Origin of the sequence: Psychroserpens sp. (genome assembly GCF_036960315.1) — a bacterium.
Taxonomy (GTDB): domain Bacteria; phylum Bacteroidota; class Bacteroidia; order Flavobacteriales; family Flavobacteriaceae; genus Psychroserpens.
The window spans coordinates 403,698-461,368 of sequence record NZ_JBALVR010000002.1 but is presented as its reverse complement, the minus strand read 5'-3'; the positions used below and the strand labels follow the sequence as shown (position 1 = coordinate 461,368).

Genomic DNA, 57,671 nt, shown 5'->3' with positions numbered 1-57,671 from the left:
TAATTCTTCTATATCAATGCCTAATTGGTCAATAAATGAGATGTATTTCAAAGTAAAATGTTATAAGACCTAAAAATATTAAAATAAATTTGATCACTACTATTAACCTTATTTTTTCGGGAGTTATTGACTTTAGAAAATTATTTTATTTTTTTTTAAAAAATCTTTTGGTAATTAAAAATCTAGACTATATTTGCAGTCCAATAATTAGGGCAATTAGCTCAGTTGGTTCAGAGCACCTCGTTTACACCGAGGGGGTCGGGGGTTCGAATCCCTCATTGCCCACAAAAGTCCGCAGCAATGTGGACTTTTTTGATTTTATTACTAAGGGTCATTAACTCAGTTGGTTTAGAGTGTTACCTTGACAGGGTAGAAGTCACTGGTTCGAATCCAGTATGACCCACATCAAGCAGAAAATCTACATGAAAGTGTAGATTTTTTTATTAAAGTAAATCCAAAGCACAGCTTTGAGAATTTACTTTAATAAAAAAAGTAAAATCGCACTAGCGATTTAGATTTTCTATTTGCAGAAGGGGGTTTATTCTGGAATAACGCAGTTAATCCAGAAGCATAGATTAAATCCAAAGCACAGCTTTGAGAATTTACTTTAATAAAAAAAGTAAAATCGCACTAGCGATTTAGATTTTCTATTTGCAGAAGGGATTCTATTCTGGAACACGCAGTTGATCTAAAAGACGTATCTCAATAAATTATAACAAATCCAACACACGTTCTAAAGCCATTCCTCTAGAACCTTTAATTAAGAACATAGAATTTACAAACTCAAAGTTTTCAAAATTGTTTTTTAAATCTTCGAAAGATTTGAAATAAGAAATACCATCGTATTTGTTTTTTGTATCATAGAAGTTTTCGCCTACAAGGATGGATTGTTCTAATTTTATTGAATTTACGTAGTCTGCAATGCTTTGATGTTCTGTATTGGTTTCACTTCCCAATTCAAACATATCTCCAAGAATGACGACTTTATTATGGTTAAGAAGTTGGTCAAAGTTAGATAGGGCTGCAATCATGCTTGTTGGATTAGCATTGTACGCATCTAAAATAATTTGATGTCCTTTTCTCTCAACAATTTGTGAACGATTATTATTTGGAATGTAGTTCGAAATGGCACTCACAATATCTTCAGTAGTGACATTAAAATGCTCGCCAATAGCAATCGCAACACAGACATTATTGTAGTTGTAAATACCTGTAAGATGGGTTTTTATGGTTTGGTTTTTATATTCTAAAGAAATATAAGGTTGGGATTTTAGTAATTTTGTTTGTGAGCCAAATTTGACGGTATTATTGTAATCACCGATTTGCTTAATTTGAAGCTCATCATTTTGATTTATGAAAATGACTTTTTCGTTGGCTTTTAAATAATCATATATTTCTGATTTGCCTTTGATAACGCCTTCTATGCTCCCAAAACCTTCAAGATGTGCTTTTCCGAAGTTAGTAATAAGTCCAAAATCGGGAAGTACAATATTAGATAGAGATTCGATTTCCTTTTGATGATTTGCTCCCATTTCTACAATACCTATTTCAGTATGTTTGGTCATACTTAATAAGGTTAATGGCACACCTATATGATTATTAAGGTTTCCTTTTGTTGCTGTTGTATTGTGCTTTTTGGATAGAACGGCATTTATAAGTTCTTTAGTTGTTGTTTTGCCATTACTACCAGTTAATGAAATAATTGGTATATGTAATGTCTTACGATGATATGTGGCTAGGTCTTGTAATGTTTTTAAAACATCATCAACCATTATACAATTGTTGTCCTGCGCAACTTCTTTCTCATCAATGATGGCATATTTTGCGCCTTTTTTTAAGGATTCTAAAGCAAATTTATTCCCATTAAAATTATCCCCCTTGAGGGCAAAAAACATACAATTAGTACTGATTTTTCTTGTATCTGTACAAATGGTATCGCACTCTAAAAAATGTTTATAAATAGTTTCTATTTTCATAAACTAAATGTAAAAAAAAAAGTCCTAATCAAATTGACTAGGACTTTAAATTTATTTCAAAAAAATATTAGTTTCTTTTCTTAGTCCCTTGAGCCTTAGAACCAACTCTAGACATTGCACATCTAAATCCGATATAGTCTGTGGCCATATCTTGTGGGAAATATCTACGTTGTGCTGGATCTAGCCAATATGCTCTATCTCTCCATGAACCACCTTTGTAAACTCTAACTTCATCATTAATAAGAGACGTTCTTTGGTTAGAAGTGTCATATTCTTTAAGTAAAGCTCCGGTTGAGTCTTTTTGTACATTATGCTTTGGAGAGTTATACATTTTGCTCGTCATGTTATTACTTTCTTCATCATTGTCTTCGTCAAAGTTATCAGCATATAGACGTGATGATCTTGCATCACCATCTCTAAAGTTTATGTTATCACTCTTATCAAAGTTAGTTCTTAAATACGTTTCATTTTCGTCTACACCAACTTGTAAGATTTCTCCGGGTAAGTTTCTTGCAACGACTTGCCCGTTACTTAATGTGTCAAAAACAATTTCGTCTGGAGCTACTATTTTAACTGTACCATCCTCATTGATTGCGTTTTTTGTATAAACATTACCTCTATAGTAGTTGAAATCATTAAATTCATCATCAACAATAGGTCGGTAAACATCTGCTACCCATTCGGCAACATTACCAGCCATATCATATAGACCATAATCATTTGCCGCGTATGACATTACTGAAGCAGTAATATCTGCGCCATCGTCAGACCAACCTGCGATACCACCATAATCACCTTTTCCTTGTTTGAAGTTTGCTAATTGATCACCTCTAGTTTTACGATTTCCAGAACGTGTGTATTGTCCATCCCATGGATATTTTTTACGTCCTCTATAAACATTAAAGCTTCTTAATTCACTTAAACCAAGTGCAGCATATTCCCACTCAGCTTCTGTAGGTAATCTATAGTCTGGTGAAATAAGACCAGATTCTCTTCTGGCATATGTGTTAATTGTATCACCAGCAGCAGTTGTTTGAACTCTACGTCTTGATTTTTGAGGATTAATTATAGAATCATTTCCTCCATAAGTTTGTGTTGGAGCATTAATGTAAGTGTCTACATTGAAATTACTATCAGCTGCAGATGTTAAATGAGAATCTCTTTCAAGATATCCTGCATTTTGTAAATCCATCTCTGCAACTCTATCGGTTCTCCAGTTTGCAAATTCAACTGCTTGAATCCAACTTACTCCAACAACTGGATAATCACCATAGCCAGGATGGCGTAAGTAATTTTCAGTCATCATTTCAGCATAACCTAAACGGTTTCTCCATACTAATGTATCTGGAAGTGCACCTTCATAAATTAATCTATAGTTTTCTTCTTCAGGTGGATAAGTTCTCTTTATCCAATCAAGATATTCGGTATACATTTTATTAGTAACCTCACTTTCATCCATATAGAATGATTGAATGTGTTGTTGATTAGGAGAGTTGTTCCAATCGTGCATAACATCATCCTGAACTTTCCCCATGGTAAAAGTACCACCTTCAATAAAAACTAAACCAGGTCCAGTTTCTTGTTCTTGGAATTTGTCATTATATTGAAAACCACCATTTTTATCATTGATTTTCCATCCTGTTGCTCTAGAAGTGTTACTAGAAGAAGAGTTTCTGCTACAGCTAACAATTGTTAAAGATACCACTAGGGCTAATAATATCCTTAGATTTAAGACGTTTTTCATATCCATACTTTTTAAGTAAGCTAATTAAATTTTAGAGACGCAATATAGTAATTAAAGGTACACTAACAACATTTTTTAGGAAAATCATGCAAAAAAAGTTGCATTTCAACCTCTTTTTCGCACACAATAACGGACTTTTGGTCGGTTTATCGATGTATTTTGTCTTTAATAACGAATGGATAAATCAATTATTGTTGTAATTTTGAATAAAAAATTGAAACTAAATAATATCACGATCTTTAAGACGTTATTTTACTATGAAAAAATATTTACTGTTACCTTTATTTATAATTTCATTTTTTAGTTATTCCCAACAAAAACAATTTAATGTTAATTGGGAAGGAGTGACTACTTTAGAAACTACTACTTCTAAAATTCAAGTTCCTAGTTTTGAAAAGAAACATTTTGGCTTTTCATATGAAAAAGGACTTTCATTTTATTCTCAATGGGAAGAATCTGCTTATATCAATGAGAACTCGGTTAGCTTGTCACAAGTATCATATTCAAATGTAAATGTATTTGAACTAAAAGATTTGCCACTTGAAACCATTCCAAAGACACCAAAGGTTATTCTTAGAAATGCAATTGAACGTTCTAATGTTTCTGCATATATGGAGATTACACCAATAATTAATGATAGAGGTGTTTATAAAAAAATCACATCTTTTACTATTAATTACGAATATGGTAATTTGAGTAGAAATGGTCAAAATACTCAAGAAATAACAAATTCCATATTAAGTACAGGTTCATGGCATAAGTTTTATGTCGATAAATCTGGAGTTTTTAGATTGAGTAAGAGCTTTTTAAATTCCATAGGTGTAAATACCAATGTCGATCCTAGAGCAATAAAACTCTTTGGAAATGGAGGAGCGATGCTACCAAAGCCAAATGATGAGTTTTATCCTATTGACCTTACAGAAAATGCCATAAGATTTGTTGGTGAAGAAGATGGTGTATTTAATGATAACGATTATATTTTATTTTATGCCGAAGGACCTACAGAGTATGATCAAGATAGTGATACAAATATTAATCTCTATACGGATAAGTCGTATTACTTCATAAACGCTGAAGGCACATTTGGTAAACGTGTTGAGCCACTGGTTGAGCCTGAAGGAGGGGTTACAATTGAAGTGAATACCTTTCAAGATTATCAATTTCATGAAGTGGATGAAAATAACCTGGCAAAGATAGGACGTCGATGGTTTGGTGAGCGTTTTGATATCGAAAATGAAAAAAGTTTCAACTTTAGCTTTCCAAATATTGTAACCACGGAGCCAGCAAAAATCAGAGTTCTTGCTGCAGGAGTTAGCGAATCTATGCCAACCAATATGCAGGTATTGTTAAATGGAGGTTTGGTGAATACAATGGGTTTTAATCCTGTAGAAGATCCAATCCTTGCCTTTGCCAATATCTATGATAATGTTGTGGATTTAACAGCTTCAGATGTTACTGTTGATCTTATTTATAATAATGGTGGTAACCCATCAGCATTTGGTTATTTAGACTTTATATCTATTGAAGCTACTAGAGAATTAACATTTGATGGGAATCAAATCATTTTTAAGAATACCGATGTGGCATTAACACCTGGTATTGCTGAATATACAATTGGTAATACAAGTAATGTTCAAGAGATTTGGGATATCACAGATAAGTACAATGTAAAATCTTTAGTCAACAGTGACCAAAGTCAGATCATTACCTTCAAGGACGTTGCTGGCACTAATAAAAAATACCTTACCGTTACAAGTTCAGATTATTTTCAACCGTCTAGAGATGCAAATACTAGTGTTAGTAATCAAAATATAAAAGGGACGATTTTTCTAAATGAACAAGGTGAGTTTCAAGATGTAGATTATATCATTGTGGCTAGAAAAAATTATTTATCGCAAGCAGAGAGACTTGCTCAAATTAATAGAGATAAATATTTTATTAATGTTAAAGTCGTTTTACTTGAAGACATTTATACAGAGTTTAGTTCTGGTAATGCTGATATTTCTGCAATAAGAAATATGGTGAAATATGTATATAACAATGCAAGTATACCGAGTAAACGTATTAAGTATTTATGCTTGTTTGGTGATGCGTCATATGATTTTAAAGATAGAATCTCTAATAACACAAACATCATCCCTATATGGAACTCTAAAGAGAGTTTTAGTTTGACATCATCTTTTATTTCAGATGATTTTTATGGATTAATGGATGAAAACGAAGGCTTAGTTGTGTCTTCTCAAGAGCGATTAGATGTAGCCGTTGGAAGAATGCTTGTAGATACGCCTCAGCGTGCTAAAGAAATGGTAGACAAGGTTGAAGGCTATTACGCAGAAGAGGCTTTTGGTAGTTGGAGAAATAATTTTATTGTTGTCTCAGACGACGTAGATCAACAATGGGAGAAAATATTACAGAATACTACAGATGCTATTGGAAATGAAGTCACAGGTGAAAAACCTTTTATCAACGTTGTTAAGATTCATACAGATTCGTATCAACAACAATCAACAGCCAGCGGAGAACGTTACCCATCAGTTAACAAGGCTTTAAAAGATGCCATGGAAGTAGGAGCGTTAGTCGTGAATTATTTCGGTCATGGAGGTGAAGATGGTTTAGCGGGCGAACGTATTTTTACTAAGATTGATGCTCAAGATATCAGGAATGTATGCAAATTTAATTTGTTTGTTACAATAACCTGCGAGTATACTAAGTTTGATAATCCACAGCGACGGACAGCTGGCGAGTTTACCTATTGGAATAAAGAAGGAGGATCGATTGCCTTGGTCACCACTACACGACAAATTTTTGTGACTTCAGGCGTCTCCTATAATGAGATTTTTGAAAAATATTTATTTAACTACGGCTCAAACGACTATCCAAGTATGGCTGAGGCTTTAAGATTAACTAAAAATGATCCAGCGCTTTCTGGAAACCCACAAAAACCCTTAGTGTTTTTTATTGGTGATCCAGCAATGAAACTAGCTTTTGCGAGACCTGAAGTTAGATTGACTAAGATTAATGATATTGATATAAGCATTCAAAGTCAACCGTTAAAAGCATTAGATAGAGTAAAAATGACTGGAGAAGTTTATGATACTTCGGGGAATTTTTTATCCAATTATAATGGTGTACTAACAGCTACTGTTTTTGATAAAGAAATTGATAGACAAACTCTAGGAAATAATGGTGTTAGTGATGGTGGAGAGTTAATTGTTTTAGATTTTAAAACGCTAGGCGAAACCATATTTAAAGGACAAGCTACTGTTACTGAAGGTAGATTTGAATTCGAATTTATTGTGCCAAGAGATATAGGTATTCCGATAGGTCCTGGTAAGGTTAGTTTTTATGCAAAACAAGATAATATTCTAGATGACAAATCGGGTTATAGTTTTGATATTCAAGTTGGAGGTATTAATGAAAATGCTGAAGAAGATAATATAGGACCTGTTGTCAATCTTTTTATGAATGACGAAAATTTCGTTTCTGGAGGTATTACAAATGAACAACCTACATTATTGGCTAAACTTCAAGATAATAATGGAATTAATACAGCAAGTGGAATTGGTCACGATATCGTTGCCATATTAGATGGAGACGAAACCAACCCATTTATATTAAATGATTATTATCAAGCAAATGTTGACGATTTCCAAAATGGAAAACTAAGCTACCCCTTTAGAGAATTAGAACCAGGATTACATACATTATCACTTAAAGCTTGGGATGTTTATAATAATTCGTCAATAGCAGAAATTGAATTTATTGTCAGAGATAAGGATGAAGAATTGGTTATTACTAATGTTTTAAACTATCCAAATCCATTTATAGATTATACAGAATTTTGGTTTAATCACAATAGTTCTGATGCTTTAGACGTTTCAGTACAAATATTTACAGTATCAGGTAAATTGGTAAGAACATTAAACGGTCAAACCAACGGGGGAAGTAAAGTGTCAAGCTCACTTTCTAAAGATATTGTTTGGGATGGAAGAGACGATTTTGGTGATAAAATAGGAAAAGGTGTCTATATTTATAAACTAAAAGTAAGATCTAACAGTTTAAATAAACAAGTTGAAAAAATTGAAAAACTTGTGATACTCTAATAAAGAATTATATTTGCCTAATATATTTATTGTAGAAATACACTGATATGAACATGAATTTACATATGAAAAAATACATTTTAGCCCTTATTACTCTTACTGTATATAATACATCTAATGCTCAAGAGACTATAACATTTCCAAATCAATCAACAGTAATAACAACTGGAGTTCCGTTTATGCTTATTGCGCCAGATGCGCGTTCAGCAGGTATGGGAGATATAGGAGTCGCTACTTCAGTCGATGCGTATTCTCAACAATGGAATCCTGCCAAATATACATTCTCTGAAGCAAAATCAGGTATCGCAGTAAGTTATACCCCTTACTTAAGTAAGCTAGTTAATGATATTTCTATCGCTTACCTAACATACTTTAATAGAATAGATGATAGAAGTTCTTTTGGGTTTAGTTTTAAATACTTTGGTTTAGGAGAAATAGAAATTCGTCCAGATGAATTTTCAGAACCATTAATAGAAAAGCCAAATGAGTTTACAGTAGATGCTTCGTATTCCTTACGATTAGCAGAGCAGTTTTCTATGGCCGTTTCTTTAAGATACTTGCGTTCAGATTTAAGAATCCAAGCGGTTGATGCCAATGCTAGTGCTGCAGGTTCTTTTGGTGTAGATATTTCAGGATTTTATCAAAGTGAAGAAGAAGCATACAATACCTTTAATGGTAGAACACGTTTTGGTTTTGCTATTCAAAACTTAGGTCCGAGAATTAAGTATGATGATGGAGGAAGAGAAAATTTCTTGCCAACAAACTTAAGAATTGGTGCTGGTTTTGATTTTATATTTGATGAGTATAATACATTAGCTGTAACTGCGGAAATAACCAAGCTTTTAGTGCCAACACCACCATTATTTGGTTTTGTTGATACCAATGGTGATGGCGAGCAAACGGTTGATGATACGAGTACAACAGATATAGATGAAAGTGAACCAACAATTATTACTGGAGGAGAATCTAATGATGTGAGTTTCCTTTCAGGTGTTTTCCAATCTTTTGGAGATGCTCCAGGAGGTTTTAGCGAAGAGTTAAAAGAATTTACTTGGGCTTTAGGTGCAGAATACCTTTACCAAGATTCATTTGCCTTTAGAGCTGGTTACTTTAATGAAAGTGACGAGAAAGGTGCAAGAAAGTTTTTCGCTTTAGGTGCAGGATTTAAATACACAACAATTAATATTGACTTGTCTTATTTGTTTTCAGCATCAAAGGTTCAAAGCCCTTTAGAAAATACATTGCGTTTTTCTCTAACGTTTAATTTTGGTGATGGAGAATATGATGAATATTAATCGCAAACATAATTCAAATAAAAAAACTATTGTTTCTCAAAAGCAATAGTTTTTTTGTCTAAAATCAGTTCAAAATGAAAGAAGTAAAAATTGAATCTACACTTTTTATTTATGAATCTATAGATGAGCTATCATTAGATATTCAATCTCTTATGGAGCAGGCCATAGAAGCAAGAAAAAATGCTTATGCGCCTTATTCAAATTTTCATGTGGGAGCAGCTTTACTTTTAGATAATGGAGAAGTTATAATTGGAAGTAACCAAGAAAACGCATCCTATCCTTCAGGATTATGTGCAGAAAGAACTGCGATTTATTATGCTGGCGCCAAATTTCCTGAGGCAAAAGTTGTGAAAATGGCAATTACTGCAGCATCGCAAAACCAAAGTACAAATACACCAATACCTCCTTGTGGAGCTTGTAGACAAGCAATTGCTGAATATGAGGTCAAACAAGAGTCACCTATTGAGATTTATTTTATGGGTGAGATTGGTAAAGTGGCAAAATCTAATTCGTTAGCTAATCTACTACCTTTCGTTTTTGATAAATCTGTACTATAACGTTTTCGGTAAAAATTTTACAATTTACAGTCTTTTTTATTACTAACTAAAGTGTTACTTTTGTTATTCGTTTATTTAATAGCGCAACCAAATGCAAAAAATCACAAAAGAAGTTTACCTTAAATGGTATGAAGACATGTATTTCTGGAGAAAGTTTGAAGACAAGCTTGCTGCAGTTTATATTCAGCAAAAAGTAAGAGGATTTCTTCACCTATATAACGGTCAAGAAGCCGTATTGGCAGGAGCACTTCACGCCATGGATTTGACTAAGGATAAAATGATTACTGCTTATAGAAATCATGTGCAGCCTATTGGTATGGGAGTGGATCCTAAACGTGTCATGGCAGAATTGTATGGAAAAGCTACAGGGACTTCTCAAGGTCTTGGTGGATCGATGCATATATTTTCTAAAGAACATCGCTTTTTTGGTGGTCATGGAATTGTTGGTGGACAGATTCCATTAGGGGCAGGACTTGCTTTTGGTGATAAATACCACGGAAATGACGCCGTAACCCTTTGTTGTTTTGGTGATGGTGCAGCTCGTCAAGGATCACTTCATGAAACTTTTAATCTAGCAATGCTTTGGAAGTTACCAGTGGTTTTCGTTTGTGAAAATAATGGTTATGCTATGGGGACTTCTGTCGAGCGTACTGCGAACCATACCGATATTTGGAAACTTGGTTTAGGTTATGAAATGCCTTCTGGTCCAGTTGATGGAATGAATCCTATAAAGGTTGCTGAAGCATTTGATGAAGCTATACAGAGAGCAAGACGTGGTGAAGGACCAACATTCTTAGAATTAAAGACATATCGTTACAGAGGACATTCAATGTCTGATGCACAACATTATAGAACGAAAGATGAAGTTCTAGAATACAAAAAAATAGATCCTATTACTCAGGTTAAGGATATTCTTCTAGAAAAGAAATATGCTACTGAAGATGAAATTAAAGTAATAGATAAACGTGTTAAGGCATTAGTTTCAGAATGTGAGAAGTTTGCTGAAGAATCTCCATACCCTGAAAAGAACGTCATGTATGATGTCGTTTACGAACAAGAAGATTATCCATTTATACAACACAAAATATAAGCTATGGCAGAAGTAATTAACATGCCGCGTTTGAGCGATACGATGGAAGAAGGAACAGTCGCTACTTGGTTGAAAAAAGTAGGTGACAAGATTGAAGAAGGAGATATATTAGCTGAAATCGAAACAGATAAGGCGACTATGGAATTTGAATCCTTTAATGAAGGAACTTTACTCCATATTGGTATTCAAGAAGGAGAAACTGCAAAAGTAGACTCTTTGTTGGCAATCATAGGAGACGAGGGTGAAGATATTTCTGGATTATTGAATGGAGGTGCTGAAGTTGAAAAATCTGATGCCATTCCTGAAGGGGAAGCTGTTAAGGTAGATATTTCAGATGTTGATTTTGTACCGGCTTCTAATGAAGAATTACCAGAAGGTGTAATCGTTGTAACTATGCCGCGTTTAAGTGATACCATGGAGGAAGGAACTGTCGCGACTTGGTTGAAAAAAGTAGGTGAACAAGTAGAGGAAGGCGATATTTTGGCTGAAATTGAAACAGATAAGGCAACAATGGAGTTTGAATCGTTTCAATCTGGTACCTTATTACATATCGGTTTAAGCGAAGGCGAATCTGCAAAAGTAGATGCATTATTAGCGATTATTGGTCCTGCAGGAACAGATGTTTCAGGGATTGCTAAAAACTTTAAAGCAGGAGCCTCAGTTTCCGAAGTGAAAAAAGAAGAAGCACCAATACGAGAAACTAAAGCTGTTGAAGCACCAAAAGCAGAAGCAAAGAAAGAAACACCAACGATTTCAACTAACAATACGTCTAATAACGGAAGAATATATATCTCTCCTTTAGCTAAGAAAATGGCCGAAGAGAAAGGTGTCAATTTATCTCAAGTCAATGGATCTGGTGAAAACGGACGAATCATAAAACGCGATATCGAGAACTTTACACCTGCAGCTCAATCGGCTTCAGTAGGTAAATTTGTGCCCACTGGTCAAGAAGATTTTGATGAGGTTGCTAATTCAAATATGCGAAAAGCGATTGCTAAAAATTTAGCGAAATCTAAATTTACTGCACCACATTATTACTTAAATGTGGAATTTGACATGGAGAACGCAATGGCGTTTAGAGTACAATATAACTCGCTTCCAGATACGAAAATCTCATATAACGATATGATTGTTAAAGCATGTGCTCTCGCATTGAAAGCGCATCCACAAGTGAATTCGCAATGGTTTGATGATAAAATGCGATTAAATAATCATGTCCATATAGGTGTTGCTGTAGCAGTTCAAGACGGATTGTTAGTTCCTGTGGTTCGTTTTGCAAATGAGCAAAGTTTACCTCAGATTGGAGCGGCCGTAAAAGAGTATGCTGGAAAAGCAAGAAACAAGAAGCTGAGCTTAGACGAAATGGAAGGGAGTACTTTTACGATTTCAAATTTAGGAATGTTTGGTATTGAAAGCTTTACATCGATTATCAATCAGCCAAATTCTGCGATCTTATCTGTCGGAGCTATCGTTGCAAAACCTGTAGTTAAAGATGGAAAAGTTGTTGCTGGACATACAATGAAATTAACATTGGCTTGTGACCATAGAACAGTAGATGGTGCAACAGGATCTGAATTTTTACAAACATTAAAAGGATATATTGAAAATCCTGTAACGATGCTTGTTTAACTAATATAAGATCTGTCATTCTGCATGCTTCTACTGAACGAAGTCGAAGTATAACGCGGAATCTAATATATTAAAAACCTGATTTGATTTTTTTCAAGTCAGGTTTTTTATCTTTAAACACAAATAATAGCATTAATGAAAAAAGGTATTCCATTATTTATTCTACTACTCATTGTTAGTTGTAAATCTTCAGTAAAAACAGAATCTAAACCCATTACGATTACGAGTGCCGAAGTTAAAAGTGTAGTCACTTATTTGGCTTCAGATCAACTTCAAGGCCGTAATGCAGGAAGCGAAGGCATTGAAAATGCCGCAACCTATATTGAGAATCAATTAAAGTCTTATGGTGTAAAAGCATACTATGACACCTATAGAGATGATTTTAAAATAGGTGAAACGGATGCCTTCAATGTTATAGGATTTATTGAAGGAACAGATAAAAATCTCAAGGACGAGGTTATCATTTTAGGAGCACATTATGACCATATTGGTCAAGTTAAAACGGTCGAAGGTGATTCTATAGCTAATGGTGCTAATGATAATGCAGCAGGAACGAGTGCTGTTTTGGCAATGGCTAAATATTTTGCGGCTAAAAAGAATAACAAGCGTAGTATCATGTTTGCCTTATTTTCTGCCGAAGAAATGGGCTTGTTAGGATCTAAGCATTTAGCCGAACGATTAAAATCAGAAAACCTTAACTTATACACCATGATTAATTTTGAAATGATAGGTGTGCCATTTAAGGATCGCGATTATGAAGCCTTTGTTTCTGGTTATGATTTATCTAATATGGCTGCCAAAATGAACGAATATGTTGGCAGTAATTTAATTGGCTATTCTGAAGTGTCTAAAAAATATAGTTTGTTTAAACGTTCAGATAACTACCCTTTTTATGAGCAGTTCAAATTGCCTTGCCAAACTGTTTCTTCTTGCGATTTAACCAATTTTGATTTTTATCATCACGTAGATGACGAAATTGATAAGCTAGATTTTGAGTTTATGGCTAAATTAATCAATAAGGTGATTCCTGCGATTGAAAAAATGAGTAATACAGAGTCTAAAGAAATCGTGATGTATGAAGAGTAAAAATATAATCATTACAGGTACTAGTAGAGGTATTGGTTTTGAATTGGTTCATTTGTTTGCCGATCAAGGTCATAATGTATTGGCATTATCTAGAAATGCGAAACCAGTGAGTAATTTAAAGTTTGATAATATTTCGTCTTTTGCTTTTGATTTATGCGAAGCCGATGATTACAAAAAAGTGGAGCAGTTTATTGAAAATGAATTTAAGCATGTCGATATATTAATCAATAATGCTGGACTTTTGCTCAATAAGCCATTTGCCGAAACTACGTTTAAAGACTTTGCTAAAGTCTATGAAACTAACGTATTTGGTGTTTCTGAAATGACACGTATTGTATTACCTTATATGAAAAATGATAGTCATGTCGTAACTATTAGTTCGATGGGAGGTATACAGGGCAGTATGAAATTTTCGGGATTAGCAGCTTACAGTTCTAGTAAAGGTGCGGTGATTACGTTGACTGAGTTATTAGCTGAAGAATACAAAGAAACAGGGCCGCAATTTAATGTGCTGGCTTTAGGAGCTGTACAAACCGAAATGCTCAAAGAGGCTTTTCCTGATTATCAAGCACCAACAACGGCTTTAAAAATGGCAAAGTACATTCAAGACTTTGCACTCAACGGAAATAAATATTACAACGGAAAAGTGTTACAGGTGTCTAATTCTACACCGTAGAATTTGCATAACATTCTGCATTATTAAATAGAACAAACCATATTGATAAATGTAGAGTACGAGTAATACTATTTCAAGGTATTACTCATACTTCTTACAGTGCTATTTTCATCTCAAATTGAGTTAGGAACGTTTCTAACCTTAAATGTTTTAGAAACGAATTAGTTTGCAAATCATCGCCATCAACATTAATAAGAGATACACTTTTGCCTTTTGAAACATGGTTGAATAAGGTGGATCCAATGTCCTGATTGCGATATAATTTATGGACAGCAAATTGGTTGATTCTATTGCTTTCGTGATTATAAATGATATAAGCTACTAGGACGTTATTTAAATACGCTACGGTTATTTCTAATGTATTGGAAAGAATATTTATGGTTTCTGGTTGATTTTGCCAAGTTGGTTTCCAATCCCAGAAAGACTTAATTAAGTTCCAGTTAATCGTGTCAATTTTTTTAAAACTAAGTTGTTGGTTTATTTGATTTGTTTGTGGAATCCCTTTATAACATGGAAGATGCCGTGTGATTTCAAACCCAATACTTTTATAAATTGGTATTGCTGTTTGATTGTTTGAAATCACCTCAAGGATGCCTTGTTGGAATTTTTTATTCTGAAGTAAAGGCAAACAGAACACATACATTCTTTTGGTTAGTTTTTGTCCTCTTGCTTTTGGTATGACTCCTGTTCCAGCATTGTAAAATGTTTTAATTCCATCAAGTTCTCTCTTGCCATGAAGAATAAATCCAACCAATTTTCCGCCATTAAATGCTCCAACGGAAATGGATAAGTCAATGTCTTCAGAGATCATTTTATGTTTTAGCTGTTCAAAGTTTAGTTTAATGGTTACGAAATAATCAGAAAACGATAAATTAAAAGTATCTAATAGTTCATTTAATTTTACGTGCTCTAACGTCGTTATTTTCATTTGACAGGGTTTGTTTTAATGCTGAAGCCTATTTTCTAAGCCATATTTCATATCTGATGTTAAACTAATTTCGACTATTTTTTTAATAATCACAAGTTAAATATCGTTTAGATATCTATGATTTTTACTGTTAATAATTAAACCCGAAATCTATACAACAATAACTATTTAAATTTTGTAAATTTGCCTGCGTTTAACAGCGCAACATGACAACTACTACTAAATACATATTTGTAACTGGAGGAGTAACATCCTCACTTGGAAAAGGCATCATTGCTGCATCTCTAGCAAAACTGCTCCAAGCCCAAGGTTATAGAGCAACTATTCAAAAATTAGACCCTTACATTAATGTTGATCCAGGTACTTTAAATCCGTATGAGCATGGTGAATGTTATGTCACAGATGATGGTGCAGAAACCGATTTAGATTTAGGTCACTACGAGCGCTTTTTAAATGTACCAACAAGTCAGTCAAATAATGTCACGACGGGTCGTATTTATCAAAGCGTTATTGACAAGGAACGTCGTGGTGAGTTTTTAGGAAAAACAGTTCAAGTCATTCCTCATATTACAGATGAAATTAAACATCGTGTTCAAATCCTAGGAAAGTCGGGCGATTACGATATCGTTATTACCGAAATAGGAGGAACTGTTGGTGATATTGAGTCTTTACCTTATGTTGAAGCGGTTCGTCAATTAAAATGGGAATTGGGTGAAAGCAATGCTATTGTGATTCACTTAACTTTAATCCCTTACTTATCTGCTGCAGGTGAATTAAAAACAAAGCCAACACAACACAGTGTCAAAACCTTAATGGAAAGTGGTGTCATGGCAGACATCTTGGTATGTCGTACAGAGCATGAGTTACCACAAGAATTACGTGATAAGCTCGCTAAATTCTGTAATGTGCGTCCTGAAGCTGTGATACAATCTATTGATGCCTCCACAATTTATGATGTGCCTAATTTGATGTTAGAAGAAGGTCTTGATAAAGTCGTATTAAGTAAGTTGGCATTAAAGAGTACACAACCAGATTTAACGCAATGGAATCAATTTTTATCGCGTCATAAAAACCCTAAAGGTGAAGTCATTATCGGGCTCATTGGAAAGTATGTAGAGCTTCAAGATTCGTACAAATCGATATTGGAATCTTTTATTCATGCAGGAGCAGAGAATGAAGTTAAGGTGAAAGTAGAGTCTATACATTCTGAATATCTAACGGAAAACAATGCTTCAGAAAAATTAAAACATTTACATGGTGTTTTGGTTGCTCCAGGATTTGGAGAACGTGGCATTGAAGGTAAAATAGAAGCGGTAAAATATGTTAGAGAAAACAATATTCCGTTTTTAGGCATTTGTTTAGGAATGCAAATGGCAGTTATAGAATACTCAAGAAATGTATTGGGATTAAGCGATGCTAATTCTACCGAAATGGATAAAAACACATCAAATCCGGTTATTGATTTAATGGAATCACAAAAAACGATTACAGATAAAGGAGGTACAATGCGTCTTGGTGCTTGGGATTGTGAGTTGATAGATGACAGTATTTCAAAAAAGGTATATCAAACTAGTACGATAAAAGAACGTCATAGACATCGTTACGAGTTTAATAATAAATACAAGCAGCAAATAGAAGCCGCAGGAATGAAAGCCACAGGATTAAATCCAGAAACTGGTTTGGTAGAGATTATAGAAATCCCGACCCACAATTGGTTTGTAGGTGTGCAATATCACCCAGAATATAAGAGTACAGTTTCGAATCCACATCCACTTTTTGTGTCCTTCGTAAGAGCTGCTTTAAATTTCAAAACAAATAACAATAGTGTCAGTATGGCACAAAATTAATATTGGATAGCTTTTTGATAAAAACTATGCATCAACTCCTAACCAATCGGAGAACTAATTAATACACATGGAAGAAAAAAAATTCGACTTAAAATCGATAATAGGATTTGTTCTTATTTTCGCAATATTACTCTTTATGATGTGGAAAAATCAACCCACACCAGAAGAGTTAGCTGAACAGGAAAAACAAGAACAGCTTGAAGCTGATAAAAAAGCTGAAACTGTTGAAAATAAAGAAGAAACTAAAGTCACAACTGCTGAAGATTTTTCAGCACCAAAACCTGGTGATTCTTTAAAACAAGTAGATTTAAAAAATAGATTAGGTGCTTTTGCGTATTCATCTACCTTGCCATCAGCAACAGATACTTATACAACTGTTCAGACTGATGTTCTAGATTTGAAATTCAGTAATAAAGGTGGATTCCTTTCCGAAGTGATACTGAAAGAATTTGTGGATTACGATTCTATTCCTATTGCTTTAATCCAAGATGGAAATGCAGCATTTAATATGACGCTTCCAACTACAGATAACAGAATTCTAACTACTGAAGATAAATATTTCCAACCAACAGTCACTAAAAATGGTGAAAACACGGTTGTATCTATGAAATTCAAAGCGTCAGAATCTCAGTTTTTAGAATATCGCTATGAGTTAAAACCTGATGAATACATGATTGATTTTTCAATTCGTTCTCAAGGGTTGAATACACTTGTTAATAGTTCTCAGGAGATCAATTTTGATTGGAAACTTAAAGCATTTCGTCATGATGAGAGTATCACTTATGAAAATCGTTATACACGATTAACGTATATGTACGACGGTGATAAGATTGATAAATTGGCTCAAGCTGGAGAAGATGAAGAGTTAATTGAAAATGCACGTTGGTTGTCTTACAGACAACACTTTTTTAGTTCTATTCTCGTTGCAGATCAGCCATTTAAAAAGGCAACTATAGCTACAAGGGATTTGGTTCAAGATGAAGAGATTGATACTGTTTTCACCAAAGAGTTTTCGTCTAAATTACCTGTGGTTTTTGCAAATGGAGAAGCCGATAATAATTTTAAATTATACTTTGGCCCAACAGATAGTAAAGTTTTAAAACAATACGATCACAATCTAGAAGAAAGTATTCCATTTGGTTGGGGGATTTTTGGATGGATTAATAAGCATTTGTTTATTCCTTTATTTAGTTTTTTGAGTGGATTCTTACCCTATGGTATCTCTATTATTGTAATGACAGTTTTAATTAAACTTTTAATGTCATTTGTTCAATACAAACAGTTTTTATCGCAAGCCAAAATGCGAGTTTTAAAACCAGAGTTAGATGCGATTAAAGAGAAGCATAAGGATAACAAAATGAAGGCGCAACAAGAAACAATGGCACTTCAGAATAAAGCTGGTGCAAGCCCATTAGCTGGATGTCTACCTGGTTTAATTCAATTGCCAGTATTTTATGCCTTGTTTATGTTTTTTCCAACGGCTTTTGCGTTACGTCAAAAGAGTTTCCTTTGGGCAGATGATTTATCATCTTTTGATTCTATTTATGATTTTCCTGGAGGATTTAGTATTCCAATGTATGGAGATCACGTGAGTTTGTTTCCAATTTTGGCAGCGATTGCAATTTTCTTTTATATGAAGATGACTACCGGTCAGCAAATGGCATCGCAGCCAACACAAGAAGGTATGCCAGATATGGGTAAAATGATGAAGTATATGATTTACTTCTCACCAATACTGATGTTAGTTTTCTTTAATCAATATGCTTCAGGATTAAGTTTATATTACTTTATCTCAAACTTAATTAGTATAGGTATTATGTTAGTTATTAAAAACTACATTTTAGATGAAGATAAGATTCATGCTCAAATACAGGTCAATAAAACGAAACCTAAGAAGCAGAATAAATTTCAGAAGAAAATGTCAAATATGATGGAGCAGGCAGAGCAACAAAAGCAAACACAACAAAAAAGAAAGAAGTAATTAGCTTCCTGTTATATATAAAAAGAGCCTTTAGAATTTCTAAAGGCTCTTTTATTTAATTACATCAAAATTTACATTATGCAATTAATAAATTCCGGATGTACTTATAAAATGTGAATTATTATTAATCTTCAGCAGGTAACATCACTTTGTTTAATACATGAATGACACCATTTCCTGCTTGCACATCAACGGCAATAATACCTATGTCAGTATTGCCAGCTCCGTCAGTAACATCAGCAATGTTATCACCTGTACCTGGTAAGCTGATTGTTATTGCTTGTCCATTTAGCATTGTTGGCGAAGCACCACCAGCATCTATTAAGTTAGTAGAAGTTACATTAGCATCTCCTAAAACATGGTGTAATAAAACTTGAGTTAATACAGGTTCGTCAGGAATAGCAGCTAAAGCGGCAAAGGCATCATTGGTTGGAGCAAATACAGTAAAAGGTGCAGGGCTAGTTCCATTCCCTGTTGATAACGTAGCTACAAAGTCTGTTGCTGGAGTTAATTCTGTTAATGCAGTTACTAAAGTTGAGAAATTTGGATCTGCAGTAGCAAATGTTACTATTGAAGGAATATCTATAACTGCATCTACAGCGTGAATAATCCCGTTAGTACCCACAACATCTGCAGTAGCGACCGAAGAAACGCCATTGAATCTTACACCATCGTCAGTTTTAAAGTATAAACTTATGTTATTGTCATTTGGTCCAGTTGCTAAAGTATTTGTGTAATCATTTCCTAAACCTACTAAAGCTGTTGATGTGATAGCTCCACCAACAACATGGTTTAATAAGATATTTGCTAAAGCATCAGTAGGCACATCACCTAAAGGTGTCCCATCTAAAAATGCAGCAAAAGCATCATCATTTGGAGCTAAAACTGTAAAAGGACCAGCACCACCAAGTACGCCCACTAAATCTCCATCAGCTGCTTGTAAAGCTAAAACTAAGTTGCTAAACCCAGGGTTTGCTAGGGCATGATCAACTATTGTTGGTAATCCAATAACAGCGTCTACAAGATGAATTGTTCCGTTAGAAGCATCAATATCTGCTCCACCTGACACAACAGAAGATACATTGTTAAAACGTACATCACTTGACGTGTTAAAATAGATGCTTAATTTTTGTTCTTCTGGACCATCTGCATTCGTGCTCGTGTACCCAGCGCCTAACCCAGTTAAGTCAGAAGCCGATAAATCTGCAGAAATAACATGGTTTAATAGTACTTGTTCTAGGACGTCTGTCGAAATATCTGATAATTCATTATCTCCTAAGAACGCTGCGAAAGCTTCGTTTGTTGGAGCTAATACGGTAAATGGACCACTTCCGCTCAAGAGGTTTACTAAATCTCCATCGGCTGCTTGTAAAGCTAAAACTAGGCTGGTTAAGTTTGGATTAGCACTTGCTAGCTCGACAATGTTTAGTGGGTCTAGTACTACAGTTCCGTTATCGTCATCGTCACTACATGCTTGAAAAGCAAATGAAAATAAAAATAAAGGTAATAATCTGATTGTTTTTGAAATAATTTTCATTTTTTTGAGTTTTTGTTGTTTAACATTATTAATAAAATATTAGTTTGTTTAACAAATTTACTAAATGATTAAACAAAATATAATGAAACTCTTTATTTTTATATTTATTTTAACAATTGCGCCTTTAGGTTCTTATGCTCAAAATACTGTAAACCAGTATGATAATAACGAGGAGCGCCATGGTGTATGGAGAAAGCACTTCGATAAGACCAAAGAGTTGCGTTATGAAGGTCAGTTTAACCACGGAAAAGAAATAGGATTATTTAAGTTCTATACGCTCCATAAGGGCGAAAGTGTTCTAAGTGCGACGAAGCAGTTCAATGAAAATGATAATAAAGCTGTAGTTAAATTCTTGTCTTCTAAAGGGAAAATTATCAGTGAAGGTCAAATGAATGGTAAACTTTATATTGGAAAATGGATATACTATCACAATAAAAAAGATGCTATTATGACCATTGAATATTATAATAATGGCCAGTTGGAAGGTGAGAAATTAGTATTCTATCCAGACGGAAATACGGCAGAGAAAGCCAATTATGCCAATGATAAACTGGAAGGGAAATCAACGTGGTATTCCGAAAACGGAAAGGTTTTAAAAGAATTCCTTTATAAGAATGGTGAATTCCATGGTATTTCAACGTATTATGATGCCAGCGGAAACATACAAGCTGAAGGTTTATACAAAAATGGATTGAAAGAAGGTGTTTGGACTTACTATGAAGGCAAAAGGCTTTCTAAAAAATTGAATTACAAAAACGGTAAGCTTCAAGGAAAAGTAACTTGGTATTCTAAAAAGGGTAAACTCTTTAAGGATTTGCAGTATGAAAGAGGTTTACTTCACGGCAAATGTAGATATTTTGATAGCCTAGGTAATATAGAATCTAAGGGTATCTATATTAAGGGAATTAAAGATGGAGATTGGAGCTATTATAAGAATGGTAAACTATTAAAAACCGAGAATCATACTAAGCCTAAAAAGCAATAGCTAAAACTAATACATAACATAGTCAATTATTATAGCAACACTAATTATGTTGCTATTTTTATTTCTTAATTTTGCAGAATGCAAAGAGTAATTGTCGGATTATCGGGAGGAGTAGATTCAAGCGTCGCTGCCTATTTATTAAAGGAGCAAGGTTATGAAGTGATTGGCTTGTTTATGAAAAACTGGCACGATGACTCTGTGACTATATCTGACGACTGTCCTTGGCTTGACGATAGCAACGATGCGATGTTGGTAGCTGATAAATTAGGGATTCCATTTCAAACTATCGATTTAAGTGAAGAATACAAAGAGCGTATTGTAGATTACATGTTTGATGAATATCAAAAAGGAAGAACACCAAACCCAGATGTACTCTGTAACAGAGAGATTAAGTTTGATGTCTTTATGAAAATAGCATTAGAACTTGGAGCAGATTATGTCGCAACAGGTCATTATTGCAGAAAAGGCACTATCGAAAAAGACGGAAACGACGTTTTTCAACTTTTGGCTGGCGCAGACAATAACAAAGATCAATCATATTTCTTATGTCAATTGTCTCAAGAGCAACTGTCAAAGGCCTTATTTCCTATAGGAGAATTAACTAAGCCACAAGTACGTGAGATAGCTACCAAATTAGATTTAGTAACTGCAGATAAAAAGGATTCGCAAGGATTATGTTTCATAGGAAAAGTAAGATTGCCAGAGTTTCTTCAACAAAAACTGAAACCAAAAGAAGGCGTCATTGTTGAAATTCCGAAGGAAACAGAATTATACAATGGTCAATTACCGCCATTTGATTCTAAAGAAAAAGAACTTCAATATCTAACCAGAAAAATTGACTATTCGATAGGTGATGGAAAGATTGTTGGTAAACATCAAGGTGCGCATTACTTTACTAAAGGTCAACGAAAGGGATTGGCAGTTGGAGGTACTATTGAGCCATTATTTGTAATAGAAACCGATGTTGATGATAATGTGATCTATACAGGACAAGGTAAACGTCATCCAGGATTGTTTAAAAAAGCACTGTTTGTTACTGAAGACGAATTACATTGGGTTCGTGAGGATTTAAGTATAGATGTTGGCGAAACCATGCAAGTCATAGCAAGAATTAGATATCGTCAGGCTTTAGAAGAGGCAACGCTTCATAAAGTGGAGAACGGACTTTTCGTTGAGTTTAAAAACCCCCAATCAGCGATCACTGAAGGTCAGTTTGTTGCATGGTACTTAGGTGACGAATTAGTAGGTTCGGGAGTAATTTCTTAAATTGCAGTAAAGAAATCTTAAGTATTGTGTTTTGAAAATGACTATGTTTTTAAAATGAAATAACTATTAGGTATGAAAAAAATCCTACTCTTTTGTGTTGTACTATTTCAGTACAATGCCATTGCTCAACAAGATGCTTGGGTCTATTTTAATGCCAAAGAAAATGTACAAGCCTTAATCGGTAATCCAATTTCTATTTTAACACTACAAGCCATTGAACGAAAGAGTGCAGGTGGTATTGCTATCGATGAACGCGATGTTCCGGTTAGCGAATCATATATCACACTGCTTAAAGCCCCAGAAACAGGTGTTACAGTTTTTGCGAAATCCAAATGGTTTAATGCTGTTTATGTTCGTGGTACTGAGGATGATATTAATGCTTTGATTGATGACTTTGATTTTGTAGAATCTGTTGAATACGCCGATAAAAGCTTAAATGGACTGTCCAGATTTGCTGAGATTGAAGACAAATTTTCAGTAGAAAATAACACGGTGTCTTTTAACTATGGAAATGCGCAAAACCAGGTAGAAATGATAAATGCAGATGCACTGCATATTGGCGATTATACAGGTGAAGGTATTATGGTTGCTGTTATGGATTCTGGTTTCCCAAATGTGGATACTATGGGAGCTTTTCAACGATTACGTGATAATGGAGATTTGCTTGGTGGTTATGACTTTGTTGATAGAACGAACAATATATATGCATTTGCCGATAATAATCATGGAACCAAAGTGCTAAGTGATATGGCTGGTTTTATTGAAGATCAATTTGTAGGTACAGCACCAGATGCATCTTATTATGTATTTAGAACCGAAGATACAGCAAGTGAAACACCTCTTGAAGAAGCAAATTGGGTTGAAGCTGCCGAGAGAGCAGATAGTTTAGGCGTTCATATCATTAATACATCATTAGGTTACAGAACTTATCAAAATAGTAATTATAGTCATACGAGTGCTGATTTAGATGGAAATACAACCTTTATTACGAGAGGTGCAAATATGGCGAATGAAAAAGGAATCTTAGTGGTTGTTTCTGCTGGGAACTCTGGTGAAACAGGTGTTGGAGCTCCTGCTGATGCTGTAGGTGTTTTAAGTATTGGTGCTGTTAATGCCGATGGTATTTATGCGGTTTTTAGTTCGCAAGGGAGTGCGTCTCAACCTACTATTAAACCAGATGTTGTAGCTCAAGGTTCAGGGTCGTTTGTTATTGATGATACCAATAGTATTATAAATAACAACGGAACCTCATTTAGCTCACCAATTATGGCTGGAGGTATTGCATCTTTGTGGCAAGCTTTACCAAATGCAACTAACGAAGAGATTAAAAATTATGTGCGCCAATCGGCATCTCAGTTTACAACTCCAGATTATTTTTTAGGTTATGGTATACCAGATTTACAATTAGCATTAGATATTGGATTATCCTTACAAGAAGAAGATTTCTTTGAGTTTAAGGTATTCCCTAATCCAGTGACAGATATATTAAATGTTCAAATCCCGTCGGCTAATGAAATAATCACTTTAAGAATTTTTGATATTCTTGGAAAAACGATTCTAGAGCAAATAATAACGACATCTTCGAATCAATTGGATGTGTCTTCAATGGCTTCTGGTGTTTATATAGTGTCATTTCAATCTGGAAATGCATCAAAAACTATCAAACTTATAAAATCATAAATGGCGAATAAAATTACCGAACTCTTTAATATTCAATATCCAATTATTCAAGCAGGAATGATTTGGAATAGTGGTTGGAGGCTTGCTTCTGCAGCAAGTAATGCTGGTGCTTTGGGTTTAATAGGTGCTGGATCTATGTACCCAGATGTGCTGCGTGAGCATATTCAGAAATGTAAAAAAGCAACCAACAAGCCTTTTGGTGTTAATATTCCAATGTTATATCCTAACATTGATGAGATTATGAATATTATAGTAGAGGAAGGTGTGAAAATCGTCTTTACTTCCGCAGGAAATCCTAAAACTTGGACCTCTTGGTTAAAGGAAAAAGGAATCACAGTCGTTCATGTAGTAAGTAGTGTGAAATTCGCACTAAAAGCTCAGGATGCTGGAGTGGATGCTGTTGTTGCCGAAGGTTTTGAAGCTGGAGGACACAACGGAAGAGAGGAAACTACAACCCTGACTTTGATTCCAATGGTGAAAGAACATCTAGAAGTCCCTTTAATTGCAGCTGGCGGAATTGCGACAGGTCAAATTATGTTAGCAGTGATGATTTTAGGTGCTGATGCAGTTCAAGTAGGAAGTCGCTTTGTTGCTAGTGAAGAATCTTCGGCACATGAGGCATTTAAACAAGTGGTAGTTGATGCAAAAGAAGGAGATACACAATTAACTTTAAAAGAATTAGCTCCTGTAAGATTGATTAAAAATAAGTTTTTTAATGACGTCCAAGAGCTTTACAAAACAGGGCCTACAGCTGACGAGCTAAAAACACTTTTAGGAAGAGCTAGAGCTAAAAGAGGAATGTTTGAAGGTGATTTAGAAGATGGTGAATTAGAAATTGGTCAAATCGCTGGATTAATTCATGATATCAAACCTGCAGCTCAAATAGTGGAAGATTTGATTACCGAATTCGAATTAGCCCATAAGCAATCCCTGAAAATCACACTTTAAACCCTATATTTGAAGGCTATTAGTAACCCCCTTATTTATCATTAATGACTCCAAGACGTAACGTTTTAATTCCAGATGGAGACAGTACTTGGGCTTTATCTGTGATTCAATGTTTATCACAAATTGAGGGTTACAAATTATTCGTTTTATCCAATAAAAAACGAACGGCGACTAGGTTTTCAAAACACACCTCTTATTATAAGTTTTATCAAAGACAACAAGATGTATCTTGGTTGGAAATTATTAATTCTGAAATAGAATCTAATGCTATTGATGTTGTCGTTCCTATTGCTGAAAATGAAGTTTCTTTTTTCATTAGGTTTAAAGAAAGAATATCTAAAACGATACGTGTTATTCCTTTAGCAGATTTAAAGGATTTTGAGATAGCGATAAACAAAAAAAAGTTGAGTGATTTTGCAAAAGCAAACAACATTCCGCATCCAAAATATTTTCATATTACTTCGGAAACTGATAAACAAGAAATCTTGTCCCAAATTCGTTTTCCAATACTAATCAAACCAATGACTCTAAAAGGAGGTGACGGAATTAAAAAAATAGATTCAATTTCTGAACTTTTAAAGACGTTAGAGACTAGTTCATTACCTCAGTTCGTTCAAGAATATATTGAAGGTTATGATATTGATTGTAGCGTTTTATGTCTCGACGGAAAGATTTTAACGTATACAATTCAAAAAGGAAATTTAACAGGATATAATCAGTATGCTCCACAGTTAGGGTTTGAATTTCTTGAAAACGAAGAGGTGCTCAAAGTCGCAAAAGATACTATGTCTAAGCTCAATTGGTCAGGTGTTGCTCATTTGGACTTGAGATATGATGCAAATGCCAATGATTATAAACTTATCGAAATAAATGCTCGTTTTTGGGGAAGTGTTGAGGGGTCAAAAAAAGCAGGAATCAACTTTCCAGACCACGCGATTCAGTTAGCCTTAAATCATGCTATTGAAATCCAGGAGTTTGAACCTATTAACTATATGCGCTTAAAAGGGGTGTTAAAAACAGTTAAGAGTCGTCCAATACTTTTATTTAAAACCAAATACCTTATGAATAATACTGAGGTAAAATCTTTTTTAAAAGATCCTTTACCAACATTATATAAATTTAGAGAGTGGCTGGGAAGACAATTTTGAAAGTTTATAAATGACAAAAAGAGGACGAATCCTCTTTTTGCATGAAACGTTTTTAACAATAAAATTTTAAAATCCCTCTAAAATAACAGCTAAAAAAGTTTCTACCCCAAATACCTAACCTACTACAATAAGGTATTTAATTATGATAAAAATAAGCGTTTAAGACAATTTCTAAACTTCTTTTGAACTCAACTTATTAACAATTTTGGTTTATAACTTTTTAATAATCAAACATTTGAAATTTTTTTATAGAAAACATAGCTAAGGTAAAGTCTACACAAACCAAATGTTTTAACTTTGCCCATATAAAGTATTATCTTTTGATTTTAGCTCAATACACAAAGGAATTTTATTATAATTATAAATTGGCAGCACCTATTATTTTAGGCATGCTGGGGCATACTTTTGTCAGTTTTGTAGATAATATAATGGTTGGTCAACTTGGAACTGCAGAATTAGCTGCAGTATCATTAGGGAATAGCTTTATGTTTATTGCCATGTCGGTTGGTATTGGGTTCTCTACAGCGATTACGCCTTTAGTTGCCGAAGCCGATTCTGCTAAGGATTTTATTAAAGGGAAATCAGCATTTAAACATGGATTATTTCTCTGTACAGTTCTCGGGATTGTTTTGTTTCTATCTGTATTTTTTGCAAAGCCTCTATTGTACTTTATGAAACAACCTGTTGAGGTTGTAGATCTAGCATTGCCGTATTTGAATCTGGTAGCGTTTTCATTAATTCCGTTGATTGTTTTTCAGGCATTCAAGCAATTTAGTGATGGCTTGTCTATGACTAGATATCCTATGTATGCGACACTTTTGGCCAATGTTGTGAACGTCATTTTAAATTATGTATTGATCTTTGGGAAGTTTGGTTTTCCCGAATTTGGAATTGTTGGTGCAGCTTATGGTACCTTAATATCTAGATTTATAATGGTAGCTCATCTATGGTGGTTACTTACCAAAAAGGAAAAGTCTAAGGCATTTGTAACTAATATCAAATTTTTTGTTTTAGATAAATTAATGATTAGAAAATTAACCGATTTAGGAGCGCCAAGTGCCATGCAAATGTTTTTTGAAGTTGCCATTTTTACGGCTGCTATTTGGTTGAGTGGCTTATTGGGTAAAAACCCTCAAGCAGCCAACCAAATCGCATTGAATCTATCATCAATGACCTTTATGGTGGCCATGGGGTTAAGTGTTGCTTCTATGATTAGAGTTGGTAATCAAAAGGGATTAGGTCAATATTTTGAACTTCGTAGAATAGCTTTTTCCTTATTTATGTTAGCCATATTATTGGCTATTTTCTTTGGGACTATATTTTTTATTTTTCATAATGAACTACCAAAATTATACGTCGATTATGACGACACCAAAAACCTTATCGATAATACCGAAGTGGTTTCAATAGCAGCTAAATTAATGATTGCAGCAGCGATTTTTCAAATAAGTGATAGTATTCAAGTTGTGGTTTTAGGAGCTTTAAGAGGCTTGCAAGATGTTAAAATTCCTACGATTATTACCTTTATTTCGTATTGGGTTGTTGGCTTTCCTGTAAGTTTCTTCCTCGGAAAAGAGGAAGCCTATGGTAGCTTCGGTATATGGCTTGGATTACTAGCTGGTTTAACAACTGCTGCAATATTATTGTTTATAAGATTCGATTATTTAACGAAAAAGTTAATTTTGTCAAATACTAATGCTTAATACATAACATGGAACTACCAAAATTTATACTTGGAGATAATACAGATTATCCTAATGCGATATTTGTCATTCATACCGAATTCCCTCGATTTATAATCAATCTCGAAGATGATGAAGTAGAGTGGTTTGAAGAGTTTGATGAGCACGATCAACGTGAAATAGAAAGCGAAACTGAAAATTTAATCCAAGAGGCTACCGATTTTTATGATAGGGAAGTTTCTAGATACGACGAATAATGATAGAAGAACTCGTTAGACTTGATACCGAATTATTTATCTATCTAAACAACCTAGGTACCGAAACATGGGATGGGTTCTGGATGTTTTATACCACCAAATTTAATTGGATACCATTTTATGCGTTGTTGGCATATCTAATGTATAAGCGACTAAATACTAAAATGTTCTTATTAACACTTTTGGTGGTTGCTTTGATGATTACGTTTACAGATCAAATTACTAACCTATTTAAAAAAGTGTTGGTGGTGCGATTAAGACCTTGCCATAATGGTGATATTGATGGGCTTTATAGATTAGTTAAAGAGTATTGTGGTGGTAAATATGGTTACTTTTCTGGCCATGCATCAAATTCAATGGCAGTCGCTGTTTTTACAAGTTTGATGCTGAGATCCAAATATAAATATATACCGCTTGTCTTAATTCCATGGGCTATGGCTATGGGGTATAGCCGAATTTATATTGGTGTACATTATCCTTTAGATGTTGTTAGTGGAATGCTTTTCGGAGCGTTTTCAGGGTTTCTGTTTTATAAATTTGATAGGTACCTTCAGGCGAGATTTCAGTTGAAGTAAATTACTCAAAACTCTTTTTCTCGATAGTATAAGCTATCATTTTCTTTTTCATCCAGAGGTAAGCAAAACAATCTGTTAGTGGAGATATAAGCCGTTTTCGTAAACCAAATTTCGACGTTCCAGCAATTCTAGGGAAATGTCTAACGGGAACTTGCTTTACAATACCATTTTGCAAGAGAATCATTGCAGGTAGAAAACGATGTAAACCTTTAAACATTGGAATGCGTTTGGCATATTCGGTTTTGATCACCTTTAAAGGGCAGCCAGTATCGTCCATTCCGTCATGGGTAAATAGGCGACGTATGCGATTAGCAATTCTTGAAGATAGTTTTTTTATAACGCTATCTTTTCGGTTTTGGCGTACTCCAGTCACTAAATCGGAATCTTTAATATGTTCTAAAAGAAGATTAAAATCTTCAGGAGAAGTTTGTAAGTCGGCATCGATATAACCAATCAATTCTGTATCTGTATAATCAAATCCAGCTTTTAAAGCAGCACTCAAGCCTTGGTTCTTACTAAAAAGTAAATACTCAAAACCTAAATGTCTATTACAGATAGTTTCGATAAGGGATTGACTTCCATCTGTAGAGCCATCATTCACAAAAAGGACCCTAGTAATAGTTGTACTGGCTTTTAAATAGGCAATGAGTTCCTCTTCTAAGCGTCCTATATTACTTTCTTCATTGTAAACAGGAATGATAATCGTGAATGTGTAATCCATCTGTAATCAATTAGTAGTGCAAAAATATTCTTTTTATCAGCACGATAATAAATAGGATTGATTTAAATATTGTTATTTTGTACATTAAAAGGTTTAAAATGAAAATACTAGTTACAGGAGCTGTCGGTTTTATTGGTTCACATACTGCAGAACGTTTACAAAGTCTTGGTCATGAGGTCTTGGCAATTGACAATTTTAATGATTACTACAGCTTAGAATTGAAAAATTTAAATGCTAAAGCCTTGACGGAAAATGGTATTACGGTTTTGAAAAAAGATTTGCGTGACGCTGATTTTTCTGAAGACTTACCAAAAGACATCGGTTATATTTTTCATTTTGCTGCACAACCTGGAATTTCTCAAACATCAACATTTGAAGATTATTTTACCAATAACATTATTGCTACCAAAAACTTGGTAGATTATGCTTTAGAATGTAAAGACTTAAAGCTCTTTGTGAATATTGGAACATCGTCCATATACGGGTTAGAAGCAACTTTCCCTGAAGATAAGGCGCCAAAACCAGCATCACATTATGGAGTGACAAAATTAGCTGCAGAACAGTTAGTACTTCAGAAAAGCAGAGAAAAACTCATAAAAGCCTGTTCATTGCGATTGTATTCGGTAATCGGTCCTCGTGAGCGTCCAGAGAAGATGTATACTAAGCTTATAGCATTAGGTTTGGAGGATAAGCCTTTTCCATTATTTGAAGGCAGTGATAAGCATTTACGTAGTTTTACTTATGTTGGTGATATTGTTGATGGTGTAGTTAGCGTGATAGGAAATGAATCTAAGGTTGATGGTGAAATTATCAATTTAGGAACCGAAGTTGAGCATACAACAAAAGAAGGTATCGAAGCGGTGGAGAACATACTAGGAAAGGCGATAGTACTCAATGTGATTCCGAAACGTCCAGGTGATCAATCGCGTACTAAAGCGAATATTGATAAAGCAAGAAAACTACTTAATTACAATCCGCAAACTACATTATTAGAAGCTGTAAAAAAGCAAGTGGAATGGTATAAGGCTAATTTTTAAGACTTAACAAATATTCCGCAGCAACAAAGGGTGTTGTTTTTCCGTCTTCAATCAATTGTAATTGTGCTTTTAGCGCTTCTTTAATTTTTTGCTGATTGAAAAAATCAGATTTCAAGCGGTCTTCAATAGTTTGCAACAACCAAAATTTGTTTTGATCTGTACGATGTGTTTCAAAATAGTCGTTAGCTTTTGTATGCTTGAGGTATTCTGAAATCAACAACCACAATTCATCAACTCCTTCGCGTTTTAATGCACTACACAAAGTGACTTTAGGTTGCCATTCTGACTCTTTTTGCGGATACATATGCAAGGCTCTATTGAATTCGACTTTAGCTAACTTTGCTGCTTTCAAGTTCTCACCATCGGCTTTATTAATCGCAATAGCATCAGCCATTTCAATAATGCCTCGTTTAATGCCTTGCAATTCATCTCCGGCACCTGCAATTTTTAGTAGTAAAAAGAAATCTACCATACTATGTACAACAGTTTCACTTTGACCGACTCCAACCGTTTCAATAACAATAGTATCAAAACCAGCTGCTTCGCAAAGAATAATAGTTTCACGTGTTTTTCGAGCTACACCGCCAAGTGAAGTTCCAGATGGCGAAGGTCTAATAAATGCATTGTCGTTTTTTACCAAATCTTCCATTCGGGTTTTATCACCTAGAATACTGCCTTTGCTCAAACTGCTACTTGGGTCAACAGCAAGAACAGCTACTTTTTTACCAATAGAGGATAGATGCATTCCAAAAGCTTCAATAAAGGTGCTTTTTCCAACTCCAGGAACTCCAGTAATCCCAATGCGAACAGAGTTATTAGCATGAGGTAGGCACTGTTTAATAATAGTGTTGGCTTGCTTTAGATGTTTCGGATTAGAACTTTCTACTAGCGTAATGGCTCTACTTAAAGCAGTGATGTTGCCGTTTAAAATTTCAGACACTAATGAAGACGTAGAAGGTTGCGCTTTTCTTTTCTGCTTGATATTTTTTATAGAAGATGCATTGGTGATATCAGATTGTGATACTCCATCTGTTTCATGTAATGCAGACGATTTAGATTTTTTAGACAAGCTACCCTCTAGTTTTGGTCTTTTAATACTTTTAAAGGTACTGCAATTTTTGTATTATCCCAAGCCATAGTGAGTTTGAGGTCGTCAGTAGAGTTATCAAAAGAAATAGTAAATTGCTCAACAGTAGTATTTAGTTTTTCTATAGGGACATCAATTTCCAATTGATCGTGATTAGGATCCCACATGACCTGCATTTCTTCATCAACACCCCAAGCATATTGTTTGGTATTAAACATCACATTCCAAGCAGAATCTTTAGGGACCGTCCATAAGGTATACTTTCCCTTAGGTAGATAAATGCCTTTTATCATCAAGTTTTTGTTCGTTTCAAACGTGGTAGCCTCATTGGCTCCCGTTCTCCAAACCTTATCATAAGGAACTAATGCGCCAAAAATGTCACGATCCTTTTTTGAAGGTCTATTGTAGAAGACTTCAAGTTTGAGGTCATTTAGTTTAAATTCTACAGTATCTTTAGGACTCACTCGAGATGAAAAGATATTTTCAACAAAATAAGAATATAAAAATAGTACGAGAGTAGCTATAGATAATATAACAAGTAGGCGTTTTAAAAACGTGTTCATAGTAAAATAAGATTGTAACAAATTGGAATCAAAGATAATTTAAAATGAAATGCTAAGTCAATACTTAACAGGAATTTCTATAAATTTCTTATCAATTTCAAAAAAATCATACCCTTTTTGCAACACTCCGTTTTTTGTGTCGTCTTTAGAGTGAACCAATACCAAATAGAAGTAATTTATTTATTCGGTATATAACCAAACCAAAACAGATTTGAACACACTTCAAATTGACATCATTGAGCAATGCAAGCAGAACGATCGAACTGCGCAATTAAAACTATACAATCAATATTGTGATGGTATGTTTACGATTGCCATGCGTTTTGTAAAGGATTCTATGGAAGCTGAAGATATCGTACAGGAAGCCTTTATTAAAGCATTTGCAAAACTCAATCAGTATAAAGCTGAGGTTACTTTTGGAGCTTGGTTAAAACGTATCGTGATTAATAAAAGTATTGACTGTTTAAAATCCAAGAAGCAGCATTTGCAAGAATTGGAAGAGGTGCACCTAAAAGTAGTTGATGACGATTATAAAAGCGAATGGTTAGTAGATGATACAATAACTTTAGAAGAGATTAAAAGTGCGATTAGAAAACTGCCAGACAAATACCGTTACGTCGTGACGTTGTATTTGGTTGAAGGTTATGATCATCAGGAGATTTCGGAGATATTACATATTTCTGAAATCGCTTCAAGAACACAACTCTCTAGAGGAAAGTCGAAATTAAAAGAACTATTAATACCAATGAGAAATGGGACGAGATATTAGAACATTATTTGAAAACGAAAAGAAGGCTTCACAAGAGAAAATGCCTCAAGGGCATCAAGCACGCTTTTTAGAAAAGTTAGATGAGGCCTTACCAGTAGAGTCATCAAACATAAAAGGTTTCAGTATGTTGCAAATTGCAGCGAGTATCGTCATTTTGATTGGATTAGGATTTGGAGCGTCGCAGTTTTTTCAGAAATCATCAATTGTAGGCACAGAAATAGTAGTTGCCGAAAAGCCTGAAAAAGGAGCACAGCTTAAATCGCTAGGCGACATTTCACCAGATTTAAAAAATGTTGAAGATTACTATCTAGCAAATATCAGTTTAGAGCTTTCTAAAGTAAAACAAACTCCGGTAAATAAGGAGTTGTTTGACGGCTATGTCATAAGGCTTGCAGAATTAAATCAAGAGTACAAGCATTTGTCGGTAGAGCTTACCGAAAACGGGCCAAACGAGTTAACTGTTAGCGCCTTGATAGACAATCTTAAACTACGTCTTAATTTATTGTATCGTTTGAAAGAACAATTAAAAGATTTAAATACTTCGGAAGAAGCAAAACAAAAAGCATAAACCAAATGATCTGAATATTTAAAATTTCAGAATTAAAAATCAAGACAATGAAAAAAATATATACCACAGTAGTACTATTGTTTTTCTGTTTCACTGTAAGTGTTTCAGCACAACAAAAGTTGACGAAAGTCTCTAAGAAAATTGATGTTACAAAAGATGTAACTATCGATTTAAACACGAGCTATGTACAAATAGAAATTGATACATGGAACAAAAAGACATTAGAAATTGAAGCCTATATTGAAGGTGAGAAATTATCTAAAGAAGAGTTGCAAGAGGCCTTGGAAGATTGGGGTCTTAGAGTGGAAGGATCTGGGGATAACGTTAAAATTACCTCTGAAGGATCTCATGGTTCATGGGATAGTCTTGACGATTTGCATATTGATTTAGAGTCTTTAGAAGCATTAGACGTTTTAAAAGATTTAGACTTAGGTGATTTGCCAGAAATGCCAGAAATGCCTGAATTACCAGAAATGCCTGAGATGGGAAATTTTGAAATGCCAGAAATGCCAGAATTACCTGAACTGCCAGACGGAATTACCAATATGAGTTTTGATACCGAAGCTTATAAAAAAGATGGTGAGACCTATTTGGAAAATTGGAGTAAAGACTATCCTTCTAAAGATCGTAAGAAAATGAAAGAATGGGGAAGAGAAATGGCAAAAGTAGATTTTTCTGCTTATGAGAAGCGAATGGAAGCTTGGGGAGAGAAGTTTGGTGAAGAGTATGGGAAAAAGATGGAAGCTTGGGGAGAAGAATTTGAAAAACGATTTGACGGTCAATGGTCTGAAAAAATGGAAGTTTGGGGAGAGAAATACGGCAAGCAAATGGAAGAACGTACCAAAGACATGGAGAAGCGTATGGGAGAACGCGAAAACCACATGGAAAAGAGAACTAAAGACATGGAGAAACGTTTAGCTGAACGTGAAAAGCACATGGAAAAGAGATCTAAAGAGATGGAAAAACGTGAAGAAAAATTAGCTGAACGTATGGAAGAACGTCTTGAAGAACGTCTTGAAGAACATGAAAAACGCCGTGAAGTTCTTGTAAAGCGATTAGATGTGAGAAACCATAAAGTAAAAAGGGTTATAAAAATTAAAATGCCTAAAGGTGCTAAGTTGAATATGAATGTAAGACATGGCGAATTAAAGATGTCTTCAGTTATTTACAATTTAAAAGCAGATATATCACACGCTACATTAGTAGCAAATCACATTGATGGAAGCGAGACTTCCATCAATGTGTCTTATTCTCCAGTAGAAGTTACGACATGGAGTAATGGTGAGCTCAATTTAAAATATGTTGAAGCTGCTCATTTGAATACAGTTGGTAGTTTACGACTTAATAGCAACTCATCTGATTTGCTTATTAGTGATTTAACGGGAAATGCTATTATTGATGGCACTTTTGGAGATTTGTCTATTTCTAATATTGCTGATAGTTTTACAAATCTAAATGTTATTCTTGAAAATAGTGAAGCCATTATTACCCTTCCAACATCAAATTACAGTGTGTATTTTAAAGGTAATCGTTCGCGATTAAACAATAAAATTACAGCGCAAAGAACGATTGAGTCTGGTCAAACTATGGGAAAAACCATTGTGCTTAATGCGAAGTTTAGTGATGTGTTCCTTAAAAATTAAAACTGTACATTTATGATGTAAAACTACTTTAAACAAAACATAATGACTTTTTTTAAACAACTCACATTAGTATGTCTCATTTCGGCATGCTTTTTTTCATGTAAAGAAGATTCTAATACAGCAACTTCTGAAATCTCTAAGAGTACGTATGCTAATTTTGTTAACGACATGAAAACCAAGGGCGTTGCAACTGGAAACATATTAGTATATGAAAACGGAAAGGTTGTTTTTAAAAGTTCTAATGGGTTACGTTCTATAAACCCTACGGACTCTCTTAGCTTAAATTCTCAATTCAGATTGGCTTCAGTAAGTAAGCAGTTTACAGGGATGGCTATCATGAAATTAAAGGAAGCAGGAAAGTTAGTGTATGACCAAAAAGTTAATACTATTTTAACCGATTTCCCTTATGACAATATTACGATTCGTCAATTACTACATCACACTTCCGGACTTACAGATTATGAACGTCTAATAGCTGAAAACTTTGTGAAAGAAGATTCTACTAAAACCTACATTCTTGGAAATGACGAAATATTAAAAGAATTTTACCGTGTTAGCCCTGAATTAGATTTTCAATCAGGCGACAAATGGGAATACAGTAATACAGGTTATTTGGTATTGGCTTCTGTTGTTGAGAAAGTGTCTGGACAACATTTTAGAGACTTTTTAAAAGAAAGCATTACAGGTCCCATTGGAATGACCAATACAACCTTGTATAACTATCAAATAGATGTAGACCCAAATATGCCTAACCGTGTGTTTGGATATCAATTAGCATTGAATCAAAAAGATTTGATTACTAATGATTACGATATTGTTAATGATGTTAGAGGTGACGGCGGAATTTATTCAACACTTGAAGATTTGTATAAATGGAATATGGCATTAGCGAACTATACGATTATTTCTAAAGATTATTTAGATGAAGCTTGGACACCAGGACAACTTAACAACGGTGAAGATACGGATTATGGCTTTGGATGGGGTTTGGCTTCAAAGGACAACGAGCCAAGAGTAGTAAGGCATTCAGGTGGTTGGGTTGGCTTTGTGACGTTCTTGCATAATGAAGTCGATGCAAAAAGTGGTTTCATCATTTTAACTAATGATTCAGGAGAGAATTTTCGATCTATAATTGACGGTGTTAGAAATATGAGAGCTGGAAAACCTTATGTAATGGCAAAGAAAAGTGTCTATAAGGAAATGGCTAAGCAAATTTTTGATACCAATGTTAATGATGCGATTGGTCTTTATCACAAAGTAAAAATAGATACCATAGCATATGATGTTAGTGAAGGCGATATTAATGCCTTAGGTTATCGATTATTAAATGAAAATAAAGCAGATGACGCATTAGCCGTGTTTAAATTAAATACTGAAGAGTTTCCTAAATCTGCAAACACTTATGATAGTTATGGGGATGGATTACTTGCAAAAGGAGATACTTTACAAGCCTTAGAAAATTTCAGAAAGTGTTACACAATGGATAGTGAATTAAAGTATGCCAAGGATAAAGCAGATGCGCTTGAAATTGCATTTAAGTTTGAGTAAGATGCTATGAATAACTCTTTTGAAGAACTGCTAAGAACGCTCCCTAAATGTTTTTTGCTAGAGGCATCTATTCCTAAAAGGGATTATGTGTTTTTAGATTTGTCAAAATCTAATAAAACATTGCGAACTATCGATGTGTCTTCTTCGGAAACATTAGCGGTTTATATTAATAGCCATATAAAAGCAAACAACACAAAAGTAGCCTTTGGAGGTTTTCTAGAAACCCGGAACATTTACCAACGCAGCAATTATTTCAACAATAGAAATCCCGAAACCGAACGAAATATCCATTTAGGTCTTGACCTTTGGGCTGCTGCCGAAACGCCTATTTTTACACCTTTCGACGCTGAGGTGCACAGTTTTAAAAACAACACTAATTTTGGTGATTACGGACCGACGATAATCCTCAAACATATAATTGAAGACATAGAATTTCACACACTTTATGGTCATTTAAGTTTAGCATCTATTGAACATCTCAAAGTCGGGCAGGAGTTCAAAAAAGGAGATCAAATTGGGACTTTAGGAGATGCCATAATTAATGGCGATTATCCGCCACATTTGCACTTTCAGATTATAAAAGACATGGAGGACTATGTTGGTGATTATCCTGGTGTGTGCTCAAAACAAGATTTGGAGTTTTATATAGGTAATTGCCCAGATCCAAATTTGTTGTTACATCTGGACTAACTTCTGTTATAAAACTTAGGCTGTTGTTAATAAGATATTTGTAGGAAATACTCTATATTGTGAGTTATTCTATAACCTACTTATGATGTCTATGAGAAATTTTTACGCAGCGCTTTTTGCATTATTTGCTTGTTGTTTTTTACAAGCTCAAATTGTTGATATTCCTGGAGTTAATTTTAAAAATGCTTTGGTAAATACATTTTGTGTAGATTCTGATGGAGATGGTTTTATGGATGGTAATGTGGATATAAATAATGATGGAGAAATTCAAGTTTCGGAAGCTGAAGCAGTTTTAAATCTTGATGTTTCCTTTGAAAATGTATCATCTTTACAAGGCATTGAAGCATTTGTCAATTTACAAAATTTAAAATGTAACAATAATGATTTGACTACATTAGATGTTAATGGATTAGCAAATCTAAATACTTTAGATTGTCGTTCTAATCAATTGACCACAATAGATGTTATTGGTTTATCAAATCTGATAGAATTGAATTGTGCTATTAACCTACTAACAGAATTAGATGCAAGTGGACTAACTAATCTTATAGATTTGAATTGTAGTAATAACCAATTAACGACAATAGATGCAAGTGGATTATCAAATCTTATAGAATTGAAATGTGCTAATAATGAATTAATAACATTAGAAGTAAGCGGATTAACTAACCTAACTCTATTATTCTGCCCTGATAATCTCTTATCATCCATAGATTTAAGTGGATTAACAAGTCTAACTACGTTTATGGCTTTATCAAATCAATTCACATCTTTAGATTTAAGTGGATTACCAAACTTAGATACTTTGAATTGTGGAGATAATCAATTAACGGATTTAGACGAAAGTGTCCTAAGTAATTTAACTTCATTATATTGTTATAATAATCAATTAACCACACTGGATGTTAGTGGAATACCAAATCTTTTTTATTTTGATTGTAGCGGTAATCAATTGATGTCTTTGTTTATCAAAAACGGAAGTACATTCTCAAGTGTATACTCCTTTGATCTTAATCCTAATTTAGCATTTATTTGTGTAGATGATTTTGAACTAGAAGATGTTTTTTCTAAGGTTGAAGAATATGGCTATGCAAATTGCGTTGTTAACTCCTATTGTTCCTTTGTTCCAGGTGGAGATTACTATGACATTCTTGGAAATGTCAGACTCGATATTGATGATAATGGGTGTGATTTAAATGATGCGGATTTCCCAACACTTAAATTCAATATTACAGATGGAACAATAGAAGGCTCCATTATTTCAAATAATTTAGGAGATTATGGTGTTGCCCTCCAAGCTGGAACATATACTATAACACCTGTTTTAGAAAATCCCGAATATTTTTCTGTTTCGCCTCCTAATGTTGCAATTAACTTTCCCGTAGATTCCAATCCTTCCATTCAGGATTTTTGTATATCAACTAGTGGCGATTTTCAGGATTTAGAAATTTACATCATTCCACTTACTGAAGTTAGGCCGGGTTTTAGTGCTGATTATAAAATGATATACAAAAACAAGGGGACAACGACGATTTCAGGAACTGTAGAATTTAATTATGATGACTTTGTAGTTGATTATGTTTCTTCGATTCCAAATGTAGATAATCTGTCGTTTGGTTCACTTGCATGGAATTATACAAATCTGCAGCCTCTAGAAAGTGGGGAAATTTTTATCACAATGAATTTTAATACACCAACAGATCCAGATTATCCTGTGAATGCTGGTGATGAGATTGGTTTTCAATCTGTAATATATCCAATTGAAGGAGATTTTGATGATGAAAATAACATAACCTCAATAAAAGAAATAGTAGTAAACTCATTCGATCCAAATGATAAAAGATGCCTGGAAGGTGAAACAATTACTCCAGATATGGTTGGTCGATACATCCATTACATGGTTCGTTTTGAAAATACAGGAACTGCTAATGCTATAAATGTAGTTGTTAAAGACGAAATTGATACGAACAAGTTTGATGTCAATACTTTAGTGCCTTTAGATGCAAGTCACGATATTGTAACGAGAATTCAGAATGCCAATGAAGTCGAATTTATCTTCGAAAACATAAACTTACCATTTGATGATGACAACAACGATGGCTATGTAGTTTTTAAAATAAAAACATTGAATACATTAAATCTTGGTGATATGTTTAGTAACGATGCCGAAATCTATTTCGATTTCAATTTTCCAATTATTACTAATGATTATACAACAACGGTTGAAGAAGATAATCTTTCGGTTAATGATTCTGAATTGAGTGCTAAAGTAAAATTATATCCTAATCCAGTAAATGATTTACTTTACATCGCTTCCGAAGTTAGTATTGATAAGGCCACAATCTACGATGTAAATGGACGTTTATTACAAACTGTTGTCTTTTATGGGAACGAAATACAAAGGGCCATTGATTTAAAACAATTGACACAAGGAGTATACTTCGTGAAAATCGTCGCAAATCAAAAGGAAACTGTAGAAAAAATAATTAAGAATTAGAACTCGTCGTTTATTCGGTTGTCAATTGTTTTTTAGCTAACGATTTCCCTATTAAGAAACCAACGATTACTAATGCGCCATCAGTAAGTGTAAACCATAATTCTTTTGGTAACATAAATATCGTTACAAAGGTTGCAGCTAGCATCAATCCGCCAACAATATAAGTCGGAATCATACTTGTTTTTGAGATCAATCCCGCTATGAACATTCCAGCAATAATACCTATAAAATGTGCAATCACTACAAATACTTTTGCGCCTGTAGGAATTTGATCCATGTTATTTTTTATCCATTCCATGTCCATCGGATCTGCACCTTCAGGTAAAGGAAAAAGATTGTGACCAATAAGGGATTCAAAAATGTATACGGTTAAGGATGCTACAATAAATCCTACAATAGTAGCTAGTACATTTCTCATGATTTCAAATGATTTGTTAGTGGATTCAAGGTAACAAAAAAATCCCGAACGTTATGTCTGGGATTTTTAGATTTATCACTGTGTTTTGAATGATAGTTTATTTATGAGATCCTGAATCAAGTTCAGGATGACGAAATGTTTAAGTTTCGTCTGAGTGAGAATAATTAAATACCACTTAGTGGTTAGTCTTCAATCAAAACCCATTCGCCTTTCGCGATTAACGGTTCTGCTTGCTTATACTTCACGGTTTTGTTTTCACCGCTCATCACGTGCTTTATTGTCACACGATCGTTACGACCAATTTTTGGTCTATCACGTACAATGGTTTCAATAACTTCTTGTTGACGAGACGCTCCAGAACCAACAGCTCTACTTTGCGCTGCACGTTCATCCATATTGGGAATTTCGTCTTTTTGCGTTTGTAGTGTTTCTTGCTTACGTGTTTTAGCTTCTTGAATGTTATTCTGCGTTTCCGTAGGTAATTCACCCTTAAATAAGAATGAAATTACATCCTTATTCACTTGGTCAATCATTTCCTTGAACAATTCAAAGGCTTCAAATTTGTAAATCAATAATGGATCTTTTTGCTCATGAACCGCTAATTGTACAGACTGCTTCAACTCATCCATTTTTCGTAAATGGGTTTTCCAGGCATCATCAACAATCGCTAACGTAATGTTCTTTTCAAAATCGTTGATTAATTGTGTTCCTTTAGTTTCGTATGCTTTTTCAAGGTCTGTTACGACTTGTAAATTCTTTACGCCATCTGTAAAAGGTACAACGATACGTTTGTATTTATCACGCTGATTTAAATACACATTCTCAATCACGGGGAATGCTAATTCAGCATTACGTTGCATTTTCTGTTTGTAGTGTGCAAAAGCAGCTTTATAGACTTGACCAGCAATCTCTTGAACTGATAGTTTGGCGAATTCAGCTTGGGAAATGGGAGAACTCATTGAGAAATATCTAATCAACTCGAACTCAAAGTTCTTGAAATCTTCAGCTTCTTTATTCGTTTCTGAGATGCCTTCCGACGTATCATAAATCATATTCGCTAAGTCTACACGAAGACGCTCACCTTGAAGTGCATGACGACGACGTCTGTACACGACTTCACGTTGTGCATTCATTACATCATCATATTCTAATAAACGCTTACGAACACCAAATTGGTTTTCTTCAACTTTTTTCTGTGCACGTTCAATAGATTTTGAAATCATAGAATGCTGAATCACTTCACCTTCCTTTAATCCCATTTTATCCATCATTTTGGCAATTCGTTCACTACCAAACAGACGCATTAAATTATCTTCTAACGATACATAGAACTGTGAGCTTCCTGGATCTCCTTGACGTCCTGCACGACCACGTAACTGTCTGTCGACACGACGTGAATCATGACGCTCTGTACCAACAATGGCCAAACCACCTGCTTCTTTTACTTCGTCTGAAAGCTTAATATCTGTTCCACGACCAGCCATGTTAGTAGCAATGGTAACTTGTCCTGTTCTACCTGCTTCGTCTACAATTTCCGCTTCTTTTTTATGCTGTTTTGCATTTAAAACGTTGTGAGGTATTTTTCTAATCGATAACATTTTACCTAAAAGCTCAGAAATTTCAACATTAGTTGTACCAATAAGTACTGGACGACCTGCTTGGGATAGTTTTGTTACATCATCAATAACTGCATTGTATTTTTCGCGTTTAGTCTTATAAACTAAATCTTGTTTGTCATCACGTACGATTGGTCTGTTGGTTGGAATTTCAACCACATCCAATTTATAAATTTCCCAAAATTCTCCAGCTTCAGTAACGGCTGTACCTGTCATACCAGATAACTTGCGATACATTCTAAAGTAATTCTGTAAGGTTACTGTGGCAAAGGTTTGCGTGGCATCCTCAATCTTTACATTTTCTTTTGCTTCAATCGCTTGGTGCAAACCGTCACTGTAACGACGTCCATCCATAATACGACCCGTTTGCTCATCGACAATCATTACTTTGTTGTCCATTACAACATACTGAATGTCTTTCTCAAATAACGCGTAAGCTTTCAGTAACTGATTAAGTGTGTGGATACGTTCAGATTTAATTCCGAAGTCTCTAAAAAGCTCTTCTTTTTCGGCAGCTTCCTCTTCTTTTGATAAGCCTTTTGCTTCAATCTTTCCAATTTCCACACCAATTTCTGGCATGACGAAGAAATCTGGATTGTCTTTACCTGACAAATACTCAACACCTCTATCACTTAATTCAACCTGATTATTTTTTTCTTCGATAACATAATAAAGTTCTGCATCAACTTTCGGCATTTCTCTGTTGTTATCTTGCATGTAGAAGTTTTCGGTTTTCTGAAGCAATGCCTTCATACCTTCTTCACTCAAGAATTTGATTAAGGCTTTATTCTTCGGAATACCTCTGAATGCTCTTAATAATAAGAAACCACCTTCTTTAGTATCACCTTCTGCAATTAATTTTTTAGCTTCTGCCAAAACACTAACCAGCTCTTTTCTTTGGATGCTAACAATATCATCTACTTTAGGCTTCAACTCAGTAAATTCATGGCGATCTCCTTGTGGAATCGGTCCAGAAATAATTAAAGGTGTTCGTGCATCATCAACTAATACAGAATCGACCTCATCTACAATTCCGTAGTGGTGTGGACGCTGAACCAAATCGTCTGGCGAGTGTGCCATGTTATCTCTTAGGTAATCAAAACCGAATTCGTTATTCGTTCCGTAGGTGATGTCAGCTCTGTAGGCTTTACGTCGAGCTTCAGAATTTGGAGTATGGTAATCAATACAATCAATACTTAATCCGTGGAACTCAAAAATAGGAGCCATCCATGCGCTATCACGTTTAGCTAAGTAATCGTTTACTGTTACTAGGTGAACACCATTACCAGATAATGCATTTAAATATACTGGAAGTGTTGCTACTAAGGTTTTACCTTCACCAGTCTGCATTTCAGCAATTTTTCCTTGATGCATTGCTGCACCACCAATTAACTGTACATCATAATGAATCATGTCCCAAGTAATTGGCTTTCCTGCTGCATCCCAAGAATTCGCCCAAACAGCTTTATCGTCTTGAAGCGTTACATATTCTTTGTCTCCAGAAATTAAACGGTCAAACTCATTCGCTTGAACAGGAATCTCTGTGTTGTTTACAAAACGCTTAGCGGTTTCTTTAACTACAGCAAAGGCTTCTGCCATGATTTCGTTAAGAACCTCTTCTGTGACTTCGTATATGTCATCTTTAATTTTATCGATTTCTACGTAGATATCTTCTCTTTTGTCAATATCATCAGTGGCCTCAGCATCTTTTAATAATTGATCAATATTATCTTGAAGAGGTTTACGAGCTTCAGCAATTTTGGCTTTGAAGTCTGCCGTTTTTGCTCTTAATTCGTCATGTGATAATTGCTCAAGCGCACTTTCAAACGCATTTACTTGTTCAACAATAGGGGAGAGCGCCTTGACATCTTGTTTGGCTTTATCTCCTACAAATACTTTTAATACTGAATTTAAAAAACTCATTGGTGTTTATTTATTTTAGTAAGATGATTATGAAATGATATTGTCGTTATTCTGAACTTGTTATTCATATACTTCTATTTTAAAGTATTCATGAATCTTTGATTTCAGAATCTCATAATTTTATAAACCATAATAATGAAAACATGAAACGAGTTCAGGTTGACGTTTTTGATTTTTAAATCACCTTTTATCTTTAAGATTGTTAGACCTCAAAGATATGATTTGTGTTAGTTATATTGAAAATTTCAGGCACAAAAAAAGTCCCTATTAGAGACTTTTTAACTTTTATTCTACATTTAAAGTAACTTGAACTTCAAATTACTTTAATATTCGTCCTCGTTCCAGAGATAATCTTCGTCAGTTGGATAATCTGCCCAGATTTCTTCTATAGAATCGTAAGAGTCGCCTTCGTCTTCTATCGCTTGTAGATTTTCAACAACTTCCAAGGGAGCTCCTGTTCTAATAGCGTAGTCAATTAATTCATCTTTAGTTGCTGGCCAAGGCGCATCACTTAAATACGATGCTAGTTCTAATGTCCAATACATTTGTTTATGAGTTTATTTTTTTGCAAAAATAAAATTATAGTTCATAAAGTCAAGAAAAAAACCAATTAATTAAATAATAATTTAAAGAACGTATACTTTTTTTTGATCTAAATACCATTTATCACCTGAATTTACTGCAATAAAACGTTCTTTTTTACTTTTCTCTTCAAAATAAAATAAACCGTAATTATTGCTATGTTTTAATTTTCTATTTCGAGTAAAGAAAAAAATAATCATTTTCTTTATTCTAAATTCAAATCATAACTGGTATAAGCCTAGTAGAACTGATAGTCTATTCTGCAAAGTTGTACTTTAAGATTCTTTCTTCGGAATCCATTTTACTTCTTCGGCTTGCAAGTCATAAGACAACTTTCGTGCCAATACAAATAGGTAGTCAGAAAGTCGGTTTAGGTACTTTAAACTCTCAGGTTGAAAAGGTTCTAAATCGTTTAATGCGCTCGCTAAACGTTCGGCTCTGCGGCACACGCAGCGAGCAATGTGACAGAATGACACAGTTTGATGTCCGCCAGGTAGCACAAAATGAGTCATTGGTGGAAGCGCTTCATCCATGGTGTCCATTTCATGTTCTAATGTTGAGATGTCAGCTTCTGAAATCTTCGGAATATTAAGTCGGTCCTTTCCATTTTTGAGCGTTGCCTTTTCAGGATCGGTTGCTAAAATGGCGCCAACAGTAAATAATTTATCCTGAATGTCAATCAGTACATCTTTATAATGATTATTAATGTCTTGGTCTCTAATCAATCCTAAATGTGAATTGAGTTCGTCAACCGTTCCGTAGCTATCAATACGTATATGGTGTTTTGGGACACGTGTGCCACCAAAAAGTGCAGTAGTACCTTTATCTCCTGTTTTAGTGTAGATTTTCATACATGCAAGTTAAAGAGTAATAAGAGAAAAGGCAAAAATTTTGCAGGGATTTGTTTACGATATAAGGTTCTTTGCAAGAATTACAGGGAGAACTATCTCCTAGTATCACTTTCCACCATGCCATCTCGCAAACGAATCACGCGATGTGCATGCGTTGCAATGTCTTCTTCGTGGGTTACCATAATCACAGTGTTTCCAGCTCTGTGAATCTCTTCAAAAAGGCCCATGATTTCGTGACCCGTTTTAGAATCTAAGTTTCCTGTAGGTTCATCGGCCAAAATAATAGATGGCTTATTCACCAATGCACGACCTACAGCCACACGCTGACGTTGTCCGCCAGAGAGTTGGTTGGGTTTGTGGTCCATACGATCGGCAAGTCCAACATCGGCTAATACTTCTTGGGCACGCTTGGTGCGATCAGATTTTGACATTCCAGCATATATCATTGGTAAAGCCACATTATCTAATGCTGTAGTTCTTGGTAAGAGGTTAAAGGTTTGGAATACGAAGCCAATTTCAGTATTTCTAATTTCGGCTAAGTCATCATCACTCATTTGACTTACATCTTTCCCATTGAGAATATAACTTCCCGAAGTCGGTGTGTCTAGACAACCTAAAAGGTTCATGAGCGTCGATTTCCCAGAACCCGAAGGTCCCATAATAGCGACATAATCACCAATTTCGATATCTAAATCGATGCCTTTTAAAACATGAACGGTTTCTTGACCAAGTTGAAAATCACGAATGATATTTCGAATTTCAATGACGTTACTCATACTGGAGTTTACTTTTAAGTGATGTTCTGCAAGATACAGGTTTCACTTCATATGACGCCTTAAGCTCTATTTTGTTACGAAATTCTTTATTGCTTTTTTTGCATGTGCATGGTAAGCTGCATGCATTTATATAGATGTGACATCGATGTGTTGGATTTTTGCCAATCTTTTTGATGCCATTTCTTTCCAATATTCACTTTCGTTTTTTTGGGAATAGGTAATAAGTTTACTATAAAATACCATTTAGCATATCCTAAAACACCTCTCTTTTCTAGGATATTAAAGTTAGAATCAAGTTTTCTAAGTGTTTTTCTGTTAAAAGGCCATTCCCAAGCGGCATCAGATTGAAATGGTCGGTAGAGTTTTCTTATCAACCAAATTGGTCTGCTAGTTTCAAGAGGATCATAACTAATAATACGTCCTTTTGTAGCCAGTTTTTCATTGAGTTTTGAAATGAGTAAATCCACGTTTTCAAAATGGTGTAAAACACCATAAGCATAAATAATGTCAAAGTCTTTTTCTTTGAATTCGTCAGATAAAAAATCTTGAACAATAGCTTTTGCATTTGGCAAATGCTCAATTTTTTTATTCAATCTTGCAATGCCAGATTCACTTAAATCAAGACCTACGTATTGTTTGCTGTTTTGAGCCAAAAATAGAGAATGATAGTTTCCTGCAAAACAACCAAGGTCTAAAACTTTCTTATCTTCTAAGTCTCCAAACCAAGATTTGTGTAGGTCATAAGAACCTTGAAGAATATTGAGTTCTCTACGAATGCCTTTTAGTGTTTTTTCACGAATGTTAGACCAAATTCTTGTTGGTAAGTTCTTCTTTTTGGTATTGTAAAACTCAGCCTGTTTTTTGTTGACCTCTAAGGTTTTATTTAATTCTGAACTACTCATATTTAATATTCTTGGGCTAATATATGTTTTAATATAGATTTTACAATCGTAATTTAAAATTTTCTTTGACTTGTTCTTTTCTAAAGAAAACAAGCCCCCAAAAAAACGTATCAATCGTTACTGTTACCTTAGGATGTGTTTTAATTATTTCCCAAGCTTCAGACATTTCTTTGGACCAATGAATATCATCAAAAATGAAAATAGAATCATTGTGAGTTGTTTCTAATAACACATTGAAATAGTGGAGTGTTGCTGCTTTATTATGGTTTCCATCAAAGAAAACAAGATCATAGGCGTTGGCTTTTAACTTCGGAAGCAGCGTTTCGAATTCGCCATTTTTTACTGTTACATTTTCAATATTTAAATCTGAAAGTTGTTGCTTCGTGAATTCTGAAATATTTGAACAACCCTCTATTGAAGTTACAGTATTCTCAGAATAACCCAAAGCCATGGCTTGTGTAGCAATTCCTAGAGAAGTTCCTAATTCTAAAGTGTGCTCTGGTTTGAAATATTTGACAATACGATACAAAAGTTGTGCTCTTTTTGTAGTAGTTCCTGAAGTCTTAGCTATCGCGCTTAGTGTTCTTGAGTTGGATTTAAAGACTCTTGAGCCTGAGCCGAAATCGGTGACTTCAATCTTCTGTTTGTTCTTTAGTAAAGACTTCCTATAATCTGAAAGTTTAGCATACGCTTTATGTGTTGTGTTATCATAAAAACATTTGGTAACCAAATCATATACAAATGGCGAATGCACACCATGCTGATTGGAGGATTTTAATAGAAATTTTATGTATTCAATAATCTGAAACACGTTTAAAGTTGCAAGTTATAAGTTTTTGTCAGTTTTAAAGAGCCAAGAGTTAAAGACCTAATTTCTCAGCTAATTCAAACCAGCGCATTTCTTTAGTTTGGATATCCTCAATGATGCCTTTCAGTTGTTCTGACAGTTCATTTATTTTCTCTTGAGAAAGTGACGCGTCATTGAATTTTTCTTCAAGTGCTTTTTTGTCTAATTCTAATGATCGGATTTTGCTTTCTAGATTCTTGTATTCTTTTTGCTCGTTATACGATAGTTTTTCGGCCTTGTAATCCTTTACCTTTTCTTTAGAAACTTTGGAGACTTCAACAGTAACTTTAGATTCGGTTGGTGTTGATGCTTCGTAAGTTCTATAATCAGAATAGTTACCCGGAAAATCTTGAACTTCACCTGCGCCTTTAAACACAAATAAATGATCCACAATTTTATCCATAAAATACCTGTCATGTGATACAACGAGTAAGCATCCTGGGAAATCAAGAAGGAAATCTTCGAGAATATTTAAGGTGACAATATCTAAGTCGTTTGTTGGTTCATCTAGAATTAAGAAATTTGGATTCTGAATTAAAACGGTACACAAATACAAACGTTTTTGTTCGCCACCACTTAATTTTTCAACATAATCATGCTGCTTTTTTCCATCGAAAAGGAAACGCTCTAAGAGTTGCTTCGCACTAATTTGACGGCCTTTAGTTAGCGGGATAAATTCTCCAAACTCTTTAATAACCTCAATAACCTTTTGCTGTGGTTTAATGTTGATACCGCCTTGTGTGTAGTATCCGAATTTCACAGTGTCACCAAGAATAATTTTACCTGAATCTGGTTGTGAACTATGAGTCAACATATTTAGGAATGTGGATTTTCCTGTTCCGTTTTTCCCAATGATGCCAATACGCTCCCCTTTTTTGAACACATATTCAAAATTCTTAAGAATCACTTTGTCATCAAAGGCTTTGGATACTTTATGGAACTCAACAATTTTACTGCCCATGCGTTCCATATTGATTTCTAATTCTACTTTGTGGTCATTTCTACGTTGGTGCGCACGTTTCTTGATATCTGAAAAATCATCAATACGAGATTTAGATTTGGTGGTACGTGCTTTAGGTTGGCGACGCATCCATTCCAATTCTTTTTTAAACAGTTGTTTGGCTTTTCCTGTCTCCACTTGTTCCTGAGCAATTCGTGTCTCTTTGTTTTCAAGATAATAGGTGTAATTGCCTTTGTAGGTGTAGAGTTTTCCGTGGTCGAGCTCTATAATTTCATTACAAACACGCTCTAAAAAGTAACGGTCGTGTGTGACCATAAAGAGAGTGAACTTCGCTTTGGCGAAATACTGTTCTAGCCATTCAATCATCTCTAAGTCGAGGTGGTTGGTTGGTTCATCCAGGACCAATAAATCTGGATTACTAATTAAAGCTTGGGCTAAAGCCAAACGCTTTAGTTGTCCACCAGACATCGTGCTAATCTTTTGGTCGAGATCATCAAGATTAAGTTGCGATAAAATTTGTTTGAATTGGAGTTCAAATTCCCAAGCATTATGAATATCCATTTGCTCAAACGCTTTTTGGTAGGCTTCAGCGTTTTCTGGGTTTTGTAATGCCTTTTCGTAATTTTCGATAATCTTTAACTGCGGAGAATCCGAATTAAAAATAGTATCGTTAATCGTGAGATTTTGATCAAATTGAGGGGATTGCGACAAAAAGGACATTCGCAAGCCGTTTCTCATGACGATTTGCCCAGAGTCTGGTGCGTCTGCACCAGATAAGATATTAAGGATTGAGGTTTTACCACTTCCGTTTTTAGCGACAAATGCGATTTTATCATCTTTATGGATACTGAAAGAGAGATTTGAAAAAAGCTCTAATTCGCCATAAGATTTCGATATGTTTTCAACAGTTAAATAATTCAAACTAATTTTTTTTACAAAGAAAGTCATATTACTCAAAAAAACGATGAATAGTTTTGATATTAATAGTGATAAGTTATATTTGTGAAGCAACAAGCAACTTGACAATGAAAAGACTAGTATTGCTTACAGGAGTGTTATTGTGTATCTTATCTACATCCTGTATACCACATAAAGATATTGTTTATCTTCAAAATAAAAATACAGCAACAGATTCTACCCAAACTATGGTAGAGCAACAGAAGCCTTATCGTGTTCAGATCAATGATATTTTAAGTGTTCGCGTCAAGGCTTTAGATCAGGAAACGGTTAAAATATTGAATCCAGTTGGAGAAGAAAATTTAAACGCTGATAGTGCAGAACGCGCCTATTTTGATGGATTCACGGTTGATGTTCATGGAAATATTCGTGTCCCAACTTTGGGTGAAATTAACGTGTTAGGTTTTACTACTGAAGAAATTCAGAATATAATTGAAAAGAAGTTGTTAGATGAGCAATTTAAGGAGGCAGCAAATATTTTTGTAACCGTTAAACTTTCGGGGTTACGTTATACTGCGAATGGAGAAGTTGGCACACCTGGAACAAAAATCTTGTTTCAAGAACGAGTCAATATTTTTGAAGCATTGGCTAATGTTGGTGAGATAGTGATTACAGGCGATAGGAAAGATGTCTTAATAATTCGACAATACCCACAAGGGCAACAAATCCATCATTTAGATCTTACTGATGTGAAGGTGATGAATTCACCCTATTATTACATTCTACCTAATGATATTATTTACGTGAAGCCTTTAAAACAGAAAACCTGGGGAACTGGAACAACAGGAGTTCAAACTTTGGCTACTATAATTTCTGCGCTGACATTGGTAACTACAGCCATACTTTTAATAAATCTATAAATTGAGTTATGGACGAGTATAACATGGAAAACACAGAAGTCTCAGGAGGTGTTTCTTTTGATTTTAGAGGGTTTTTATTTAAGGCATTAAATTTATGGAAACTTGTAATTCTATCTATTGGATTAGCTCTTATTGTTGCCTATTTTATAAATATTCGAAAAGAAAACGTTTACAGATTAAGTACTTTAATTTCTGTAGAAAGTGATCAAAACCCATTTTTTACCGCTAATACAAGTATCTCTTTTAATTGGGGCGGGGTTTCAGGTAAAGTTGGTAAAGTAATAACTACAATTCGAACTCGAAGTCATAATGAAAGGGTTGTTGATTCTTTACAGTATTACATGAGTTATCTGAGTCAAGGCAAATATAATAAAATTGATGTTTATACTGCCTCTCCAATTATAGCTATTCTTGACACTTCAAAGGAACAAATGCTTAATCAACCAATTGGAATAAGGTTGATTGATGATAATAAATTTGAAATATTTGTAGAATTCTTGACCTCGAGTAAACAAGTCCAGCGATATAATGACAAAAAAAAGTACTTTGTTAAAGTGCCTCAAGGGCCGTTTTTAAAAACATTTAATTTTGGCGATAAAGTGGAACTCCCTTTTTTCAACGGTGTCATAACAAAAAGAGAAGGAAGAGTATTAGTTCCTGGGAAAGAATGTTTTATTAAATTTTCAAGTTTTGATTTTATTGTCCGGCGATACCAAGTAGGAGTTGCAATTGTTCCATTTGCAGGATCTGCTTCCGTTCTGCAAATGTCTTTAAAAGGGACGAATAAAGCAAGGCTAGTTGATTATTTGAACGCCACTGCCGAAATTTTGAGTAAAGCTGAATTAGAAAGAAAAAATTTATATGCTACAAATACCATCAGATTTATAGATAGTAGTCTTAGTGCTGTGAATTCTAGTTTAAAAGACGTGAGCGATGAAATGAATGATTTCAGAAGACAAAATAATGTTTTTGACGTTAATGTAGAAATAACAAAACTATCTGAAAAACTAAGACAATTTGATTTTCAAAAAGAAAATGAAAAGTCTAAACTCAATTATCTTAATTCACTTGAGAATTATTTAAATACCAAAACAGATTACACAAAAATAGCGGCGCCCACTTCAGCGGGTATTGAAGAGAGCAATATATTATCAAGTGTTTCAAAGATTACTGGCTTAGCGATTGAACGTCAAAGTTTAGAATATACCAATAAAGAAGGTTCTCCTATTTTTAAAGATATTGATCGGCAAATAACCGCCGAAAAGAATGTATTGTTAGAGACCATATCGTCTACCAAAACGACCCTTAATTCGCAACTTAATAACTTAAACAGGTCCATAGCCAATTTAGAGGGAGAGCTTGTTGGTTTGCCGGAAGATCAACAGAAATATTTAAAAATTCAGAGAAAAATGAATATCAGTCAGGAAGCTTATAATGTGTACTTGGCAAAGCGAAGTGAGGCCGCCATTGTGAAAGCTGCGAATGTGTCGGATATTTCAATAATTGATGAGGCCAAGGATATTGGAAATCCTCCAATTGGACCTAACAAAACCTTAAACTATATGATGGCTCTAATGGTTGGTTTTTTTGCTCCTATGTTTTTTATTTTTGTCGTTTTTCTATTAGACAATACAATACATGGTTCTGATGAAGTAGAGCAGTTATCTAATATTCCAATTTTAGGACTTGTCGGAAAATATAACTATAAGAACAATTTAATTGTATTTGAAAAACCTAAATCTGCAGTATCTGAGTCGTTTAGGTCGATACGTTCAAGCCTTCAGTTTTTATTTAAAAAACAAGGAACTTCAGATGGTAAAACTTTAATGATTACCTCTTCAGTAAGTGGTGAAGGTAAAACGTTTTGTTCAATTAATATTGCTACTGTGTATGCCTTATCTGGAAAAAAAACCATTTTATTAGGGCTTGATTTACGGAAACCTAAGATTTTTGGAGATTTCAATATTAATAATGATATAGGTGTTGTGAATTATTTGATTGGTGAAAGTGCTTTTAATGACGTAAAACATCCAACCCATATAGAAAATCTAGATATTGTGCCATCTGGTCCAGTGCCACCAAATCCCTCAGAATTATTGATGAGTGATCAAATGAGGATTTTGATAACTCAATTAAGAAAAGATTATGATATGATTGTGTTAGATACACCGCCTCTAGGATTGGTGACTGATGCACTTGAACTCACACAATATGCTGATGCCACCATTTTCATGGTGCGTCTTGATTATACAAAAAAAGGAATGTTAGCATTAGTTAATGCTAAATATAGAGCAGGAGAGGTTAAAAACATAAGCTTCGTATTGAATTTCTATAAGCATAAAACAAATCACAACTATGGCTACGGTTATGGGTATGGCTACGGTTATGGTTATGGCTATGGTTACGGCGTTTATGGTAACGCTTACCACGAGCGAGATGGAGAATCCATATTGAAGCGAACAAAACGTTTTTTCAAACGCTTATAAAGTGATAGAAAAAAAGCAACTCATACAGAAACGTGTTTTTGATTTAGTATTATCCCTAATTTTATTTCCTGTTTTGATTTTGCCCATTATGCTTTTGGTTTTGATGTGTACCATAGATACCAAGCAATATGGTCTATTTTCACAACTACGAGTAGGTCAACATGGACGTCTATTTAGAATATTTAAGCTAAGAACATTAAAAGCAGAGCATCACAAACTGGGTCATCTTAATATAAGCGCTACTCGTTTTGGTAAGTTTCTCAGGAATTCCAAGTTGGATGAACTTCCACAGTTATTTAATGTTATTATTGGTGATATGAGTTTTGTTGGTCCGCGACCTGATATTCAGGGATTTGCTGATGAATTAACAGATGGCGATAGAATTATTTTAAAACTTAAGCCTGGTATTACAGGACCTGCTACTTTAAAATATAAAGATGAAGAAGCGCTTTTGTCTGAGCAAATTGACCCCGAAACCTACAATAGAACGATTATTTGGGTAGATAAAGTTGAAATAAATAAAAAATACGTGCAAAATTGGAGTTTTTATTTAGATTTGAACTTTCTTATAAAATCAATAATTAGTTGAGAATGAATACGAACAAGAAAATAACGATCCTTGGTTTAGGCTATGTTGGATTGCCCTTAGCAGTTGAATTTGCGAAAAAATACATGGTAATAGGATTTGATATCAATGAAAAACGTATCAATGAGCTAAATAACGGAGTTGATAAAACTTTAGAAGTTGAAGAAGATCATTTAAAATCGGTTTTAACTTCAAACTCAAATTCTGAAACAGGATTATTTATAAGCAATAATCCAAGTGATTTAGTAGATTCAAATATTTATATTGTAACTGTTCCAACACCAACAGACGATCTCAAAAGGCCGGTGTTTACACCATTAATAAAAGCCAGTGAAACGGTAGGTCGGGTCCTGAAAAAAGATGACATTGTTATTTATGAATCAACAGTGTATCCTGGAGTAACCGAAGATATTTGTGTTCCTATTTTGGAAACCCATTCAGGATTAAAATTTAATATAGATTTCTTTGCAGGATATTCTCCAGAGCGAATCAATCCAGGAGATAAAAAGCATACCGTCACCAAAATTCTTAAAGTTACTTCGGGTTCTACGCCAGAAATCGCAAAAATCGTTGATGATTTATATAAGACCATTATTATAGCTGGAACCCATTCAGCGCCATCTATTAAAGTCGCAGAGGCTGCTAAGGTTATTGAAAATTCTCAACGTGATATCAATATTGCTTTTGTGAATGAACTATCTAAAATTTTCCGAATATTAGATATTGACACCAAAGCCGTACTTGAAGCGGCTGGAACGAAATGGAATTTTATAAATTTCACTCCAGGTTTGGTAGGAGGACATTGCATTGGTGTAGATCCCTATTACTTAGCACAAAAAGCCATTGAATCTGGCTATAATCCTGAAATTATTCTAGCTGGTCGTAAGATGAATGATAGTATGGGAGGTTATGTCGCTCAAGAAACGGTGAAAATGATGATTAAAAAAGGGGCGAGAATTAAAGGCGCTAATGTTCTTGTTTTAGGAATTACCTTCAAAGAAAATTGTCCAGATATAAGAAATTCAAGAGTGATAGACATTATAGAAGAATTTGAAACTTATAATGTCAATGTTGATGTTTATGACCCATGGGCTTCAAAAGAAGAAGTGACTCAGGAGTATGGATTCGAGATGTTAGATAAAGAATCCCAGTTGAAAAAGGATTATGACGCTATTGTTTTAGCCGTATCTCACAATGAGTTTTTGGAAATGGATATACAAAACTTAAAGTCAGATATAGGCGTTATATTTGATGTCAAATCATTATTACCTAAAAACAGCGTTGACGCAAGATTATAATGTACAATCATAAATATCATTCAGAAGATTTAAGTCAGTTATCATTCCTCATCACTGGAGGTGGCGGCTTTATTGGTTCTAATATTGTTGAATATCTTCTAAAATACAATGCAAAGAAGGTTCGGGTTTTAGATGACTTTTCAAATGGTCATAGATATAACTTGACAGAATTTCATTCTAATCCTGCTTTTGAACTCATCGAAGGCGATATTAGAGATTTGCAAACATGTAAAGACGCTATGAGTGGGATAGATTATGTGTCTCATCAAGCCGCTTTAGGTTCTGTGCCTAGATCTATTAATGATCCTGCAACGACTAATGAAGTCAATATCTCTGGTTTTTTGAATATGATGATTGCATTAAAGGATAGTCCTACTGTAAAGCGAATGGTCTATGCTGCATCGAGTTCTACTTATGGAGACAGTAAAGCATTACCTAAAGTAGAAGATACTATTGGTAATCCTCTTTCACCATACGCCGTCACAAAATATGTGAATGAATTGTATGCAAACGTTTTTGGAATAACCTATGATACCGATGTGATTGGTTTGCGGTATTTTAATGTGTTTGGTCCTAAGCAAAGCCCAGATGGTGCTTATGCTGCAGTTATTCCATTGTTTATGCAATCTTTAAAAGATGAAGAATCTCCAAAAATTAATGGAGACGGTGAGCAAACAAGAGATTTTACGTTTGTAGATAATGTCGTTCAGGCTAATGTTAAAGGTTTTTTCGCCTCTAAAGCAGCAAAAAATGAAGTGTTCAATATTGCGTGCGGAGAACGGATTAGTATTAATTATTTGTGGAATTCGCTCAAAGACTCTGCAAACTCTGAGTTAGAAGCTATTCATGGACCCAATAGACAAGGCGATGTTAGAGACTCTTTGGCAAATATTGATAAAGCTAATTCGCTTTTGGGGTATCAACCAATGTATACGGTTAGAGAAGGATTAAAATTGACTTGGCATTATTTTAATGTTTGATTTTAATAATTGTTATATTAGTCTTCAAATTTTAGGCACATAATGTTATGGTTGCATATTAAGGATTAAACTCAGATTATACTTTGAAACGCATAGAACTTATTAATGAAATACTGAAAAGCACCAATTTTGAGAACTATTTGGAAATTGGTTGTTATAAAGGCAAGACATTTTTCCCCGTTATTGCAAAACGTAAGATTGCAGTGGATCCTTTTTTTCATTTCATGTTTTTAAAAGAGGCTCTTGTCTGGGTGTTTAAAATGCCTAAAAATTTAAAAAATAAATATTTCAAGGAGGAAAGTGATTTATTTTTTTTGAAACGGAAGACGCTCTTAACTCGTATTGATGCATTAGATGTTGTATTTATTGATGGGCTTCACACTTTTAGAGCCTCACTTAATGATGTTTTTAATTCTTTACAATATTTAAATCCAAAGGGAATAATTATTATGCATGATTGTTATCCAGAGAATGAAGCAGCAGCATTGCCAACAGGAGATTACCCAACGAAAGAAGAACTTGAAGGGGTGGAAGGTTGGACTGGTGCGTGGTGTGGGGATGTATGGAAGTCAATTTTATATTTGCGTCAAAATTACTCTGAAACATTGGACGTTTGTGTTGTAAATTCAGATTGTGGATTAGGTATCATAAGGTTTAAAGAAAATGGAATTAGTGACAATTATGTAATTAATGAGAATAATTTTTCAGATATTGATAATCTGACATATAAAGATCTAAGGAATAATTTGGAGCCTTATCTTAATTTGAAACCAGCCGAATATGCGAACACAATTATTGACGAAATGGCCTTAAATTATTAAGTGAATCTCTTTTTAACTTTTATACAAACTAAATGAAAGTATTTATTGATCCTTCTTGTGATATACAATACTCTTCTTTTTACATTTACGGACTTTATTCTGTTTTTGGAAAAAACAACGTAGTTTTTTTATCTAAATACTTTGAAAAATTTAATCATAATAATCATTTTTTTGCTTTTGTAGTGAAAGATAAAGAGTATATCAAGCGTATAATTATAGATTATACAGACTCAAAAATAATAGATTATTTGGCACTAGATTGGAGTGATGTTTATGGAAAAATAAACCTAGACCCAACTTCGATAAAATCAGATAAGATTATACCAATTGGTCCAAGTTTTGGAATACAAATCTATAACCAATTTGAAACTATTTGTTTTGCTTTATTAAATCTTTTAAAATCGCATTCAAGAATAACGAATAAACGGAAATTCTTATCAGATTATAATGCGCAGTATAAAAGACCGAAATTGTTAGAATATACGTATAATCCAAATACTAATAACGTTGTGTTTTTTATGGCTTCTCTCTGGAAGAATGAACAACAAACCAACGTATTAAGAGCTAATTATATTAAAAGTTGTATGGTTAATTCAAAAATAAATTTTGATGGTGGGTTTGCTCCAAGGACAAAAAATGATATTGAAGGTTATGAAGACGTTACTGTCGATAGTAGAGTTGGAATGGACGTTTA

The 57,671-nt window shown here is 34.3% G+C and carries 47 protein-coding genes and 2 tRNA genes (2 of these 49 cut by a window edge); 33 read left to right on the top strand and 16 right to left on the bottom strand.

Features of this window, described 5'->3' with window-relative positions:
- Positions 1-51, bottom strand: the 5' portion of a protein-coding gene (locus V7719_RS05725; RefSeq protein ID WP_335728916.1) for a hypothetical protein. It extends 969 nt beyond the left edge of the window; only the first 51 of its 1,020 coding nucleotides appear in the window; it begins with the start codon at positions 49-51; its stop codon lies off the left edge, out of view.
- Positions 52-210: 159 nt separating this feature from the next.
- On the opposite strand from V7719_RS05725, the gene V7719_RS05720 reads away from it, so the two are divergent.
- Positions 211-285 (top strand) — tRNA-Val (locus V7719_RS05720).
- 43 nt (positions 286-328) lie between these two features.
- A tRNA-Val gene (locus tag V7719_RS05715) sits at positions 329-403 on the top strand.
- A 307-nt stretch (positions 404-710) separates the two neighbouring features.
- Here V7719_RS05715 and V7719_RS05710 read toward each other — a convergent pair.
- Both V7719_RS05710 and gldJ read right to left on the bottom strand, forming a co-directional pair.
- On the bottom strand, positions 711-1,976 hold the full coding sequence (locus tag V7719_RS05710; protein ID WP_335728915.1) for a UDP-N-acetylmuramoyl-tripeptide--D-alanyl-D-alanine ligase: 1,266 nt from the start codon (positions 1,974-1,976) through the stop codon (positions 711-713).
- A 67-nt stretch (positions 1,977-2,043) separates the two neighbouring features.
- Positions 2,044-3,726, bottom strand: coding sequence for a gliding motility lipoprotein GldJ (gldJ, locus tag V7719_RS05705; protein WP_335728914.1), 1,683 nt, complete (start codon positions 3,724-3,726; stop codon positions 2,044-2,046).
- Positions 3,727-3,977: 251 nt separating this feature from the next.
- Between gldJ and porU the strand changes: the two genes are divergently transcribed.
- The 7 genes from porU (at position 3,978) to V7719_RS05670 (ending at position 14,156) form a co-directional block, all read left to right on the top strand.
- Positions 3,978-7,823 carry a type IX secretion system sortase PorU gene (gene porU / locus V7719_RS05700; RefSeq protein WP_335728913.1) on the top strand — a complete coding sequence of 1,282 codons (3,846 nt, stop codon included), beginning with the start codon at positions 3,978-3,980 and terminating at the stop codon, positions 7,821-7,823.
- A 65-nt stretch (positions 7,824-7,888) separates the two neighbouring features.
- Positions 7,889-9,118 (top strand): type IX secretion system outer membrane channel protein PorV, encoded by a 1,230-nt coding sequence (porV, locus tag V7719_RS05695; protein ID WP_335728912.1) that lies wholly within the window; start codon positions 7,889-7,891, stop codon positions 9,116-9,118.
- A gap of 74 nt (positions 9,119-9,192) precedes the next feature.
- Entirely contained in the window at positions 9,193-9,675 is a 483-nt protein-coding gene (cdd, locus tag V7719_RS05690; protein WP_335728911.1) for a cytidine deaminase, read from the top strand.
- A 91-nt stretch (positions 9,676-9,766) separates the two neighbouring features.
- Positions 9,767-10,765: a pyruvate dehydrogenase (acetyl-transferring) E1 component subunit alpha gene (pdhA, locus tag V7719_RS05685; RefSeq protein WP_335728910.1), complete on the top strand. Its 999-nt coding sequence runs from the start codon at positions 9,767-9,769 to the stop codon at positions 10,763-10,765.
- A 3-nt stretch (positions 10,766-10,768) separates the two neighbouring features.
- Positions 10,769-12,394 carry a 2-oxo acid dehydrogenase subunit E2 gene (locus V7719_RS05680; protein ID WP_335728909.1) on the top strand — a complete coding sequence of 542 codons (1,626 nt, stop codon included), beginning with the start codon at positions 10,769-10,771 and terminating at the stop codon, positions 12,392-12,394.
- Positions 12,395-12,529: 135 nt separating this feature from the next.
- Positions 12,530-13,480: a M28 family metallopeptidase gene (locus tag V7719_RS05675; RefSeq protein WP_335728908.1), complete on the top strand. Its 951-nt coding sequence runs from the start codon at positions 12,530-12,532 to the stop codon at positions 13,478-13,480.
- Positions 13,470-14,156 (top strand): SDR family NAD(P)-dependent oxidoreductase, encoded by a 687-nt coding sequence (locus V7719_RS05670; RefSeq protein ID WP_335728907.1) that lies wholly within the window; start codon positions 13,470-13,472, stop codon positions 14,154-14,156. Before V7719_RS05675 ends, V7719_RS05670 begins: the two co-directional genes overlap by 11 nt.
- 94 nt (positions 14,157-14,250) lie before the next feature.
- Here the strand turns inward: V7719_RS05670 and V7719_RS05665 are convergent, their stop codons facing one another.
- Entirely contained in the window at positions 14,251-15,084 is an 834-nt protein-coding gene (locus tag V7719_RS05665; RefSeq protein ID WP_335728906.1) for a GNAT family N-acetyltransferase, read from the bottom strand.
- A gap of 206 nt (positions 15,085-15,290) precedes the next feature.
- On the opposite strand from V7719_RS05665, the gene V7719_RS05660 reads away from it, so the two are divergent.
- Together V7719_RS05660 and yidC are read left to right on the top strand one after the other, a co-directional pair.
- Positions 15,291-16,931: a CTP synthase gene (locus tag V7719_RS05660; protein ID WP_335728905.1), complete on the top strand. Its 1,641-nt coding sequence runs from the start codon at positions 15,291-15,293 to the stop codon at positions 16,929-16,931.
- 67 nt (positions 16,932-16,998) lie between these two features.
- Positions 16,999-18,912, top strand: coding sequence for a membrane protein insertase YidC (yidC, locus tag V7719_RS05655; protein ID WP_335728904.1), 1,914 nt, complete (start codon positions 16,999-17,001; stop codon positions 18,910-18,912).
- A gap of 124 nt (positions 18,913-19,036) precedes the next feature.
- On the opposite strand, the gene V7719_RS05650 is transcribed toward yidC, so the two are convergent.
- Positions 19,037-20,449, bottom strand: a complete 1,413-nt coding sequence (locus tag V7719_RS05650; RefSeq protein WP_335728903.1) for a fasciclin domain-containing protein — start codon at positions 20,447-20,449, stop codon at positions 19,037-19,039.
- An 82-nt stretch (positions 20,450-20,531) separates the two neighbouring features.
- On the opposite strand from V7719_RS05650, the gene V7719_RS05645 reads away from it, so the two are divergent.
- The 8 genes from V7719_RS05645 to V7719_RS05610 all read left to right on the top strand — a co-directional run bounded on the left by V7719_RS05645 (position 20,532) and on the right by V7719_RS05610 (position 28,990).
- A complete protein-coding gene (locus tag V7719_RS05645; RefSeq protein WP_335728902.1) occupies positions 20,532-21,434 on the top strand; it encodes a toxin-antitoxin system YwqK family antitoxin in 903 nt (300 codons plus the stop codon).
- A 78-nt stretch (positions 21,435-21,512) separates the two neighbouring features.
- A complete protein-coding gene (gene mnmA, locus V7719_RS05640) occupies positions 21,513-22,700 on the top strand; it encodes a tRNA 2-thiouridine(34) synthase MnmA (protein ID WP_335728901.1) in 1,188 nt (395 codons plus the stop codon).
- A gap of 72 nt (positions 22,701-22,772) precedes the next feature.
- On the top strand, positions 22,773-24,380 hold the full coding sequence (locus V7719_RS05635; protein ID WP_335728900.1) for a S8 family serine peptidase: 1,608 nt from the start codon (positions 22,773-22,775) through the stop codon (positions 24,378-24,380).
- On the top strand, positions 24,381-25,328 hold the full coding sequence (locus tag V7719_RS05630) for an NAD(P)H-dependent flavin oxidoreductase (protein ID WP_335728899.1): 948 nt from the start codon (positions 24,381-24,383) through the stop codon (positions 25,326-25,328).
- A gap of 44 nt (positions 25,329-25,372) precedes the next feature.
- Positions 25,373-26,476 carry an ATP-grasp domain-containing protein gene (locus V7719_RS05625; protein WP_335728898.1) on the top strand — a complete coding sequence of 368 codons (1,104 nt, stop codon included), beginning with the start codon at positions 25,373-25,375 and terminating at the stop codon, positions 26,474-26,476.
- Between the two features lie 320 nt (positions 26,477-26,796).
- A complete protein-coding gene (locus V7719_RS05620) occupies positions 26,797-28,179 on the top strand; it encodes an MATE family efflux transporter (protein ID WP_335728897.1) in 1,383 nt (460 codons plus the stop codon).
- An 8-nt stretch (positions 28,180-28,187) separates the two neighbouring features.
- Positions 28,188-28,415 carry a hypothetical protein gene (locus V7719_RS05615; protein WP_335728896.1) on the top strand — a complete coding sequence of 76 codons (228 nt, stop codon included), beginning with the start codon at positions 28,188-28,190 and terminating at the stop codon, positions 28,413-28,415.
- Positions 28,415-28,990: a phosphatase PAP2 family protein gene (locus tag V7719_RS05610; protein WP_335728895.1), complete on the top strand. Its 576-nt coding sequence runs from the start codon at positions 28,415-28,417 to the stop codon at positions 28,988-28,990. Before V7719_RS05615 ends, V7719_RS05610 begins: the two co-directional genes overlap by 1 nt.
- 1 nt (position 28,991) lies before the next feature.
- Here the strand turns inward: V7719_RS05610 and V7719_RS05605 are convergent, their stop codons facing one another.
- A complete protein-coding gene (locus V7719_RS05605; RefSeq protein ID WP_335728894.1) occupies positions 28,992-29,711 on the bottom strand; it encodes a glycosyltransferase family 2 protein in 720 nt (239 codons plus the stop codon).
- A 98-nt stretch (positions 29,712-29,809) separates the two neighbouring features.
- Here V7719_RS05605 and V7719_RS05600 point away from each other — a divergent pair, with 98 nt between their 5' ends.
- A complete protein-coding gene (locus tag V7719_RS05600) occupies positions 29,810-30,748 on the top strand; it encodes an NAD-dependent epimerase/dehydratase family protein (RefSeq protein ID WP_335728893.1) in 939 nt (312 codons plus the stop codon).
- Here the strand turns inward: V7719_RS05600 and meaB are convergent.
- Positions 30,738-31,817, bottom strand: coding sequence for a methylmalonyl Co-A mutase-associated GTPase MeaB (gene meaB / locus V7719_RS05595; RefSeq protein ID WP_335728892.1), 1,080 nt, complete (start codon positions 31,815-31,817; stop codon positions 30,738-30,740). The two genes, V7719_RS05600 and meaB, sit on opposite strands and share 11 nt — an antisense overlap.
- 8 nt (positions 31,818-31,825) lie before the next feature.
- Complete coding sequence (locus tag V7719_RS05590; RefSeq protein ID WP_335728891.1) at positions 31,826-32,398, bottom strand: DUF2911 domain-containing protein; 573 nt, start codon at positions 32,396-32,398, stop codon at positions 31,826-31,828.
- 211 nt (positions 32,399-32,609) lie between these two features.
- Here V7719_RS05590 and V7719_RS05585 point away from each other — a divergent pair, with 211 nt between their 5' ends.
- The 6 genes from V7719_RS05585 (at position 32,610) to V7719_RS05560 (ending at position 40,113) form a co-directional block, all read left to right on the top strand.
- The gene (locus tag V7719_RS05585) at positions 32,610-33,167 is read left to right on the top strand and encodes an RNA polymerase sigma factor (protein WP_335728890.1); all 558 of its coding nucleotides are present in this window, start codon (positions 32,610-32,612) and stop codon (positions 33,165-33,167) included.
- Positions 33,151-33,735 carry a hypothetical protein gene (locus tag V7719_RS05580; RefSeq protein WP_335728889.1) on the top strand — a complete coding sequence of 195 codons (585 nt, stop codon included), beginning with the start codon at positions 33,151-33,153 and terminating at the stop codon, positions 33,733-33,735. Before V7719_RS05585 ends, V7719_RS05580 begins: the two co-directional genes overlap by 17 nt.
- 47 nt (positions 33,736-33,782) lie before the next feature.
- Complete coding sequence (locus tag V7719_RS05575; RefSeq protein ID WP_335728888.1) at positions 33,783-35,378, top strand: hypothetical protein; 1,596 nt, start codon at positions 33,783-33,785, stop codon at positions 35,376-35,378.
- A 42-nt stretch (positions 35,379-35,420) separates the two neighbouring features.
- On the top strand, positions 35,421-36,926 hold the full coding sequence (locus V7719_RS05570; protein ID WP_335728887.1) for a serine hydrolase domain-containing protein: 1,506 nt from the start codon (positions 35,421-35,423) through the stop codon (positions 36,924-36,926).
- Between the two features lie 6 nt (positions 36,927-36,932).
- On the top strand, positions 36,933-37,616 hold the full coding sequence (locus V7719_RS05565; RefSeq protein ID WP_335728886.1) for a peptidoglycan DD-metalloendopeptidase family protein: 684 nt from the start codon (positions 36,933-36,935) through the stop codon (positions 37,614-37,616).
- Between the two features lie 91 nt (positions 37,617-37,707).
- On the top strand, positions 37,708-40,113 hold the full coding sequence (locus V7719_RS05560) for a T9SS type A sorting domain-containing protein (RefSeq protein ID WP_335728885.1): 2,406 nt from the start codon (positions 37,708-37,710) through the stop codon (positions 40,111-40,113).
- 10 nt (positions 40,114-40,123) lie between these two features.
- Here the strand turns inward: V7719_RS05560 and V7719_RS05555 are convergent, their stop codons facing one another.
- The 8 genes from V7719_RS05555 to V7719_RS05520 form a co-directional block, all read right to left on the bottom strand.
- Positions 40,124-40,531, bottom strand: coding sequence for a hypothetical protein (locus V7719_RS05555; protein ID WP_335728884.1), 408 nt, complete (start codon positions 40,529-40,531; stop codon positions 40,124-40,126).
- A 182-nt stretch (positions 40,532-40,713) separates the two neighbouring features.
- Complete coding sequence (gene secA / locus V7719_RS05550; protein ID WP_335728883.1) at positions 40,714-44,070, bottom strand: preprotein translocase subunit SecA; 3,357 nt, start codon at positions 44,068-44,070, stop codon at positions 40,714-40,716.
- A gap of 323 nt (positions 44,071-44,393) precedes the next feature.
- Positions 44,394-44,615: a DUF2795 domain-containing protein gene (locus tag V7719_RS05545; protein WP_335728882.1), complete on the bottom strand. Its 222-nt coding sequence runs from the start codon at positions 44,613-44,615 to the stop codon at positions 44,394-44,396.
- A gap of 312 nt (positions 44,616-44,927) precedes the next feature.
- The gene (locus tag V7719_RS05540) at positions 44,928-45,503 is read right to left on the bottom strand and encodes a cob(I)yrinic acid a,c-diamide adenosyltransferase (protein ID WP_335728881.1); all 576 of its coding nucleotides are present in this window, start codon (positions 45,501-45,503) and stop codon (positions 44,928-44,930) included.
- 92 nt (positions 45,504-45,595) lie between these two features.
- Positions 45,596-46,279 carry an ABC transporter ATP-binding protein gene (locus V7719_RS05535; RefSeq protein ID WP_335728880.1) on the bottom strand — a complete coding sequence of 228 codons (684 nt, stop codon included), beginning with the start codon at positions 46,277-46,279 and terminating at the stop codon, positions 45,596-45,598.
- Positions 46,280-46,365: 86 nt separating this feature from the next.
- Positions 46,366-47,181 (bottom strand): class I SAM-dependent methyltransferase, encoded by an 816-nt coding sequence (locus V7719_RS05530; RefSeq protein WP_335728879.1) that lies wholly within the window; start codon positions 47,179-47,181, stop codon positions 46,366-46,368.
- A gap of 40 nt (positions 47,182-47,221) precedes the next feature.
- Entirely contained in the window at positions 47,222-47,992 is a 771-nt protein-coding gene (locus tag V7719_RS05525) for an O-methyltransferase (protein WP_335728878.1), read from the bottom strand.
- Between the two features lie 49 nt (positions 47,993-48,041).
- Positions 48,042-49,910, bottom strand: coding sequence for an ABC-F family ATP-binding cassette domain-containing protein (locus V7719_RS05520; protein WP_335728877.1), 1,869 nt, complete (start codon positions 49,908-49,910; stop codon positions 48,042-48,044).
- Between the two features lie 104 nt (positions 49,911-50,014).
- Here V7719_RS05520 and V7719_RS05515 point away from each other — a divergent pair, with 104 nt between their 5' ends.
- The 7 genes from V7719_RS05515 to V7719_RS05485 form a co-directional block, all read left to right on the top strand.
- A complete protein-coding gene (locus V7719_RS05515) occupies positions 50,015-50,806 on the top strand; it encodes a polysaccharide biosynthesis/export family protein (protein WP_335728876.1) in 792 nt (263 codons plus the stop codon).
- Between the two features lie 8 nt (positions 50,807-50,814).
- Positions 50,815-53,292, top strand: a complete 2,478-nt coding sequence (locus V7719_RS05510) for an exopolysaccharide transport family protein (RefSeq protein ID WP_335728875.1) — start codon at positions 50,815-50,817, stop codon at positions 53,290-53,292.
- Position 53,293: 1 nt separating this feature from the next.
- Positions 53,294-53,881 (top strand): sugar transferase, encoded by a 588-nt coding sequence (locus V7719_RS05505; protein WP_335728874.1) that lies wholly within the window; start codon positions 53,294-53,296, stop codon positions 53,879-53,881.
- Between the two features lie 2 nt (positions 53,882-53,883).
- Complete coding sequence (locus tag V7719_RS05500; RefSeq protein ID WP_335728873.1) at positions 53,884-55,176, top strand: nucleotide sugar dehydrogenase; 1,293 nt, start codon at positions 53,884-53,886, stop codon at positions 55,174-55,176.
- A complete protein-coding gene (locus tag V7719_RS05495; RefSeq protein WP_335728872.1) occupies positions 55,176-56,156 on the top strand; it encodes an SDR family oxidoreductase in 981 nt (326 codons plus the stop codon). Before V7719_RS05500 ends, V7719_RS05495 begins: the two co-directional genes overlap by 1 nt.
- An 83-nt stretch (positions 56,157-56,239) precedes the next feature.
- Positions 56,240-56,977, top strand: a complete 738-nt coding sequence (locus V7719_RS05490; protein ID WP_335728871.1) for a class I SAM-dependent methyltransferase — start codon at positions 56,240-56,242, stop codon at positions 56,975-56,977.
- Positions 56,978-57,009: 32 nt separating this feature from the next.
- Positions 57,010-57,671, top strand: the 5' portion of a protein-coding gene (locus V7719_RS05485) for a glycosyltransferase (RefSeq protein WP_335728870.1). 319 nt of this gene lie beyond the right edge of the window; 662 of the gene's 981 nt are visible here — the first part of the coding sequence; it begins with the start codon at positions 57,010-57,012; its stop codon lies off the right edge, out of view.

What these genes read in the sequence shown, in the direction of transcription:
- V7719_RS05710 (WP_335728915.1), bottom strand. Translation starts at nt 1,976, where the DNA reads ATGAAAATAGAAACTATTTATAAACATTTTTTAGAGTGCGATACCATT.
- gldJ (WP_335728914.1), bottom strand. Translation starts at nt 3,726, where the DNA reads ATGGATATGAAAAACGTCTTAAATCTAAGGATATTATTAGCCCTAGTG.
- porU (WP_335728913.1), top strand. Translation starts at nt 3,978, where the DNA reads ATGAAAAAATATTTACTGTTACCTTTATTTATAATTTCATTTTTTAGT.
- porV (WP_335728912.1), top strand. Translation starts at nt 7,889, where the DNA reads ATGAAAAAATACATTTTAGCCCTTATTACTCTTACTGTATATAATACA.
- cdd (WP_335728911.1), top strand. Translation starts at nt 9,193, where the DNA reads ATGAAAGAAGTAAAAATTGAATCTACACTTTTTATTTATGAATCTATA.
- pdhA (WP_335728910.1), top strand. Translation starts at nt 9,767, where the DNA reads ATGCAAAAAATCACAAAAGAAGTTTACCTTAAATGGTATGAAGACATG.
- V7719_RS05680 (WP_335728909.1), top strand. Translation starts at nt 10,769, where the DNA reads ATGGCAGAAGTAATTAACATGCCGCGTTTGAGCGATACGATGGAAGAA.
- V7719_RS05675 (WP_335728908.1), top strand. Translation starts at nt 12,530, where the DNA reads ATGAAAAAAGGTATTCCATTATTTATTCTACTACTCATTGTTAGTTGT.
- V7719_RS05670 (WP_335728907.1), top strand. Translation starts at nt 13,470, where the DNA reads ATGAAGAGTAAAAATATAATCATTACAGGTACTAGTAGAGGTATTGGT.
- V7719_RS05665 (WP_335728906.1), bottom strand. Translation starts at nt 15,084, where the DNA reads ATGAAAATAACGACGTTAGAGCACGTAAAATTAAATGAACTATTAGAT.
- V7719_RS05660 (WP_335728905.1), top strand. Translation starts at nt 15,291, where the DNA reads ATGACAACTACTACTAAATACATATTTGTAACTGGAGGAGTAACATCC.
- yidC (WP_335728904.1), top strand. Translation starts at nt 16,999, where the DNA reads ATGGAAGAAAAAAAATTCGACTTAAAATCGATAATAGGATTTGTTCTT.
- V7719_RS05650 (WP_335728903.1), bottom strand. Translation starts at nt 20,449, where the DNA reads ATGAAAATTATTTCAAAAACAATCAGATTATTACCTTTATTTTTATTT.
- V7719_RS05645 (WP_335728902.1), top strand. Translation starts at nt 20,532, where the DNA reads ATGAAACTCTTTATTTTTATATTTATTTTAACAATTGCGCCTTTAGGT.
- mnmA (WP_335728901.1), top strand. Translation starts at nt 21,513, where the DNA reads ATGCAAAGAGTAATTGTCGGATTATCGGGAGGAGTAGATTCAAGCGTC.
- V7719_RS05635 (WP_335728900.1), top strand. Translation starts at nt 22,773, where the DNA reads ATGAAAAAAATCCTACTCTTTTGTGTTGTACTATTTCAGTACAATGCC.
- V7719_RS05630 (WP_335728899.1), top strand. Translation starts at nt 24,381, where the DNA reads ATGGCGAATAAAATTACCGAACTCTTTAATATTCAATATCCAATTATT.
- V7719_RS05625 (WP_335728898.1), top strand. Translation starts at nt 25,373, where the DNA reads ATGACTCCAAGACGTAACGTTTTAATTCCAGATGGAGACAGTACTTGG.
- V7719_RS05615 (WP_335728896.1), top strand. Translation starts at nt 28,188, where the DNA reads ATGGAACTACCAAAATTTATACTTGGAGATAATACAGATTATCCTAAT.
- V7719_RS05610 (WP_335728895.1), top strand. Translation starts at nt 28,415, where the DNA reads ATGATAGAAGAACTCGTTAGACTTGATACCGAATTATTTATCTATCTA.
- V7719_RS05605 (WP_335728894.1), bottom strand. Translation starts at nt 29,711, where the DNA reads ATGGATTACACATTCACGATTATCATTCCTGTTTACAATGAAGAAAGT.
- V7719_RS05600 (WP_335728893.1), top strand. Translation starts at nt 29,810, where the DNA reads ATGAAAATACTAGTTACAGGAGCTGTCGGTTTTATTGGTTCACATACT.
- V7719_RS05590 (WP_335728891.1), bottom strand. Translation starts at nt 32,398, where the DNA reads ATGAACACGTTTTTAAAACGCCTACTTGTTATATTATCTATAGCTACT.
- V7719_RS05580 (WP_335728889.1), top strand. Translation starts at nt 33,151, where the DNA reads ATGGGACGAGATATTAGAACATTATTTGAAAACGAAAAGAAGGCTTCA.
- V7719_RS05575 (WP_335728888.1), top strand. Translation starts at nt 33,783, where the DNA reads ATGAAAAAAATATATACCACAGTAGTACTATTGTTTTTCTGTTTCACT.
- V7719_RS05570 (WP_335728887.1), top strand. Translation starts at nt 35,421, where the DNA reads ATGACTTTTTTTAAACAACTCACATTAGTATGTCTCATTTCGGCATGC.
- V7719_RS05565 (WP_335728886.1), top strand. Translation starts at nt 36,933, where the DNA reads ATGAATAACTCTTTTGAAGAACTGCTAAGAACGCTCCCTAAATGTTTT.
- V7719_RS05560 (WP_335728885.1), top strand. Translation starts at nt 37,708, where the DNA reads ATGAGAAATTTTTACGCAGCGCTTTTTGCATTATTTGCTTGTTGTTTT.
- V7719_RS05555 (WP_335728884.1), bottom strand. Translation starts at nt 40,531, where the DNA reads ATGAGAAATGTACTAGCTACTATTGTAGGATTTATTGTAGCATCCTTA.
- secA (WP_335728883.1), bottom strand. Translation starts at nt 44,070, where the DNA reads ATGAGTTTTTTAAATTCAGTATTAAAAGTATTTGTAGGAGATAAAGCC.
- V7719_RS05545 (WP_335728882.1), bottom strand. Translation starts at nt 44,615, where the DNA reads ATGTATTGGACATTAGAACTAGCATCGTATTTAAGTGATGCGCCTTGG.
- V7719_RS05540 (WP_335728881.1), bottom strand. Translation starts at nt 45,503, where the DNA reads ATGAAAATCTACACTAAAACAGGAGATAAAGGTACTACTGCACTTTTT.
- V7719_RS05535 (WP_335728880.1), bottom strand. Translation starts at nt 46,279, where the DNA reads ATGAGTAACGTCATTGAAATTCGAAATATCATTCGTGATTTTCAACTT.
- V7719_RS05530 (WP_335728879.1), bottom strand. Translation starts at nt 47,181, where the DNA reads ATGAGTAGTTCAGAATTAAATAAAACCTTAGAGGTCAACAAAAAACAG.
- V7719_RS05515 (WP_335728876.1), top strand. Translation starts at nt 50,015, where the DNA reads ATGAAAAGACTAGTATTGCTTACAGGAGTGTTATTGTGTATCTTATCT.
- V7719_RS05510 (WP_335728875.1), top strand. Translation starts at nt 50,815, where the DNA reads ATGGACGAGTATAACATGGAAAACACAGAAGTCTCAGGAGGTGTTTCT.
- V7719_RS05500 (WP_335728873.1), top strand. Translation starts at nt 53,884, where the DNA reads ATGAATACGAACAAGAAAATAACGATCCTTGGTTTAGGCTATGTTGGA.
- V7719_RS05495 (WP_335728872.1), top strand. Translation starts at nt 55,176, where the DNA reads ATGTACAATCATAAATATCATTCAGAAGATTTAAGTCAGTTATCATTC.